Source organism: Salinarchaeum sp. Harcht-Bsk1 (genome assembly GCF_000403645.1).
Classification (GTDB): Archaea; Halobacteriota; Halobacteria; order Halobacteriales; family Salinarchaeaceae; genus Salinarchaeum.
Genome location: NC_021313.1, coordinates 225,516 through 280,368, shown reverse-complemented (window position 1 = coordinate 280,368; position 54,853 = coordinate 225,516). Strand labels below are relative to the sequence as shown.

The 54,853-nt window shown below is 67.0% G+C and carries 57 protein-coding genes and 1 tRNA gene (2 of these 58 only partly in view); 28 read left to right on the top strand and 30 right to left on the bottom strand.

The window, feature by feature from the left end; genetic code table 11:
- Together L593_RS01375 and L593_RS01370 are read left to right on the top strand one after the other, a co-directional pair.
- Positions 1-275 carry the 3' portion of a hypothetical protein gene (locus L593_RS01375; RefSeq protein WP_020445123.1) on the top strand. Its footprint begins 739 nt before the window's first position, so 275 of the gene's 1,014 nt are visible here — the last part of the coding sequence; the start codon falls outside the window, past its left edge; the stop codon is at positions 273-275.
- On the top strand, positions 272-1,354 hold the full coding sequence (locus tag L593_RS01370) for a methionine synthase (protein ID WP_020445122.1): 1,083 nt from the start codon (positions 272-274) through the stop codon (positions 1,352-1,354). Before L593_RS01375 ends, L593_RS01370 begins: the two co-directional genes overlap by 4 nt.
- A gap of 33 nt (positions 1,355-1,387) precedes the next feature.
- On the opposite strand, the gene L593_RS01365 is transcribed toward L593_RS01370, so the two are convergent.
- The 6 genes from L593_RS01365 to rpl7ae all read right to left on the bottom strand — a co-directional run bounded on the left by L593_RS01365 (position 1,388) and on the right by rpl7ae (position 5,756).
- A complete protein-coding gene (locus L593_RS01365) occupies positions 1,388-1,738 on the bottom strand; it encodes a hypothetical protein (protein ID WP_020445121.1) in 351 nt (116 codons plus the stop codon).
- Positions 1,735-4,212 (bottom strand): penicillin acylase family protein, encoded by a 2,478-nt coding sequence (locus tag L593_RS01360; RefSeq protein ID WP_020445120.1) that lies wholly within the window; start codon positions 4,210-4,212, stop codon positions 1,735-1,737. Before L593_RS01360 ends, L593_RS01365 begins: the two co-directional genes overlap by 4 nt.
- Positions 4,213-4,342: 130 nt before the next feature.
- Entirely contained in the window at positions 4,343-4,801 is a 459-nt protein-coding gene (ndk, locus tag L593_RS01355) for a nucleoside-diphosphate kinase (RefSeq protein ID WP_020445119.1), read from the bottom strand.
- On the bottom strand, positions 4,798-5,160 hold the full coding sequence (locus L593_RS01350; protein ID WP_049893753.1) for a 50S ribosomal protein L24e: 363 nt from the start codon (positions 5,158-5,160) through the stop codon (positions 4,798-4,800). Before L593_RS01350 ends, ndk begins: the two co-directional genes overlap by 4 nt.
- Positions 5,161-5,162: 2 nt before the next feature.
- Positions 5,163-5,387 carry a 30S ribosomal protein S28e gene (locus L593_RS01345; protein WP_020445117.1) on the bottom strand — a complete coding sequence of 75 codons (225 nt, stop codon included), beginning with the start codon at positions 5,385-5,387 and terminating at the stop codon, positions 5,163-5,165.
- A gap of 6 nt (positions 5,388-5,393) precedes the next feature.
- Positions 5,394-5,756 (bottom strand): 50S ribosomal protein L7Ae, encoded by a 363-nt coding sequence (rpl7ae, locus tag L593_RS01340; RefSeq protein WP_020445116.1) that lies wholly within the window; start codon positions 5,754-5,756, stop codon positions 5,394-5,396.
- 307 nt (positions 5,757-6,063) lie between these two features.
- On the opposite strand from rpl7ae, the gene L593_RS01335 reads away from it, so the two are divergent.
- Positions 6,064-6,957 (top strand): dihydrodipicolinate synthase family protein, encoded by an 894-nt coding sequence (locus L593_RS01335; protein ID WP_020445115.1) that lies wholly within the window; start codon positions 6,064-6,066, stop codon positions 6,955-6,957.
- A 130-nt stretch (positions 6,958-7,087) separates the two neighbouring features.
- Positions 7,088-7,717 (top strand): RNA 2'-phosphotransferase, encoded by a 630-nt coding sequence (locus L593_RS01330; RefSeq protein ID WP_020445114.1) that lies wholly within the window; start codon positions 7,088-7,090, stop codon positions 7,715-7,717.
- 79 nt (positions 7,718-7,796) lie between these two features.
- Here the strand turns inward: L593_RS01330 and tmcA are convergent, their stop codons facing one another.
- The 5 genes from tmcA to L593_RS01305 all read right to left on the bottom strand — a co-directional run bounded on the left by tmcA (position 7,797) and on the right by L593_RS01305 (position 13,972).
- Complete coding sequence (gene tmcA / locus L593_RS01325) at positions 7,797-10,271, bottom strand: tRNA(Met) cytidine acetyltransferase TmcA (RefSeq protein ID WP_020445113.1); 2,475 nt, start codon at positions 10,269-10,271, stop codon at positions 7,797-7,799.
- A gap of 74 nt (positions 10,272-10,345) precedes the next feature.
- Positions 10,346-11,452, bottom strand: coding sequence for a CNNM domain-containing protein (locus L593_RS01320; RefSeq protein WP_020445112.1), 1,107 nt, complete (start codon positions 11,450-11,452; stop codon positions 10,346-10,348).
- A 94-nt stretch (positions 11,453-11,546) separates the two neighbouring features.
- A complete protein-coding gene (locus L593_RS01315) occupies positions 11,547-12,095 on the bottom strand; it encodes a putative phosphothreonine lyase domain-containg protein (protein WP_020445111.1) in 549 nt (182 codons plus the stop codon).
- 489 nt (positions 12,096-12,584) lie between these two features.
- A tRNA-Lys gene (locus tag L593_RS01310) sits at positions 12,585-12,658 on the bottom strand.
- A gap of 39 nt (positions 12,659-12,697) precedes the next feature.
- A complete protein-coding gene (locus L593_RS01305; RefSeq protein ID WP_081638731.1) occupies positions 12,698-13,972 on the bottom strand; it encodes an MFS transporter in 1,275 nt (424 codons plus the stop codon).
- 208 nt (positions 13,973-14,180) lie between these two features.
- On the opposite strand from L593_RS01305, the gene L593_RS01300 reads away from it, so the two are divergent.
- Complete coding sequence (locus L593_RS01300; protein WP_020445109.1) at positions 14,181-15,626, top strand: DHH family phosphoesterase; 1,446 nt, start codon at positions 14,181-14,183, stop codon at positions 15,624-15,626.
- Between the two features lie 278 nt (positions 15,627-15,904).
- Here L593_RS01300 and L593_RS01295 read toward each other — a convergent pair whose 3' ends face one another.
- Positions 15,905-16,222 carry a PRC-barrel domain-containing protein gene (locus L593_RS01295; protein WP_020445108.1) on the bottom strand — a complete coding sequence of 106 codons (318 nt, stop codon included), beginning with the start codon at positions 16,220-16,222 and terminating at the stop codon, positions 15,905-15,907.
- A gap of 110 nt (positions 16,223-16,332) precedes the next feature.
- On the opposite strand from L593_RS01295, the gene L593_RS01290 reads away from it, so the two are divergent.
- The 3 genes from L593_RS01290 (at position 16,333) to L593_RS01280 (ending at position 21,633) form a co-directional block, all read left to right on the top strand.
- Positions 16,333-19,482 carry an FAD-binding and (Fe-S)-binding domain-containing protein gene (locus L593_RS01290; RefSeq protein ID WP_020445107.1) on the top strand — a complete coding sequence of 1,050 codons (3,150 nt, stop codon included), beginning with the start codon at positions 16,333-16,335 and terminating at the stop codon, positions 19,480-19,482.
- Between the two features lie 50 nt (positions 19,483-19,532).
- Positions 19,533-20,513 (top strand): NAD-dependent epimerase/dehydratase family protein, encoded by a 981-nt coding sequence (locus L593_RS01285; protein ID WP_020445106.1) that lies wholly within the window; start codon positions 19,533-19,535, stop codon positions 20,511-20,513.
- Positions 20,514-20,574: 61 nt separating this feature from the next.
- A complete protein-coding gene (locus L593_RS01280) occupies positions 20,575-21,633 on the top strand; it encodes an NAD(P)-dependent glycerol-1-phosphate dehydrogenase (RefSeq protein WP_020445105.1) in 1,059 nt (352 codons plus the stop codon).
- Between the two features lie 36 nt (positions 21,634-21,669).
- On the opposite strand, the gene L593_RS01275 is transcribed toward L593_RS01280, so the two are convergent.
- Positions 21,670-21,993, bottom strand: a complete 324-nt coding sequence (locus L593_RS01275) for a hypothetical protein (protein ID WP_020445104.1) — start codon at positions 21,991-21,993, stop codon at positions 21,670-21,672.
- Between the two features lie 216 nt (positions 21,994-22,209).
- On the bottom strand, positions 22,210-22,440 hold the full coding sequence (locus L593_RS01270) for an Lrp/AsnC family transcriptional regulator (protein WP_020445103.1): 231 nt from the start codon (positions 22,438-22,440) through the stop codon (positions 22,210-22,212).
- Positions 22,441-22,649: 209 nt separating this feature from the next.
- Between L593_RS01270 and L593_RS01265 the strand changes: the two genes are divergently transcribed.
- Positions 22,650-23,336: a TrkA family potassium uptake protein gene (locus tag L593_RS01265; RefSeq protein ID WP_020445102.1), complete on the top strand. Its 687-nt coding sequence runs from the start codon at positions 22,650-22,652 to the stop codon at positions 23,334-23,336.
- Complete coding sequence (locus L593_RS01260) at positions 23,336-23,566, top strand: Lrp/AsnC family transcriptional regulator (RefSeq protein WP_020445101.1); 231 nt, start codon at positions 23,336-23,338, stop codon at positions 23,564-23,566. Before L593_RS01265 ends, L593_RS01260 begins: the two co-directional genes overlap by 1 nt.
- Before the next feature lie 198 nt (positions 23,567-23,764).
- Here the strand turns inward: L593_RS01260 and L593_RS01255 are convergent, their stop codons facing one another.
- Positions 23,765-24,298, bottom strand: a complete 534-nt coding sequence (locus tag L593_RS01255; protein WP_020445100.1) for a DUF5813 family protein — start codon at positions 24,296-24,298, stop codon at positions 23,765-23,767.
- A gap of 85 nt (positions 24,299-24,383) precedes the next feature.
- On the bottom strand, positions 24,384-24,764 hold the full coding sequence (locus tag L593_RS01250; RefSeq protein ID WP_020445099.1) for a hypothetical protein: 381 nt from the start codon (positions 24,762-24,764) through the stop codon (positions 24,384-24,386).
- A 147-nt stretch (positions 24,765-24,911) separates the two neighbouring features.
- Here L593_RS01250 and L593_RS01245 point away from each other — a divergent pair, with 147 nt between their 5' ends.
- The 4 genes from L593_RS01245 (at position 24,912) to L593_RS01230 (ending at position 28,174) form a co-directional block, all read left to right on the top strand.
- Positions 24,912-25,745, top strand: coding sequence for a TFIIB-type zinc ribbon-containing protein (locus L593_RS01245; RefSeq protein WP_020445098.1), 834 nt, complete (start codon positions 24,912-24,914; stop codon positions 25,743-25,745).
- Positions 25,746-25,943: 198 nt separating this feature from the next.
- Positions 25,944-26,906: a transcription initiation factor IIB family protein gene (locus L593_RS01240; protein ID WP_020445097.1), complete on the top strand. Its 963-nt coding sequence runs from the start codon at positions 25,944-25,946 to the stop codon at positions 26,904-26,906.
- 126 nt (positions 26,907-27,032) lie between these two features.
- Positions 27,033-27,722, top strand: a complete 690-nt coding sequence (locus tag L593_RS01235) for a type I 3-dehydroquinate dehydratase (protein ID WP_020445096.1) — start codon at positions 27,033-27,035, stop codon at positions 27,720-27,722.
- A gap of 26 nt (positions 27,723-27,748) precedes the next feature.
- Entirely contained in the window at positions 27,749-28,174 is a 426-nt protein-coding gene (locus L593_RS01230; RefSeq protein WP_020445095.1) for a zinc ribbon domain-containing protein, read from the top strand.
- A 24-nt stretch (positions 28,175-28,198) separates the two neighbouring features.
- On the opposite strand, the gene L593_RS01225 is transcribed toward L593_RS01230, so the two are convergent.
- From L593_RS01225 to L593_RS01215, 4 genes are all read right to left on the bottom strand, one after another.
- The gene (locus L593_RS01225) at positions 28,199-29,215 is read right to left on the bottom strand and encodes a glycosyltransferase family 4 protein (protein ID WP_020445094.1); all 1,017 of its coding nucleotides are present in this window, start codon (positions 29,213-29,215) and stop codon (positions 28,199-28,201) included.
- Between the two features lie 84 nt (positions 29,216-29,299).
- Positions 29,300-30,490 carry a 3-dehydroquinate synthase II gene (locus L593_RS01220; protein ID WP_020445093.1) on the bottom strand — a complete coding sequence of 397 codons (1,191 nt, stop codon included), beginning with the start codon at positions 30,488-30,490 and terminating at the stop codon, positions 29,300-29,302.
- Positions 30,491-30,590: 100 nt separating this feature from the next.
- Positions 30,591-30,755, bottom strand: coding sequence for a DUF6757 family protein (locus L593_RS15815; protein ID WP_020445092.1), 165 nt, complete (start codon positions 30,753-30,755; stop codon positions 30,591-30,593).
- A gap of 107 nt (positions 30,756-30,862) precedes the next feature.
- Positions 30,863-31,663 (bottom strand): PHP domain-containing protein, encoded by an 801-nt coding sequence (locus L593_RS01215; protein WP_020445091.1) that lies wholly within the window; start codon positions 31,661-31,663, stop codon positions 30,863-30,865.
- Positions 31,664-31,810: 147 nt separating this feature from the next.
- Here L593_RS01215 and L593_RS01210 point away from each other — a divergent pair, with 147 nt between their 5' ends.
- The 3 genes from L593_RS01210 to L593_RS01200 all read left to right on the top strand — a co-directional run bounded on the left by L593_RS01210 (position 31,811) and on the right by L593_RS01200 (position 33,349).
- The gene (locus L593_RS01210) at positions 31,811-32,098 is read left to right on the top strand and encodes a hypothetical protein (RefSeq protein WP_020445090.1); all 288 of its coding nucleotides are present in this window, start codon (positions 31,811-31,813) and stop codon (positions 32,096-32,098) included.
- 355 nt (positions 32,099-32,453) lie between these two features.
- Entirely contained in the window at positions 32,454-32,819 is a 366-nt protein-coding gene (locus tag L593_RS01205; protein WP_020445089.1) for a universal stress protein, read from the top strand.
- Positions 32,816-33,349 (top strand): GNAT family N-acetyltransferase, encoded by a 534-nt coding sequence (locus tag L593_RS01200; RefSeq protein WP_020445088.1) that lies wholly within the window; start codon positions 32,816-32,818, stop codon positions 33,347-33,349. Before L593_RS01205 ends, L593_RS01200 begins: the two co-directional genes overlap by 4 nt.
- 61 nt (positions 33,350-33,410) lie before the next feature.
- On the opposite strand, the gene L593_RS01195 is transcribed toward L593_RS01200, so the two are convergent.
- The gene (locus tag L593_RS01195) at positions 33,411-33,872 is read right to left on the bottom strand and encodes a universal stress protein (protein ID WP_020445087.1); all 462 of its coding nucleotides are present in this window, start codon (positions 33,870-33,872) and stop codon (positions 33,411-33,413) included.
- Between the two features lie 159 nt (positions 33,873-34,031).
- On the opposite strand from L593_RS01195, the gene L593_RS01190 reads away from it, so the two are divergent.
- Entirely contained in the window at positions 34,032-34,475 is a 444-nt protein-coding gene (locus L593_RS01190) for a universal stress protein (RefSeq protein WP_020445086.1), read from the top strand.
- 143 nt (positions 34,476-34,618) lie between these two features.
- Positions 34,619-35,050 (top strand): universal stress protein, encoded by a 432-nt coding sequence (locus L593_RS01185; RefSeq protein WP_020445085.1) that lies wholly within the window; start codon positions 34,619-34,621, stop codon positions 35,048-35,050.
- Positions 35,051-35,096: 46 nt separating this feature from the next.
- Here L593_RS01185 and L593_RS01180 read toward each other — a convergent pair whose 3' ends face one another.
- From L593_RS01180 to L593_RS01170, 3 genes are all read right to left on the bottom strand, one after another.
- Complete coding sequence (locus L593_RS01180) at positions 35,097-36,086, bottom strand: aldo/keto reductase (protein ID WP_020445084.1); 990 nt, start codon at positions 36,084-36,086, stop codon at positions 35,097-35,099.
- 87 nt (positions 36,087-36,173) lie between these two features.
- A complete protein-coding gene (locus L593_RS01175; RefSeq protein ID WP_020445083.1) occupies positions 36,174-37,229 on the bottom strand; it encodes a dipeptide epimerase in 1,056 nt (351 codons plus the stop codon).
- Positions 37,226-38,290, bottom strand: coding sequence for a DUF1611 domain-containing protein (locus L593_RS01170; protein ID WP_020445082.1), 1,065 nt, complete (start codon positions 38,288-38,290; stop codon positions 37,226-37,228). The genes L593_RS01175 and L593_RS01170 overlap by 4 nt, the downstream gene beginning before the upstream one ends.
- A 150-nt stretch (positions 38,291-38,440) precedes the next feature.
- On the opposite strand from L593_RS01170, the gene L593_RS01165 reads away from it, so the two are divergent.
- Positions 38,441-38,689: an AbrB/MazE/SpoVT family DNA-binding domain-containing protein gene (locus L593_RS01165; RefSeq protein ID WP_020445081.1), complete on the top strand. Its 249-nt coding sequence runs from the start codon at positions 38,441-38,443 to the stop codon at positions 38,687-38,689.
- Entirely contained in the window at positions 38,679-39,047 is a 369-nt protein-coding gene (locus tag L593_RS01160) for a PIN domain-containing protein (RefSeq protein WP_020445080.1), read from the top strand. Before L593_RS01165 ends, L593_RS01160 begins: the two co-directional genes overlap by 11 nt.
- Before the next feature lie 53 nt (positions 39,048-39,100).
- Here the strand turns inward: L593_RS01160 and L593_RS01155 are convergent, their stop codons facing one another.
- The gene (locus tag L593_RS01155) at positions 39,101-40,003 is read right to left on the bottom strand and encodes a Vms1/Ankzf1 family peptidyl-tRNA hydrolase (RefSeq protein ID WP_020445079.1); all 903 of its coding nucleotides are present in this window, start codon (positions 40,001-40,003) and stop codon (positions 39,101-39,103) included.
- 141 nt (positions 40,004-40,144) lie between these two features.
- Between L593_RS01155 and L593_RS01150 the strand changes: the two genes are divergently transcribed.
- Entirely contained in the window at positions 40,145-41,674 is a 1,530-nt protein-coding gene (locus L593_RS01150) for an aldehyde dehydrogenase family protein (RefSeq protein ID WP_020445078.1), read from the top strand.
- A 111-nt stretch (positions 41,675-41,785) separates the two neighbouring features.
- On the opposite strand, the gene L593_RS01145 is transcribed toward L593_RS01150, so the two are convergent.
- Entirely contained in the window at positions 41,786-43,018 is a 1,233-nt protein-coding gene (locus tag L593_RS01145; protein WP_049893748.1) for an MFS transporter, read from the bottom strand.
- Between the two features lie 167 nt (positions 43,019-43,185).
- On the opposite strand from L593_RS01145, the gene L593_RS01140 reads away from it, so the two are divergent.
- Complete coding sequence (locus L593_RS01140) at positions 43,186-44,925, top strand: thiamine pyrophosphate-binding protein (RefSeq protein ID WP_020445076.1); 1,740 nt, start codon at positions 43,186-43,188, stop codon at positions 44,923-44,925.
- A gap of 51 nt (positions 44,926-44,976) precedes the next feature.
- Here the strand turns inward: L593_RS01140 and L593_RS01135 are convergent, their stop codons facing one another.
- Both L593_RS01135 and L593_RS01130 read right to left on the bottom strand, forming a co-directional pair.
- Positions 44,977-46,407 carry an FAD-binding oxidoreductase gene (locus L593_RS01135; protein ID WP_020445075.1) on the bottom strand — a complete coding sequence of 477 codons (1,431 nt, stop codon included), beginning with the start codon at positions 46,405-46,407 and terminating at the stop codon, positions 44,977-44,979.
- 73 nt (positions 46,408-46,480) lie between these two features.
- Positions 46,481-47,449 carry a sugar phosphate isomerase/epimerase gene (locus L593_RS01130; RefSeq protein WP_020445074.1) on the bottom strand — a complete coding sequence of 323 codons (969 nt, stop codon included), beginning with the start codon at positions 47,447-47,449 and terminating at the stop codon, positions 46,481-46,483.
- 87 nt (positions 47,450-47,536) lie between these two features.
- Here L593_RS01130 and L593_RS01125 point away from each other — a divergent pair, with 87 nt between their 5' ends.
- Positions 47,537-48,151: a hypothetical protein gene (locus L593_RS01125; RefSeq protein WP_049893746.1), complete on the top strand. Its 615-nt coding sequence runs from the start codon at positions 47,537-47,539 to the stop codon at positions 48,149-48,151.
- 51 nt (positions 48,152-48,202) lie between these two features.
- Here the strand turns inward: L593_RS01125 and L593_RS01120 are convergent, their stop codons facing one another.
- Positions 48,203-49,267, bottom strand: coding sequence for a Gfo/Idh/MocA family protein (locus tag L593_RS01120; protein WP_020445072.1), 1,065 nt, complete (start codon positions 49,265-49,267; stop codon positions 48,203-48,205).
- Between the two features lie 146 nt (positions 49,268-49,413).
- Here L593_RS01120 and L593_RS01115 point away from each other — a divergent pair, with 146 nt between their 5' ends.
- Complete coding sequence (locus L593_RS01115) at positions 49,414-51,129, top strand: glutamate--tRNA ligase (RefSeq protein WP_020445071.1); 1,716 nt, start codon at positions 49,414-49,416, stop codon at positions 51,127-51,129.
- A gap of 36 nt (positions 51,130-51,165) precedes the next feature.
- Here the strand turns inward: L593_RS01115 and rtcA are convergent, their stop codons facing one another.
- Entirely contained in the window at positions 51,166-52,218 is a 1,053-nt protein-coding gene (gene rtcA, locus L593_RS01110; protein WP_020445070.1) for an RNA 3'-terminal phosphate cyclase, read from the bottom strand.
- A 109-nt stretch (positions 52,219-52,327) separates the two neighbouring features.
- Between rtcA and L593_RS01105 the strand changes: the two genes are divergently transcribed.
- From L593_RS01105 to L593_RS01095, 3 genes are all read left to right on the top strand, one after another.
- Complete coding sequence (locus tag L593_RS01105) at positions 52,328-53,233, top strand: helix-turn-helix domain-containing protein (RefSeq protein ID WP_020445069.1); 906 nt, start codon at positions 52,328-52,330, stop codon at positions 53,231-53,233.
- 167 nt (positions 53,234-53,400) lie between these two features.
- Positions 53,401-54,567 (top strand): propanoyl-CoA C-acyltransferase, encoded by a 1,167-nt coding sequence (locus L593_RS01100; protein ID WP_020445068.1) that lies wholly within the window; start codon positions 53,401-53,403, stop codon positions 54,565-54,567.
- Positions 54,564-54,853, top strand: partial view of an OB-fold domain-containing protein gene (locus tag L593_RS01095; protein ID WP_020445067.1) — the 5' portion only. 118 nt of this gene lie beyond the right edge of the window; the window shows 290 of its 408 coding nt (coding positions 1-290); its start codon is at positions 54,564-54,566; its stop codon lies beyond the right edge, outside the window. The genes L593_RS01100 and L593_RS01095 overlap by 4 nt, the downstream gene beginning before the upstream one ends.

The following is a 54,853-nucleotide window of genomic DNA, read 5'->3' as shown; positions in this document are numbered from 1 at the left end:
TCTCCGACCACGACGCGAACGTCTACAACGCGCAGGAGTACGGCGCCACGGACGACGTCCTGCTCGGGCTGGTCGACGGCCGGAACACGCTCGTCGAGTCCGCCGATACGATCCGCGAGCGCGTCGAGTGGTTCCAGGAGCAGACGCCCGCCGCGGATTACGGTCGGATCTACGCGACGGCGAACACCGACCTGTTCTTCCTGCCGACGAACCGCTTCGGCGAGAAGCTGGAGGCGCTCGGTGCGGCTGCCGCGACCACGGAGGTGGAAGCATGACGAAGGAGCAGTTCCGTCCCGAGGACCACCCGAACGACCACTTCCTCATGACAACGGTCGTCGGCTCCTACCCGAAGCCGAAGTGGCTCAACCGCGTCCGCGAGCGGTGTCACCACCAGGAGGACGTCGACCAGGTCGAACTCGAGCCCGTCGACGAGGAGACGCTGGCCGAGGCCGAGGACGACGCGGCTCGCCTGATCACGAAGGAACACGAACGCGCCGGGCTCGACGTGGTCGTCGACGGTGAGATGCGCCGGACGGAGATGGTCGAGTACTTCGCCGAACGAATCGAGGGCTACGAGTTCAACGGGCCGGTGAAGGTCTGGGGCCACAACTACTTCGACAAGCCCTCCGTCGTCTCGGAGGTCGAGTACGGCGAGCAGTGGCTCGTCGACGAGTACGAGTTCACGTCGGAGGTCGCCGACCGCCCCGTCAAGGTCCCGATCACGGGCCCCTACACGCTGGCCCGCTGGGTGTTCAACGAGCACTACGAGACGACCGCCGACCTCGCCAACGACCTCGCGGAACTCGTCAACGAGGAGGTCGAGAAGCTCGTCGACGCCGGCGCACGCTACATCCAGATCGACGAGCCCGCGCTCGCCCAGCACGAGGACGATCACGCCATCGTCGGCGAGGCCCTCGAGCGCGTCGTCGAGGACCTCCCCGAGGACGTCCGCATCGGGCTCCACGTTTGCTACGGCGACTATTCCCGGATCTACCCCGAGATCCTCGAGTTCCCGGTCGACGAGTTCGACCTCGAACTCGCAAACGGCGACTTCGAACAGGTCGACGTGTTCAAAGAGCCCGAATTTACCGCCGACCTCGCGATGGGTGTCCTCGACGCCCACGTTGCCGAGGTCGAGTCCGTCGAAGAGATCAAGGAGAACATCAAGAAGGGCCTCGAGATCGTTCCGCCCGAACAGCTCGTCGTCTCGCCGGACTGTGGCGTGAAGCTCCTGCCCCGCAACGCAGCCTACCAGAAGCTGGAGAACATGGTCCAGGCCGCTCGCGAGGTCGAGGCTGAACTCGACGCCGGCGAAATCGACGTCCTGCAGGCTCCCGCCAGCGCCGACGACTAACTGCCGACCGCCGTTTTCCCAGCAGCTGCGGTTTCAGACGATTCCCCTGACCAGCCCGCCGAGCAGGCCGAACCCCACCCCGATTCCGATCGCGAGGTAGAAGGGAAGCCCGAGTCCGATTGCGGGGCCCAGCGTTCCTGCGACGAACAACTGGATCGCCAGCAGCCCGACGACGAGGACGCCGAAGCCCAGTCCACGGAGCAGGCCGCGGTAGGGATCGATCGCCGGGAGTGCGACGAGCATCGCGCCGAGGACGATCCCGAGCGGATCGAGGAAGGCGGCCAGGATCCCGATGCCGAGCGCGATCGCCGTCGCGGTCCAGCGGGCGCGACGCTCGGCGCGGATCCGATCGAGTTCGGTCGTGAATTCGGCGACGACGCTCACGTTCCATCACCTCCGTCGCCGGAGAAGGTCGCGAACGTCGAGCCGCGGTGCTCGCGTGCCATCGTCTTGTACTCGCCGTCGAGCCACATCGAGAGCTGATCGTGGTAGTGCTCGGAGAAGTAGTCGCCGTCGTTGCCGCCGGGGAGGATCGCCTCCGAGTCGCCGTTCGGCGGCGCGAGCATCCGCCAGCTGCTGCCGACGTCGTCGTCGACGCGGACGTTCTTGAGCGTCACGTCGGAGCCCTCGGCGGGCTTGCTCGGATAGGCGAGGAAGCCAACGCCGAGGGGATGCTCGATGCCGAGTCGGTTCGCGTCGCCGTACGTGCCGTGGCCCGCGTCGTCGATTTCGGCCGCTGCACGCTCGGCGGCTTCGATCAGTGCGTCCTCGCGTGCCGGCACCGCGTCGCGATCGAACCACGGATCGTCGGCGGGGAGCGTGAGGAGGATCCAGTCGTTCGGGGTCGGCAGCGAATCGAGGTCGTCGAGGGCCGACCTGGCCTCGAAGGGCTCCTCGAAGACGATTTCGCGGAACGCGTCGAGCAGGTGGTCGAAGGCGAGCGCGCCGCGAGAGTCCGTCGTCGTCCGCTCGTCCCATCCATCGAGGTCGTCGGCGAGCGACGCTGCGCCGCCGGAGAGCCGGTCCCGCACCTCGAGGAGGTCTGGGACGAGCAATCGTGCCCGTCGGTCGAGCACGTCCTGCTGGACGTCGCGCATCGTATCGAGGTCGACTGGGCCCTCGGCCACCGCTGCGTCGAGCCGTTCGTAGGCCCGCGCGCCGCGGAACGGCGGCGCGTACCCGTCCGCGACGTAGAACCCGGGTTCGTCGATCACGCGCTGATTCGCCGTCGCGAGGTAGTCGGGGTTCACGACGCCAGGCTTGTCCTCGAACGGAACGAAGCCCTCCCAGGACGGTTGCCCATACGGCTCGAACCCGGTCCACTCGCCTTCCCGCGCAGAGCCGTCGAAGATTCGGTCGCCGCGGACGATCTCGCCGTCGCTGCGGCGGATCGGCATCCGCCCCGTCGTCCAGTAGAAGGTGTTGCCGGCCGTATCGGCGTACACGAAGTTCTGCGTCGGCGCGTCGAAACGCCGGAGTGCCGCAACCGCGTCCTCCAGCCCTTCACTGTGTGCGAGGTCTCTGACCGCGGCGAACGTCTCTGTGCCCGCGAGCCCAGTCCATTGCACGGCGACCTCCTGGCCAGCCTCCTCGACGACCGGGCCGTGGACGGTCTTCCGGCGTGTGATCGTCTCGTTGCTCGCACCGTCGACCTCGATTTCGACCTCCTCCGTCTCGAACTCGCGCCACTCGTCGCCGTAGCGGTAACGGTTGCCGTCGGTCTCGTAGCTGTAGTGGTCGCAGACGTCCGCGCCGACGTTGGTGAATCCCCAGGCACCGGAGTCGTTCTCGCCGATGACGACGAAGGGCGCGCCCGGGAAGGCGACTCCGCGCGTCTCGAAGGCCGCACACTCGAGGTGCTGCTCGTACCACACCGGCGGCGCGAGCAGGAGGAGGTGGGGATCGTTGCAGACGATCGGTTCGCCGTCGGCGGTGTGCTCGCCGGAGACGACCCAGGAGTTCGAGCCGACGCCGGTCGGCCAGGTGAACTGTGAGCAGTAGTCGGCGAGTTCGGGGCCGACGCGATGGCCGCCGGTACCGCTGGGTCCGGTCGGTTTTCGGTCAGCCCGATCGCTCACCGATTTGAGTTCGTCACCGATCAGCGCAGACGCCTCTGCAGCCGCACCGCTACCCGGAAGCTCCTGGGAACCTGATTCGAGCGTCTGCTCCCGGAGGATCGGCGAGTCGTGGTCCATCCGGTCGGGGTAGAGCCGCTCGACGACGTCCTCGCCGAACTCGTCGGCGACGACGGCCTGCTGGAGCGGCCGGAAGTTCCCGGTCAGGCCCCAGGAAATCTGCTTCTCGACGAGCATGACGTCGGTCGCCGTCCAGGGATCGGGCTCGTACTCCAGTAACTCGAACTCGAGCTGGAGCCCCTCCGTTCGGCGGGCCTCGTTGACGCCCTCGACGTAGGCCTCGACGATCGGTTCCGTCTCGGTGCCACGCAGTTGCTCGACCGTCGCCTCCGCTGCGGCGGTGAAGTCCATGCGGCGGTGGAACTCGTCGGACTCGACCGTCGCGTCGCCGGCGACTGCCGAGAGCGTCCCGCGCATCTGCCGGCGGAACAGGTCCATCTGGAAGAGCCGGTCGGTGCCGTGGACGTAGCCCGTGGCGTATGCCAGGGCTTCCTCGCTCTCGGCGTCGACGTGGGGGACGCCGTACTCGTCCTTGCGGATCGTCGCGTCGCCGTACGGGCTCGCGAAGTCGCCGCCTGGATCGCGTCGCGCGGCGTCCCACGCGCCGCCGGAGAGGGGCGCGAACAGTCGAAGGTACCGGCGGATCTGCGGGACGCCGCTGATCGCGATCCCGCTCCCGAGCGCTGCCCCGAGGATCGCCCTGCGCGTGTGCTCCGAGACCACAGCGCAAGATTTGCCTCCGGTGGCTTATAGCTGCGGCCCGAGTGACTGGTTCGCCGCTATGGTGACGGGGTCGTCCCTGTTCGAAAGCGCACAGCACCGCGAAAAACCGCCGCGAACGCCGAAACGCTGACTACTCGTACAGCCAGGTCTCGTCGATGCGCTCGTAGTCGACCAGTTCGTCGTCGTCGAAGAACAGGTCGATCTCGCGCTCGTTCGCGCCCTCGTCCTCGTGGTCGGAGCCGTGGATCACGTTCCGGCCGAGGTCGAGACCGAAGTCGCCCCGGATCGTGCCGGGGGCGGCGTCGGCGGGATCGGTCGCGCCCATCATCCGGCGGACCTGCCGCGTCGCGTCCTGCCCCTCCCAGACCATCGCGAAGACTGGTCCGGAGGTGATGAAGGACACGAGGTCGTCGAAGAACGGCTTGTCCTCGTGCTCGCCGTAGTGGTCCCCGGCGAGCTCCTGGTCGATCTGCATGAACTTGCCGGCGACGAGCTTGAGCCCGCGCTCCTCGAGTCGCGATACGATCTCGCCGATCAGCCCGCGCTGGACGCCGTCGGGCTTGACCATCACGAAGGTGCGCTCGCTCATTCTTCGTCGTCCTCTTCGACGTCTTCGTCGTCTGCCTCGGTCTCGTCAGCGTCGGCCTCGTCGGACGTTTCCGCCTCGTCGGCGTCTGCGGAGTCGTCCTCGGAATCCTCCTCGGTCACGTCGGGCTCCTCGACGGATTCCTCCACGGACTCCTCGGCGCCCTCCTCGGCGCGAGCGAGTCGCTCGGCCTCCTCGTCCTGGATCCACTCCAGGTCGCGGGGTTCGCGGCCGAGTTCGGCGTTCTTCTCGCACTTCGAGGAGCAGTAGTGGATCGTGGTGCCGTCGGTGCGCACGAACATGGTGCCCGTGCCCGGCGGGATTTCGCTACTGCAGTAGTCGCACTCTCGGGTCTGGGGCATCGTTACTGGCCTCCGATGGAGTCGGCCTCGCGGGCCGTCTCGCGCAGCTGGAGCACGTCGCCCTCGCGGACGGGCCCCAGGACGTTGCGCGTGATGATTCGTCCCTGGTTGTCGCCCTCGCGGATCCGGCACTTGACCTGCATGGCTTCGCCGTGCATGCCGGTCTTGCCGACGACCTCGATGACTTCAGCCGGCGTGGAGCCGGCCTCGGACTCTTCGGCGCTCATGGGCGATTACCGGAGTTCCTCGACCTTGGCGGCGATGTCCTCGACGTCGTCCTCGGCGTCGCCGGCGTCGACGACGGCTGCCGCGGCGGAGCCGACCTCGAGACCGGCGGCGTGGCCGACCTGATCCTGCTCGTCCACGAAGACGAACGGGACGCCCTTCTCGTCGGCGAGCTCGGGGAGGTGCATGACGATCTCCTCGGGCGTGACGTCCTCCGCGATGACGACGAGCGAAGCGTTGCCTCGCTCGATGGACTTCGTCGCCTCGTTCGTTCCCTTCTTCACCTGACCTGTGTCCCGGGCAACCTCCAGCGCCTCGAGGGCGTCGTCCTGAAGGTCAGCCGGCACGTCGAAATCTACGTATACTGGCATTGGATCACCTCCTGCACTCGGGCTCGGGCTCCCCTGCCATCCCGGCCGCCTCTTCGGCGTACCGGCCCCGCCGTGAGCGGGCATAGTCCTGTGTGGCTAGGAGCTTCATCAACCCGGTGCAGGCTGTACTCCGAACTATCGATGGGGCCCATTAAAAGCGTGTTCAAACGACCGCCGGCGTGGCAGCCCTCCACATGGGGCGAGCGTGGCGAAACCGCCGGTTTCCACGGTCGCTGCGCTCGGCCGTGACCGCTATCTCGCTTCCGCGAGGACAAGTGCTTTCGCCCCGCGTGGCACAGACCGACGTATGTCCGATCTCCAGACTGCGCTGACCGGCGAGACGCCGCCGCTCGTGACGCCATTCGACGCCGACGGGAACGTTGACCACGACGCACTGGCTGCCGTCGTCGACCACGTCGAATCCAACGGCGTGACCGGGCTCTTCCCCTGTGGGACGACCGGCGAGTTCGCGAGCCTGACCGACGAGGAACAACTCGCCGTGACCGAAACCGTCGTCGAGGTGAGCAGTCCGGACATTCCCGTCGTCGCCGGCGTCTCGGCTACGGCGATCGACGACGCCGTCGCGAAGGCCGAGGCCGCCGCCACGGCCGGCGCTGACGCCGCCGTCCTCACGCCGCCATTCTTCCACACGTCCGACGACCAGACCGGCATCGAGGAGTTCTTCGCGACCGTCGCCGACCGCTCGCCGCTCCCGATTATCCTCTACAACATCCCGGTCTACGTCGGGACCTCGCTCGATACTGAGACCGTCGCGAGCCTCGCCGAGCGCCCCGACGTGATCGGCGTCAAGGACTCCAGCGGCGACCTCGACTACACGCTCGACCTCCTGCGGGAGACGCCAGACGACTTCCTCGTCCTCCAGGGCTGGGACACGCTGCTCGTTCCCGGTCTCCGGATGGGCATCGATGGCGGCGTCAACGCCCTCGCAAACGTCGTCCCAGAGGTCTTCGCCGTGCTCGTCGACGAGCCAGAGAGCGAGCGCGCCAGAGCCGCCAGCGACGCCATCGCCGACCTCTTCGACGTCTGTCTCGACGTGGGTTTCGCGACGGCATCGAAGGCCGCGCTCGTCCAGCGCGGCGTGATCGACAGCGACGCGGTTCGGCCACCCCTGAGCGCGGTCCCCGAGTCGGCGTACGACCGGATCGACGAGGCCGTCGACGACGCACGCGACGCGATCTAACTGCCTCTTCCCGCTCCTTTTCCCGCTCCTTTCCGGGCTCCTTTTCCCGCTCCTTTCCGGGCTCCTTTTCCCGCTCCTTTCCGGGCTCCTTTTCCCGCTCCTTTTTGCTCGCTCTCACGAACCCTCGTCCGTGCCCGAGGTTCGTCGCTGCTCGTCGCACGGGTTTCACGAGGGAGATCGCTGTCCGGTCTGTGGTAACGTCGGTGAGCCAGTCATCGACGCCGAGCGCCGACGTCGCCTCTCGAAGTACCTGAGCGGCGCGCTCCGACACTTTCCCGACGACGCGGGGATCGATCTCGACGAGCGCGGCTGGACCGCCCGGCCTGGCCTCGTCGACGCGGCCCGACGCCAGTACGACTGGGCCGACGACGCCGCGGTTGCTGCAGTGGTCGCCACCGATCCGAAGGGACGCTTCGAAGTGGACGACGACCGGGTCCGAGCCGCGTACGGTCACTCCGTCCCGGTCGAACTGGAACCCAGCGACGCGCCAATTCCGGACGTGCTCTACCACGGGACTGCACCCGACTCTGTGGAGGCGATCCTGTCGGAGGGAATCCGGCCGATGTCTCGGCAACTCGTTCACCTCTCGGGCTCGGTCGCCGAAGCGGTCGAGGTCGGCGCTCGCCACGCGGCGGATCCGGAAGTGCTGCGGGTGGACGCGGCCGGCATGGTCGCCAAGGGCCATCGAATCACGAAGCGAGGGAACGGCGTCTTCACCGCCGATCGGGTTCCACCGGAGTACGTCGAGCGGCGGGACTGATCGAATCGCTCGGCAGTTGTCGCTCGCCGTTTCTCGTTCGACTGCATTCGCTTGACAGTGTTCGCTCAGCAGCCCTCGATCAGGCGCCGTCGTCAGGCTCGTCGAGATGCTGCTCCGCTGTACCTGGTTCGTCAGCATTCGCGCCGCTCCCCGGAAGCGTCTCGCCCTCCAGCGCCGGCGTCTCGTCGGCTTCGACGTACCGAGCCCGCTCTTCCAGCGCGACGTCGGTCCCGTACAGGGAGACGAGCGGCTCGAAGGCGTCGCCGTAGTCCCGCATCGCCATGCCGGTGGAGTGATACCCCACGTCGGACGCGACGGCGTCCCAGTCCCAGGACTGGAGCGCTTTCCGGACGAGCAGCCGCTCGCCTGTGTCGTCCAGCGCCTCCGGATCGAGCGGGTCGATCAGGTGTCTCGCTGCGAGTGAGCGGAAGGGTCCGGGTGCCACGTCGGCGAGCCCTGGGCCGTACGCCGCACTCGCGACGACCCGCCACTCCCAGTCGGTCAGGTTGAGCGGTGGGGCCGCCGTCGCGTCTGTCGCGCTAAGCGCGGCCCGAACCACGTCCGGCTCCGCGTCGTCTAGGGCGTCTCCAAGTACGTCGCCGATTCGCCCGCCGAACCGTCGAGCCGTTCGATCGTGCAGCTCCTGCCCAGCTTCGGAGATCGGATCGACCATCAGCGCGGAGTACTCGCCGCTGCGATCGTTCCGGGTGGTCGCGAGGTGGACCGTCCGGTAGCCACAGCTCGCCCAGAACCGCAGGAGATCGGGCGTCGCGCCGTAGCCGACGCCGAGCCAGTCGAGCCCGTCGCGGTCGGACGCTTCTGCGGGCCGGGGCGCCCCGTTCCACTCCGGTAATCCGTCGGTCGCCTCGGTCCGCAAGCGAGCGAGAAGCCGCGAGCCGAGGCCCCGCCGTCTGGCGGCCGGGTGGGTCGCGATGCGGAGGACGCGAGCCCCGACTGGGATCGCAGCGCGCTCGTCCCGGAGTTGGCTCGTGAAGACGTCGGGGAGCATGTGGCCGCGGATGCGCTCGCCGTCGTACATCGCGGCGCGGCGGTCCGGTCCGAGTCCGCCTTCGCGTGCGAGGAGCGCGACGGCTGCGACGTGGCCGTCCTGGACGAGCGCACGGACGGCGACGTTCGGCGCGTCGAGTAACCTGGCGAGGTCGTCCGGCTCGGTCCGGTAGTGAGCGAGCACGAGGAGGCCGAACGCCTCTCGCAGGAGGTGCTCGTCGGCGAGGAGGTCCTCGGGTGGGAGCCGGCGGTACTCCACGCTCCCCGGCGTCGCGTCTTCGACGACCTGATCGACGGCGGGTCGGGCGTCGAGCAGGAGTGCGTCGAACGCCCAGGCCTCGATCGGATCGCCGGCCGCGTAGCGGATCGGCTCGTCGAGTCTGACCTCGTCCACGTCGTGCCGGCTCTCCGCGAGACGGTCGCGGAACCGGACCGAGAAGCCTCTGCCGGCGCCCTCGTACCCGTGGATCGTCGTCGCGAACGCGACGCGGTCCGCGGCGAGGAACGCTTCGAGGCGCGCGACCGGCAGTGCCGCCGCCTCGTCGACGATCACCAGGTCTGCGTCGCCTGCTACTTCCACCGCATCGCTGGGAGTGCGAAACCGGACGTGTCCCGAGGCCGATTCACGCTCGTCGTCGGTGTCGTCCGGATCTCGGCCGACTCGCAGTTCCTTCGGTGGCTCGCCGTCGGAGTCGACAGCGACGTCGAGGTCTGCCAGCACCTCCGCTGCACGCTCGAAGATCGCCGCCGCGGCGTCGTACTGTGGCGCGGTCACCAGTACGTCCGCTCCGTCCACAGCGAGGGCACCCGCAGCGAGCCCTGCTGTGCTGGACTTTCCGCGACCCCGGTCGGCCTCGAGGACGATGGCACGGGGGTCGGTTGCTCGCGTGTCGGTGGGATTCAGCACCTCGAAGGCACCGACTGCTGCTGCCTGATCTCCCGTCAGGCAGCGGTCGTAGACGCTCGGTGGGAACGTGGACTCCTTGGGCGGCCCCCGCCGGCTCCGACCGTCTTCCAGCCGTGGCGCCGGATCTGTCAGCCCGTCGTCCTCGACCCACTCGCCGTCGACGTCAACGATCGCGATGCCGCGGTGGACTTGCAGCCGTTCGAGGAATCGGCGTTTGAACCGTCCCCCCACGTCCCGGCGCTCGAACGGTGGGACGGCGAGCCGTTCGTCGAAGCCGTCGCGGCGCTCGGCCCACTGAGAGAGCGGTGGCGCGAGCACCACGAACAGTCCGCCGCCGTCGACGGCGCCGACCACCTGTCCGACGGCGTTCGGGCGGAGTTCCTCGTGAGCGTCGAGCACGACAGCGTCTTTCGTCGTCCCGAGGAGTTTGTCGGCGCGGTTGGTCGAGACGGTGTCCGCGGGGAGCTGATTCGGCGGCCCGACGACGGTCACGTCGCCGAACTCGATCTCCGCGGCGCCGAGGACGAGTCGGGCCGCTTCGAGCCCGGCCTCCCGCTCCCCGGCGAGTACGATGCCGCGGCGCTCTTCCGACCGCTCTGCCTCGGATCGAAGCGATCGCGCGAGTGCCGCGAGGTCCATACCCGTTCCTCTCGGGGGAGCCACAAGGGGTTTTCTCCCGGCGGGATCGGACTCGCCGGGACTGGCGCCGTCACTCAGGACTGCTGGACGTCCATCGGATCTTCGAGATCGCCCGTGATCTGCTCGAACGCGTCGGTCGCAGTGACCAGTCCGAGAACGCGATCGTCACCGTCCGCGTCGGTCGGTTCGGTGACGAACGCCAGCTCCTGGTTCTCACGCTGGAACTGATCGATCAGTGCCGCGACGGTCGCTTCGGGCGAGACCGTCATCGGTGGCGTCGCGAGTTCCTCGAGGTCCAGGGTCCCTTCCTGTAGCTCCTCCAGGTGGCGGAGCACCAGCGGCGTGTACAGAACCCCACGGAAGTCGTCGAGCGACTCGCCGACGACAGGGAAGCGGACGTGCGGCGATTCGGCTATGCGTTCCAGGTTCGTCTCGAGGGGGTCCGCCGTGCTCACCGCGAGGATCTCCGACTCGTCGATCATGATATCCTCGACTTCGATCGTGCCGATGTCCAGCGCGCCGAGGACCTCCTCCCGACGTTCCGGTGGCAGGTCCTCGACCTGGGACAGCGCGTCGCCCATACGGCGCCGGAGCTCCCCGCGGGTCATCGCTCCCTCCTCCCCTTCCTCCAGCTCTTCTTCGGTCCAGGAGCGTCCGATCTCGACGCCGAACAGGCCGAGGAGGCCCTTCGCGACGCGGTCGGAGAGCAGGATGACCGGCGACATGACCTTCGTCCACGCGAAGAGGACTGGTGCGCCATACTGCGCGACGAACTTCGTCCGCTCGATGCCGAGGTAGGTCGGCGCCTGCTCGCCGACGATCACGTGCAGGAGGTTGATGATCGCGAGCGAGGTACCGACTGCGAGCGCACTGTGGCCCGCACCGCTCGGACTGGTCAGCCCGATTTCGTGGAGCACCGGGTCGAGCACCGCCGCCACCGCGGGCTCTGCGACGAATCCCAGACCGACCGAACAGATCGTGATGCCGACCTGACAGCCCGATAGGTAGATCTCGAGCTTTTCGGTCATCTCCCAGGCCAGCTCGAGCCCCCGCCCCTCGAACTCCGACTCGTCGAACTGACGCACCCGGGTCAAGGCGAACTCCGTCGTGACGAAGAAGCCATTGCCGAGCAGCAGGCCGACGCCAGCGACCAGTCTGATAGCGGTGGCGAGATCGACCATTACCCGGGACTGTTCGGGGAGGCCCGGAAAACGTGGCGGTTTCTGCGCACGTCGCCGGGAGCGGTATTTCGACGTGCACTCCCGGCTGGAAGCGCTAGTCCCGGAATCTGGCGGCTCGTTCGAGGCCCCACTCGTCGGCGTTCTCGTCGACCATCCCCTTGCTGGTGTAGATGTCGGGTTTGTAGGAGAGTGCTCGCGCCACTCCGTGTTCCTCGCGCAACCGTGCTCGGACGCGCTCGACGTCGTGCGTCTCGAAGTAGTTCGGCGTGTAGACGGTGATCACGTACTCGTCGTAAGGCAGTTCCTCGTAGCCCCGGGCCGTGGCGACTTTCGCGTCCCAGATCACTTCCTTCTCGATGTCGTCGAGGACGTCGGCCCACAGCGCTGGCACGTCTTCCTCGGGGGCCATCACCTGCCACTTGCCGCTCACGTATCCCTCGGCGAGCGCCTCCCGATCGAGTTCGGCGACGGCTTCGTCGTCTGTTTCCGGCAGGTCGGCTTCGGTGACGTCCGCGGGTCGTTGCACCCCGTGTTTCGGGAAGTACGTGTCCCGTGCGATCCGCGGGTAGCCCGTCACGCGCTGGGCCCTGAGCCAGTACCTGCCGTCCTCCGTGATTTCGGTCGGATCCGTTTCGAGGTCCATGCCGCATCCGAGCAGATGATCCGGGATGAATCTCCGCGATAAAAGCACGGCGGAAGTGAATTTGAAGGATTACACAAGTAGTTCAGGTTGCACACATTTGTAGCGTCAGCGGAGGCGCCCCAGTGCAGGGAATCGTCCGCGCGAGCGAGGCGAGCGCGGTTCACTCGCTGCGAGCGGAGCGAGCAGCGACGTGGTTTTTCCCAAGTTTTGCGAGGAGTGGTTCCCGCAACGAGCGACCGCAGGGAGCGAGTGAGGAAACCAAACGAGTAAAAAGTGGGAGCGGGCCGGGAGGGACTGAGCGATTCCGCGGGAATCGCGAAGGTCGAAAGACGAGCACCGCGAGTCTTTCGGGATTTGAACCACGGTCGATCGCTTCCTCGCTCGCTTGCGCTCGCGAGACTGCGCTCTCCCTGCTTCAAATCCCACCCGCCCGGTACCCCCACCGCTTCGCTCGCTCACTCCGTTCGCGTCGCTCAGCGGTTCAGTCCACGGGCCGGGAGGGATTTGAACCCCCGACCGACGGATTAAGAGTCCGTCGCTCTCCCTAACTGAGCTACCGGCCCTCGCTCACCGCTTTCCCGCTGGCAAGTAAAGGCGTTTCGTTACCACTCCTGCAGCGCACCGGCTCCGTGATCCCAGACCAGAATAGCGAGGAACGCTCCGGCGCCAGTCAACGCGAACGCGCCGCCGACGAAGAACACCCAGTCCATACCGACGGCGGTCATGAGCCAGCCGCCGAGCAGCGGTGCGCCGACGCTGCCGGGTCGCCAGATCAGTTCGCGGATCCCGAAACTCGACGCGACGCCCTCGCCGGCGCCCTCGTCTGCGAACAGTGCCATGCTCGCAGGTTCGCGGAAGGCGTCGGCGATGCCGAGCAACCCGGAGAAGAACACGAGGGGGAAGTACGCCGCGGGGAGTGAACCGAGGAGCGGCAGTGTAACCTCGGTGCCGATCGCCGTGCCGATCCAGGTCGCGGAGGGAATGGCGATCGCGATCAGTCCGTAGGCCCCACCGCCCGCGAAGACGAACGCCGAACGGCCGGCGCGGTCGGAGAGGCGGCCGGTGACGGGCTGGCAGAGCATGTTGGTGAACTTCTCGGCGATGACGGTGAGGCTGATCGCGAGCCCGCTGACGGCGAGACCGCCCTCGGCGACGGAGACCCCAGCGTAGATCGGAACCCACGTTCGGACGAGCGTCACGGCGACGGCGTACTGCGCCCGAAAGCCGGCGATCGTCGCGATCTTGCGGTTGACGGCGAGATCGGTGAATGGGAACCCCTCGATCCGCGTCTCGTCGGGTTCGAGGAAGGTGTAGACGCCGAGCCACGCGCCGGCCATCATCGCGACGATGATGTAGAATACTGGTGCGAAGCCGAACGCGTCGTAGATCACGCCCGCGGAGCCGGAGCCGAGGATCGAGGCGGCGAAGCTCGCTGCGTTGGCCTTGCCGATCGCGTTCGCCCGCGATCCAACGTCGGCGATCTGGCCGACCAGCGAGAGGCTCATCAGGCCTGCGCCGGTCACCGCGATGCCCTGCAAGCCTCGGATCGCGATGAACGAGGCGCTCGAATCGACCATCGGGAAGAGCGCGTAGATCGCGGTGCCGAGCGCGAGCACGATCAGCAGGACCGTCCGCTTGTCGTACCGGTCGCCTGCCCACGCGAGCGGCACGACTGCGACGGTCTGGGCGAGCGTGAACCCCGTCGTGAACATCCCGATGATGAGTCCGGCGCTGATCGTGACGCCGAGGATCGTCGTCGCCTGCGGGTCGAGTTCCGTGATGTAGGGGCCCAGAAGCGTGATCAGCGAGATAAAGCCGAATCCCTGCGCGAAGCGCGTCAGGTAGAGTGCCCAGAACTGCAGTCTGTCGTCGTCCACGTCCACCCGGGATTGTCGTCGGGGAAAATGTATTTCGATTCGAAAGTCGCGGCAGGACGTTCCGGTGCCCCGCTTCGAGGAGTGTTCGTTCCTGGAGTCGGCTTCGCTCCGTCGGCCGGAAGCCTTACGAACTCGCTCCCTGCGGCGTGTTTCACGCCGAGAGAAAGGTCGGGAGCGTTAAGGGGCCGGATACGGTACGACGGCGCACATGAGTACCGGGGTCACCGTCACGTCGATGTCTACCTACGCCATCCTCGGGTGTGGCAGCGTCGGCCACCTCGTCGCCGAGGAACTCGCCGAGCAGGGCAAGGATCTGCTCATCATCGACCGCGACGAGGGCCGCGTCGAGGCGCTCCGGGACCAGGACCTGAACGCCCGCACGGCGGACATTCGGGACGAGGAGACGGCAGCGGAGGTCGCGTCGATGGACGTCGTCCTCGTCATGGCCTCCGACGTCGAGGCGAACAAGGAGGCCGTCCGTAACATCCGCGCCGAGAGCGGGGACGCCTTCGTCGTCGTCCGCGCGAGCGACCCCGTCGCCGTCGACGAACTCGAGGACCTCGGCGCCGACGTCGTGATCAACCCCTCCAACGTCATCGCCGACTTCGCGCTTCGCTCGCTGGAGTCCGGCGAACTCGAGCACAAGGCTGCCAAACTCGAAGAGGTCCTCACGGGTTCCGAGTCACGTGTCGCGATCGTCACCCACGACAATCCCGATCCCGACTCCATCGCGAGCGCCGCCGCGCTCCAGGCCATCGCCGAGCACGTCGGCGTCGAGGCCGACATCATCTACGTCGGCGAGGTGGGCCACCAGGAGAATCGCGCGTTCGTCAACCTCCTCGGGATCGACCTCCTGGACTGGGACGACGTCGAGCGTAACGAGTACGACACCTTCGCGTTCGTCGATCACGAACAGGCGACGGACGATTCCTTCGACTTCGATGTCGACATCCTGATCGATCACTTCGAGGCCGACTCCGAGCACGAGGCGGCGTTCGTGGACGTGCGACCGAACATGTCCTCGACGTCGACGATCATGACGAAGTACATTCAGGAGTTCGACATGAGCGTCGACGAGGAGGTCGCGACGGCGCTCCTCTACGGCATCCGCGCCGAGACGCTCGACTTCAAACGCGACACCAGCCCTGCGGACCTCACCGCAGCGGCCTACCTCTACCCCTTCGCGAACCACGACACGCTGGAACAGGTCGAGTCGCCGTCGATGTCGCCCGAGACGCTCGACGTGCTCGCGGAGGCGATCACCAACCGCGAGGTCAAGGGCTCTCACCTCGTCTCGAACGCTGGCTTCATCACCGACCGCGAGGCCCTCGCCCAGGCCGCCCAGCACCTCCTCAATCTCGAGGGCATCACCACCACCGCCGTGTTCGGCATCGCCGACGACAACATCTACCTCGCCGCCCGCTCGAAGGACATCCGGCTGAACATCGGCCGCGTCCTCCAGGACGCCTTCAGCGAGATGGGCGAGGCAGCCGGTCACTCCACGCAGGCCAGCGCCGACATCCCGCTCGGCATCTTCACCGGCATCGAGGTCAACGAGGACAACCGCGAAACGCTCCTCCAGCTCACAGAAGAGGCGGTCAAGACCAAACTCTTCGAGGCGATGGGCGTCGAGAGCGGCGAGAACGGGAGCTAACCACCGTTTCTATCGCCGGCGCAACCGCCGAGTACCGTGAGATATCGCCTTCCACCGGGATTCCGTGATCCTCGACCGGCACTAGCGGGTGGGACTGGAAGGGGCCGACCGCTCGATCCGTCCCCGACGAAGCAAGCACCGCAGGTGAGCGAGCGTCAGCGAGCGAACCGAGGAGCACAGCAAGTCGCGGACGGTCGAGCGGGCGGGGGCTTCCAATGCGGCTGAAGCTGTGGCTACGAGCGGAGCAGAGCTACGAAATACGGTTTCAAGCCGAAAATTCAGGCCATCACTTCGTCGTCGTTGTCGACCCCCAGCCGCTCGACGACGTCGCTGACGATGATCACGTCGCCCACGGAGCGCACCCACCGGTAGGGAACGATCGCTCCGCGCTGGCCGCCCTCGAGCTGGCCCGCGAGCAGGTCGGCGTTGATCTCCCCGAGTGCGAGGCCGGTGACGGCCTTGGCGTCGACGTCGAGGCGTACGTCCTCGACCTCTCCGACGTAGACGCCGTTGTTCGAGTAGACTTCGCGCCCGACGAGCGTGGTGAGCTCCTCGAGGCCGCCGTCCGACCGGAGCCCGCCGTGCATCGTGTCCATACGCCGGGCGTCGGGGTGCTGGCTCTTAACTCTTGGCGGAATGGCTGGTCGCAACACGGCGTATCTTCCCGGACAGCCGGGTTTTTGTTTCCACGCAGGTCAGTGTCAGTATGGCTCAGCGGGAGGATCCGACGGGAGTCGATGGGGCGGATGCAACGACGGCCGATCCGTCCACTGACCCCCGCGCAAACTACGACTATCGGGGCGGCGAGGAACACCGCCCGGCGCTCGTCGCCGCACTCCGCGAGCGGATCGACGGGGAGGTACGTTTCGACGAGTACAGCCGCCAACTCTACGCGACCGACGCCAGCGCGTACGAGGTTACGCCGGTCGGCGTCGTTTTCCCGAAATCGACCGATGACGTGGCCGCGGTGATGGCCTACTGCGCCGAGGAAGAGATTCCGGTGCTCCCCCGCGGGGGCGGTACCAGTCTCGCCGGACAGACTGTCAACGAGGCGGTCGTCCTCGACTTCACGAAGCACATGGACGACGTGCTCGCGGTCGATCCGAGCGAAGCCGGCCTCGCTGGCACGGCCCGCGCTCAGCCTGGGGTCACCCTCGGTGAACTGAACGCGGCCTGTGAGAATCACGATCTGAAGTTCGCGCCCGATCCCGCGTGGGGCGACAAGAGCGCGCTCGGCGGCGCGATCGGGAACAACTCGACCGGCGCGCACTCGTTGCAGTACGGCAAGACCGACGCGTACGTCGAGTCCGTGGAGGCGGTCCTCGCCGACGGAACCATGACGACGCTGGGGGAGGTCGACCTCGAGACGATTCGCGAGGAGGCGGACCCGGCGCCAGACTCGGGCGATCTGCTCCCGCGGATCTACGAGGCCGTCCGCCGGGCCGTCGACGAATACGCCGACGAAATCGACGAAGCGTATCCCGACATGAAGCGTAACGTCTCGGGGTACAACCTCGATCGACTCGTCGCAGAGGCCCGAGGCGGGATCGGTCCGACTGGCGAGGACTTCGGCGAGAGCGGGACCGTCAATCTCGCCCGCCTCCTCGCCGGGAGCGAAGGCACGCTCGGGATCGTCACCGAAGCAACGGTCTCGCTCGAACCGATCCCCGAGACGAAGGCCGTCGCCCTGCTCGCGTACGAGGACCTCGTCACGGCGATGGAGGACGTGGAGCCGATCCTCGAACACGATCCGGCGGCCGTCGAGGTGCTCGACGACGTGCTCCTCAATCTCGCGCGGGACACGGAGGAGTTCGGCGCGCTCGTGAACACCGTCGTTCCCGAGGGTGCGGGTGCGATGCTCCTCGTCGAGTTCTACGCCGAGGACGACGCCCGCGGGCGCGAACAGACGGCTGACCTCCTCGCAGATCGCGTGCCAGCAGACGTCCGAGAGACGGAATTTTCGCCACCCGGCAACGTCAGCACAGACGCAGCACTGCGCGCCTTCGCCGGCTTCGAGGCTCACGACCAGGCCGAGCGCGACCGCTTCTGGAAGCTCCGGAAGTCCGGCCTCCCGATCCTCCTCTCGCGGACCACCGACGCGAAGCACATCTCCTTCATCGAGGACTGCGCCGTCCCGCCCGAGCACCTCGCGGAGTACGTCGAACGCTTCGAGGCGATCCTCGAAGACCACGACACCTTCGCGTCGTTCTACGCCCACGCCGGCCCCGGCGTCCTGCACGTCCGGCCGCTCGTGAACACGAAGACGCTCGACGGCGTCGAGCAGATGGTCGGCATCGCCGACGCCGTCACCGACGTCGTCACCGAACTCGGCGGCTCAGTTTCGGGGGAGCACGGCGACGGCCGAGCCAGAAGCCAGTGGAACAAGAAGCTCTACGGAGTGGAGATCTGGGACCTCTCACGCGACCTCAAGGCCGCGTTCGATCCCGACTGGCTCCTCAATCCCGGCCAGATCTGTGGCGACGAAACCGGCGCGATCGACATGAGCGAGCACCTCCGCTTCGACCCCGAGTACGCGTTCGAATCCGGCTTCGAGTCCACGCTCGAGTGGGAGAACGCCAACGGCATGCAGGGGATGGTCGAACTCTGTCACGGCTGCGGCGGGTGTCGCGGGAAGCAGGACCAGACCGGCGGCGTGATGTGCCCGACCTTCCGCGCCGCCGAAGAGGAGTCGCTGTCGACGCGCGGCCGCGCCAACGCGCTCCGGCAGGCGATGAGCGGCGACCTCCCCGCCGAGGCGACGGACGAGGAGTTCGTCGAGGAGATCCTCGACCTCTGCATCGGTTGCAAGGGGTGTGCACGGGACTGCCCGAGCGAAGTCGACATGGCGACGCTCAAGGCCGAACTCACCCACCAGCACCACCAGGAGCACGGCACGACCGTTCGGGATCGCCTCTTCGGGGATATCCGTCGGTGGGCCAGACTCGGCAGCGCGACCGCGCCGGTCTCCAACTGGCTCGCGTCGCTCCCTGGCGCTGGGTGGCTCGCGGAGCAGACGGTCGGTATCGCGAGCGAACGGGAGCTACCGACCTTCGCTCGCACCTCCTTCACCGCCTGGATGGCAGATCGCGACGCGGGCGTCGATCCAGCCGACGCCGAGCGACGCGCCCTCGTCTTCCCCGACACATACACCGAGTACATGGAACCGGAAATCGGGAAGGCGACCGTCCGGGTTCTCGAAGCTGCTGGCGTCCACGTCGACGTTCCCGAGGGCGTCACCGACAGCGGCAGGCCAGCGTTCTCGAAGGGGCTCCTCGACCGTGCCCGGGAACGGGCCGAGCAGAACGTCGCAGCGCTCGAACCCGCCATCGAGGAGGGCTGGGACGTCGTCACAGTCGAGCCCTCCGAGGCCGCGATGTTCCAGTCGGACTACGCGACGCTACTGGGGAGCGAGCGGGTGCTGACCGTCGCCGAGAACACCTACGGCGTCGCGGAGTACCTCGATAGCTTCGATCTTCCCGTCCCGAGCGTCGATGCGGGCGCATCTGACCGCTCGCTCGTCTACCACGGTCACTGCCACCAGACGGCGATCGGCCGGGAACGCCACGCTCCCCGGGTCCTCGAACGGGCGGGCTACGAGGTCGAGGTGCTGGACTCGGGCTGCTGTGGCATGGCCGGGTCCTTCGGCTACGAGGCCGAGCACTTCTCGATGAGCGAAGCGATCGGTGGGATCCTCTTCGAGCAGGTCGATGGAGCGAAGGCCAGCACCGAGGGGCCATCGACAGTCGTGGCGCCCGGCACGTCCTGTCGATCCCAGTTCTGGGACCTTCGCGGTACCGACGCGGCGCACCCGGTCGAGGTAATCGACAGCGCGCTACCGGATCAGCCGGAACGCTGAGCTGAATCCGTATCCGTTCGATTTTGAGGCTTGCCCGAGAAGCACGCCTCATGGACAGTGCACTCGTCGTCGGCGGCACCCGCTTCATCGGCCGCCACCTCGTCGATGAACTGCTCGAGCACGACTACGAGGTCACGATCTTCAACCGTGGGAACCACGATAACCCGTTCGCGAACCACGACGACGTCGGGCACGTTAAGGGCGACCGCAAGAGCGACGCTGCGCTCGAGCACGCCAGGGACGAGGTCGATCCGGACCTCGTCGTGGACTGCGTCGCGTACTATCCCGGCGAAGTGCGGATCGCGACGGAGATTTTCGCCGACGTCGACGCGTACGTCTTCGTCTCGAGCGGATCGGCCTACGGCCCGGACGAGATACCCAAGCGGGAGGGCCAGACCGACCTCGAACCGTGTACCGAGGAGCAAGCCGTCGACGACAGCCACGAGACCTACGGCGCGAGAAAGGCCGAAGGCGATCGAGCAGTCTTCGAGGCCGCAGCGGACGGCGTTCGCGCGATGAGCGTCCGGCCGACGATCGTCTACGGCTCCCACGACTACACCGGCCGACTGAACTACTGGACAGAACGCGTCCGCGAGCAGGATCGCGTTCTGGTGCCAGGCGACGGCACCAATATTCACCACCTCGTCGCCGTCGAAAACGTCGCGCGTGCGATCCGGACCGTCGCGGAGCAGGGAGAGGCTGGCGAAGCCTACAACGTGGGCGACCACCGGGTCCTCACACTCGGCGAGGTCGTCGAGACGATCGCCGCCGGCCTCGACGCCGACGTCGAACTCGTCACCGCCAGCGAGCGCGAACTCGTGGCCGACGACCTGGAACCGACCGATTTCCCGCTGTACAATCCGAACCCGCACGTGCTCTCGACGACGAAACTCTACGACCTCGGGTGGGACCCCGTCGATCCCGCGGATGCGATCGCCGAGACGGTGACGACGGAGTACGAGATCGAGCGAGATCCCGGACCCGATCCTGCCGAGACCGACACCGTACTCGATCGACTGGACGCCAACTGATCGAGTGGGCACCCGCTGACCGACCCGCACTTACTAAACGGAGCCATCGAATAGGTCCCCTATGTTCGACAAATCGACGTGGATCCGCCTCCCGCGGAACGTCGTCGTCGGCCACGGCGTCGTCGACGACACCGTGGAGGCGGTCGCGGACCTCCACCTTCACGGGCAACCGCTGATCGTGACGAGCCCGACCCCGCGGGAGCTAGCCGCAGAGCGGATCGCCGCCGACTTCGCCGCGGACGGTGAGGACCCGGTGATCGTCGAGGTCCAGGAAGCGAACTTCGATGCGATCGAGCACGTGATCGATCGCGCCCGCGAGGTCGAGCCAGGCTTCCTGATCGGCGTCGGCGGCGGCAAGCCGATCGATATCGCGAAGATGGCCGCCGAGGAGATCGATCGCGGGTTCGTCTCGGTGCCGACCGCGGCGAGTCACGACGGGATCGTCTCCGGCCGTGCGTCGGTGCCGGACCAGGGAACCCGCCACTCGATCGCCGCCGAGCCGCCGCTGGCGGTCGTCGCCGACACGGAGATCCTCGCGGACGCGCCCTGGGAACTGACGACGGCGGGCTGTGCCGACATCATCTCGAACTACACCGCCGTCCTCGACTGGCGACTCGCACGGAGACTCAAGAACGTCTCCTACTCCGAGTACGGCGCTGCCCTCTCCGAGATGACCGCGGAGATCCTCGTCGACAACGCCGATTCCGTTCGGCCGGGGCTCGAAGAATCCGCCTGGGTCGTCGTCAAGGCGCTCGTCTCCTCCGGCGTCGCGATGTCGATCGCCGGCTCCTCGCGACCGGCCAGCGGTGCGGAGCACCTCTTCTCCCACCAGCTCGATCGGATCGCCCCCGGCGCAGCCCTCCACGGGCACCAGGCCGGCGTCGGATCGATCGTTACCGCGTACCTCCACGCCGGCGAGCGGGGCATGTGGAGCGACATCCGGAACGCGCTGGATTCGATCGACGCACCGACGACTGCGGCCGACCTCGGCGTGTCGGACGAACAGGTCGTCGAGGCGTTGACGACGGCATACGAGATTCGCGATCGGTACACGATTCTCGGCGACGGGCTGGAGGAATCGGCAGCGCGTCAGGCGGCGTCCTACACCGGCGTGATCTGAAACGCAGTTGGTCGGTTCCGCCGAGTCGTCGGTGCGCTACTGCTCGGTCGTTTCGGCCGGCAGCTCGATCTCTTCGGGAGCGGGCATCCAGAAGTAGTCGATCGTAATTCCCAGCGAGAGCGGCAGCGCGATGACGAGGAGTAACACCACGTCGCGCCCGCCGACGTTTCCACCGAGTCCGAGCACGCCGCTCAGCACCGTCGCGGAGACGATCAGTGCGATCGGTACGAGGACGAGCGTGTAGGCTGCGGCGCCCCAGTTGGTGTCTAGCTGGAGGCGGAAGAACCGGGTCAAGACGACGGCGACGACGGTGTGGATCGCGACGATGACGGCGACGCCGATTCCCGTCAGCAACGACATTGCCTCGTGGTACGGACTGATCCCACTTGCGGGTGTCGGAACGGTCGTCTGGCGCGAGAAGGTATCCGCTTCCAGGGCGGTAGCGGTGGAAGCGACGCTGCCGGACTGTGGCTCTACCTAGCGAAATATCGTCGCGCCTCACTCTATGGAAACGTCGTCGCGCCTCACTCCATCGAAACGTCGTCGCGCCTCACTCCATCGAAACGTCGTCGCGCCTCACTTCATCGAAATGTAGGTTCGGGTGTCCGCGACGCCCTCGAGGGACCGCATCTCGTTCGCGACCGTATCGAGCACGTCGTAGACCTTCTCGACGTCGACCTCGGCGATGATATCGTACTCGCCGGCGACGATGTGCGCCTCGGTGACGGGACTGACTGTACGGAGGGTGTCGACGAGTCCTTCCGACGTACCCGCTGCCGTCTTCACCATGACGAACGCGTGGACCATCGACTGTGCGGTACGTTCCCATGCAGCAAAATACTTGTCCCGCCCTGTGGCGGACCGCTGTGCTGCCACGCCGGTGGGACGTGCTGTTGGTGGAACCGTAGATCGAGCGCGGCCGAATTCCGCTGGCCTCCAGTGACGACCCCTTCCGTTGCCGGCGGTTCCCGCCGCTGGTGCAAACCTTCTTTTGGTGGCGGGGTGTAGTTTCCGACATGCGGTTCGTTATCATTGGCGCTGGTCGTGTGGGGCTCCGCACGGCACGCGTTCTGAAGGAGGAAGGCCACGACGTCGTGCTCGTAGAGCGCGACTCGGCGAAGGTCGAACGGGCTCGCGGTCAGGGGTACGACGTCGTCGAGGGCGACGGCTCCCGCGAGGAGATGCTCGAGGAGGCCGGGATCGAGGAGGCCGACGCACTCGGTGCGCTCACTGGCGACCTCAACGTCAACTTCGCCGCCTGTATGATCGGGAAACATCGCGGCGCGCGTACTGTCCTCCGCATTGACGAGGACTACCGCGAAGAGATCTACCGGAAGTACGCCGCCGAGGTCGACGAGATCGTCTACCCCGAGCGCCTCGGCGCGATCGGCGCCAAGAACGCTCTGCTTGGTGGCGACATCCGGGCGATCGCAGACATCGCCCAGCACCTCCAGGTCGTGGAACTCACCATCACGATGCAGGCGCCGATCCGCGGCTACTCGATCAGCGAACTCCAGTTGCCCGCGGACGCCACCGTGCTCGCGTTCGGGAAGTCCGACGGCCCACTCGGCATCCCCTCGTCCGACGAGTCCCTCGAAGACGGTGACCGGATCGTCGTCCTCGCCGACTTCGACGTCCTCGACGACGTTCGTCAACTCGTCGTCGGCGAAGCCGGACGCGCGGCTGCCGGAGGTGTGAACTGATGGTGACTGCCTACGTCATGATCAAGGCCAACACCGGCGACGCGGACCGGCTCCGCTCGGAAATCGACGACATCGAGGGCGTCGTCGACACCCACATCGTCGCCGGCGACGTCGACCTCATCGCGAAGGTCGAGGTCGAATCGCCGGGCAAGGTCAAGGACGTCTCCGCAACGTCGATCCAGGCAATCGACGGCGTGGAGGACACGCGGACGTACATCGCGATGGACTAAGCGGACGGTTTTGCGTGCGTTTCCTCGCATGGGAGCTTCGCCGCGGGCTCGTCGCTGGCACTGCTCGTGCGAACAGCTACTCTCGGGTCTACGCTCCCCTCTCCGTAGCGAAATCCACGCCCGCCACGAGCTTCACCGCCAGCGCGCTGCTCATCTAGCTCTCACTGCAGTGAACGAGAGCGAGAACCCAGACCACCGCTAGAGCGGCGTCCCGCCTCGCTTCGCACCGCTGTCCTCGCTGCCGGCCTGCTGGGTCGCCCGGTCGATCAGCCCCGCTACCGGGTCGTCGTACTGGTAGCCCGGAACGACGCCCTGGACGTAGGTTCCTTCGGCGAAATCGACGATCGCTTTCGCGTCGGCGACGCCCGTGTCGGCGTTCCAGGCGAGAAAGGAGAATCGCGCCTCGACGGTCGAATCCCGCAAGGCGATCTCTGGGTCCGATGCGGCGTCGACCTCTGCCACGTCGTAGGCGTCTTCGAGCCGTAACGCCAGGGTCTCGAACCAGCCATCCTGCACGACGTCGCCCACGCGCTCGTCGGCAACGGCAGCGTCGAGACTGGGCATCGTCACTTCGACGTGGAATCGCGCGTCTCGGCCCTCGTGGTCGATCGATTCGGCACGGACTGTTGCCTCGAACGGGGTCGTCGTGACCGCGTAACCGTCCGCCGATCGTTCGAATGCGGGATTGGCGTCGAAGGCGCGACCGGCGGCGTCGTTCGACTCGTCGTTCATCGTCGTGTCAGAGGCACGGGATCGTGTTGGGGATTGCGATCTTGTCGGGTACACACCGATCGACTGCCCGGCGGACTACAGAGATCTAGAGGTCTTCGCGGAAGACCTCGCGGAGCGCGTCGGCGACCGTCTCGAAGTCGTGTAGCGGACGGGGATCCGTGGTGACGAACACGCCCTCGCGGTCGCCCGTCACGCGGATCAGGTAGCCGTTCTCGAAGGCCCGGACCGTGTACTTGTACTTGCCAAGTTCTGTCCCCTCGTATGCCGCTTGCGTGAGCCGAAAGCCGCGCCACTCGTGCCCGATGAAGCCCGTCAGATCCGCGTCCTTCTCGAGGTCGTCTCGGAGGTAGAGTTGCTCGAAGTCGTCCTTGGTGAAGTAGGTGACAGAACGACAGCTCTCCCCGAGTGCCGTTCGGCTGACGCTTCGGATCCGTTCGGCGACTTCGTCGGCCAGAAGTGCTCCCATGGTCGGCGAAACGTGGTCCTCCCTGATAAGTGGGCTGCCGGACGATACCTCGTCACCGGTGGCCGTCGGGTGTGCACCCAGCCCCCGTGTTGCAGGGGCTGCAAGCCATCACTTCCGTTTAAGTACAATCAGGAGATAGCCGAAACCATGCCACGATGTCCGGAGTGTGGGTCGGACGTCGCGCGGACTGACGCGTTCTGTACGCAGTGTGGCGCGTCACTCGACGACGTCGACGTTGGGGCGGTCGAGGAGGAAGCGAGCGTACCGAACGACGAGGACGATGGCCGGCTGGCCTTCGACGGTGATCCCTTCGACGCGGACGTCTTCGAGTTCAGCTTCAAATATCCGCTCGCGAACGGGCTCGGGACGATCGCACTCGCGACGGTGCTACTGCTGTTGTCGATTCTGATCATTCCCTACTTCGTGTTCATCGGCTACTCGGTCCGCGTCGGTCGGGCTGCCGCCATCGGCCGTGCGGCACCGCCCGAACTGGGCGACTGGTGGGGCCTCCTCGCCGATGGCTTCAGACTTTTCGTCGCCGTCGCCGTCCTGATGGTTCCGGCCGGAGCAGTGTACGCGGCCTTGCTGCTGGCCGATCAGGTCGTGCTGGCGAACCTCGTCTACTTCCCGATGCTCGTCGCCGTCGCGGCGATCACTCCCGTCTTCTACGGACGGGGAAGCGTCAGAGAGGTCTACTCGGACCTTCGCTTCCTGCGTTTCCTCACGACGTCGAACTTCTGGATCGGCGTCGCCTACTATCTCGGCATCAGCTTCGTACTGTACGTCGCGGCCTTCGTCCTCTCGATCGTCTTCGTCATCACTCTCATCGGGATCCCGGTGGCGTTCGCGATCTGGCTCGTCTTCCCGGCGTACTTCACGCTGCTGCAGGCGGCGCTCTGGGGTCGGATCTACCACGACGCGGCCGAGGAGGGCGTCGTCGACCCGGTGGGACGCGTCGACCAGCTAGACACCACCTGGTGAGGGCGCGTATCGGCCGCTTTCGCCCCCGGTGACGCGATCGTTCATGGTTTGCCGTCGAGAATTCTGCGGCGGTTTCCGGGCGTTTACGGCCTGCAGACGCTTCGATACCGGCACGCTTATACGGTGCTTGCGGAAACCCTGTAAGAGACGACAACCGGACACCTGCGATTCCTGATCCGGTACCACGCATCCATCGCAATGAGAGAACGCACACGAGCCAGCGAGCGAGCCGAGGAGGAGACGACGGAGAAGTCAGCAGAGGATCTCTCCTGTCCGGAGTGCGGGGGTTTGCTCGTCAACGACGAGGAGCACGGGGAGACGGTCTGTGACGACTGCGGTCTCGTCGTCGAGACCGACGAGATCGACCGCGGTCCGGAGTGGCGCGCCTTCGACTCCAAGGAGAAGAACCAGAAGTCCCGCGTCGGTGCCCCGACGACGAACACGATGCACGACAAGGGGCTCTCGACCAACATCGACTGGCGTGACAAGGACGCCTACGGGAACTCCCTGGGCGCTCGCCAGCGCGAGAAGATGCAGCGCCTTCGCAAGTGGAACGAGCGCTTCCGCACCCGCGACTCCAAGGAGCGGAACCTCAAGCAGGCGCTCGGCGAGATCGACCGAATGGCCTCCGCACTTGGCCTCCCGGACAACGTCCGCGAGACCGCGAGCGTGATCTATCGGCGCGCACTCGAGGAGGACCTGCTCCCCGGCCGATCCATCGAAGGCGTCTCGACGTCCTGCGTCTACGCGGCTGCCCGACAGGCCGGCGTCCCTCGCAGCCTCGACGAGATCTCCGAGGTCTCCCGCGTCGAGAAGAACGAAGTCGCACGCACCTACCGCTACGTGGTTCGCGAACTGGGCCTTGAGGTTCGCCCGGCCGACCCCGAGAGCTACGTGCCCCGCTTCGCCTCCGGCCTGGAACTCTCCGACGAGGCCGAGCACCGCGCCCGCTCCCTGCTCCAGAACGCGAAGGAGAAGGGCGTCCACAGCGGCAAGTCCCCGGTCGGCCTCGCTGCGGCGGCGGTGTACGCCGCTGCACTCCTGACCAACGAGAAGACGACGCAGGCCGCGGTCAGCGAGGTCGCGGACATCTCCGAGGTCACGATCCGCAACCGCTACCACGAACTGCTCGAAGCCGAGGAGAGTCTCGGCGTCGCCTGAGCGGACTCGATTCCAACCCGCGATCAACGACCCGTCTGTTCTGGGGTCGCTCCACCGACGCGCCAGCGTAGCCGCTGTACCTGCCGGTGGAAAGGTTCAATTCGCTCGCCCGTCAGCGACTGCACAATGGACTTCAGCGAGTTCGTCTTGACGGCCTCGACGGCCGACCTCTCGGACGCCACGCATCCGGCCGCACGCGAGCACGCGGACGCCGTCGAGTTCCGGATGGACCTCGCCGCCGACCCGCTCTCCCTGCTCGACGCCTACGACGGAGCGCTCCCGATTCTCGCGACGAACCGCGTGGAGTGGGAGGGCGGGCAGGCCCCAGACGACGAGTCACGGCTCGACGACCTCGTCAGGGCGGCCGAGTACGACGCCGTCGAAGCGATCGACGTCGAACTGGAAGCGATGCGGCGAGGGGGCGCGACGAGCGTCCCCGACCGCGTCGGCGACGACGTGACGATCGTCGCGTCGGTGCACGACTTCGATCGCACGCCGTCGATGGACGATCTCCGATCGCTGGCCCGCCAGACGACCGAGTACGGTGACGTCGGCAAGGTGGTCCCGACGGCGGAGTCCGTCGACGACGTGCCACCGCTCCTGACAGTAACGCGCGAGTTCTGCGCGCAAGGACGACCGATCGCGACGATGGCCATGGGTGAGCCCGGCCGTCACTCGCGGGCGGTGGCCCCGCTATACGGCTCCCGTATCGGCTACGCGCCCGTGGATCCGAACGACGCAACCGCCCCCGGGCAGTACGACGTCGCGACGCTCGCGGAACTCGTGGCACGTCTCGAAGCGAAACCCGAAGCATAAACAGTCGGGACGAGCAAGCGCGGGGTATGGGACGACCGCGCCCCTGGCTCGCCGCGTTGCTGGCCTTCCTCTACCCTGGACTGGGCCACCTCTACCTGCGGGAGTGGGCGCGATCGCTGCTCTGGTTCGTCCTCGGCGTCGGAACCGTGGCCCTTGCGTTGCCGGAGAACGCCGTCTCGGAAGCGAGCGTCACCGACCCGAACTCGATTGTGACTGCCTCGGAGACGATGACCGCCGAAGCCTCGACCGTCGGGCTGCTCGTGGTCGTCACGGTGTTCGCGTTTTCTATCGCCGACGCGTATACGATCGCTCGGGGTGCAAGGGCACGTCGGGTTCGCGAGGCTGCAGGCGAGACCACTCCGGATTGTCCGGTCTGTGGCCACGAACTCGACGAGGATCTCGACTTCTGTCACTGGTGCACGACCCGCCTCGACGAGTGGGAGCCCCAGTGAGGGGCCCGTCGACGAACTTGCAGATCAGGACCGCTCGGTGAGCAGTCGTTCGTACAGAGCAACCAGGTCGTCGCCGACGGTTTCGAGGGAGAACTGCTCGCTCGTTCGCGCCGCGGCGGAGCCGATCTCCTCGCGGAGCCGCTCGTCCGAACACAGCCGTCGGAGCGGCTCAACGAACGCCTCGTCGGCCTTGATGCAGTCCTCGCCGTCCTCGAGCCACTCGTAGGTCGGAATCGAGCGGATGACGGGCGGCTTGCCACAGTGCATCGCCTCCAGCAGCGCCATCCCCTCGTTCTCGTTCTTCGAGGGCCAGAAGAACACGTCGCCGGCAGCCATCGCACCACGGGGATCCTCGATGTAACCGGTGAAGGTACAGTTCGACGGCGAGTTCGCGACCAGCTTCCGGGTTTCCCGAGGCTGGAGGTACTTGTCGAGCGTGCCGCCGGCAGGATTGACGTAGCCGAACCAGACGAAGTCGAGGTCCGGCATCGCCTCGGCGGTCTCGACGAACGTGCGGAGCCCCTTGCGCTTGATGACGTGGCCGAACATGAACACGACCGGCGGTTCGAGGTCGTACCGGTCGAGATACTCCTCGCGAAGGTCCGGATCGTCCCACCCCTCGTAGCGCCCGGCGTCGAAGCCGTTGGAGATGACCGTCGATGGCGTATCCGTGTAGTCGGTCTCGATCACCGACTGATTGTGTGCGGACGGGCAGATCAGGTGGTCCGCCTGGGAGTAGCCGTACGCAAGGTATGGGCGGAGGGGTCTGGCGAGGAGGTTCGAGAAGACGAAGCTCTCCCGGAAGTCCGCGGCAGTGTTGTGGGTGTGCGCGACGACGGGGACGTCGGCCCGGTGGGCGCGCTTGGCGTAGTAGATCGATCGCGGCCCCATATTGTTCAGGTGGAGGAGGTCCGCGGAGAGGTCCGGCGAGGTCGTGTACTCGATCCCGCGCCGATCCATGATCGTTCGCTGGTTGTTGACCGACTCCGCGAACCCGCCGGTGATCGCGTCCTCCCACTCGAAGTAGTGGCTGATCTTCATGCGTGGACGATCTTCCTGGCTCGAACGGCGGTCTGTCGTGCAGTCTGGTCGATCGAAGCGCCGCGTGCGGGCGGTGCGGAGACGCTACTTCTCGATGATGGACTCCTCGACGGCCTCGCCGAAGTGTCGGGCGGTGTCCTCGTAGTAGATGAGGACCTCGTCGCCTTCCTCGACGTCTGTGATCGCCGTCCTGCCGTCGCTCGTCGGGACCTTGATCGTTTCGGCGTTCTGGAGGAGCGTCTCCACCCGGTCGACGCCGTCGTCGGTCTCGACCTCCGCCTCGAGGCGGAACATCGGCCGTTGCTCGATCTTCGCACGACCGACGACCGCCTCGCGCGTGTTGCCGTCCGTATCGACGACCTGGACCTCGTCGCCGCTCTCGAGTTCCGAGAGGTACTTCGTCCCACCGTCGGGGGTCCGCACGTAGGCGTGGACGGCCCCGGCGTTGACGCGGAACGGTCGGGAGGCGACGTACGGCGATTCGGCGGTCTCCGCATGGACGAAGAAGAGGCCCCGGCTCATCGAGCCGACCAGCATGCCCTCGTCGTGGTCCATGAGCTGCCCCGTGTCGACGCAGACGCGATCCGCGGAGCCGGCACGCTCGATGCCGGTCACCTCCGCCCAGCGCAGTTCGAGCGTCTCGCGATCCGCCTCGTCGTGGACGGCGACGGTCTCGCGGATTTCGTCGGGGTCGGAGCTGTCGAGCAAGACGGCGTCGGCGCCGATCTCCAGTGTCTCGTAGGCCGTCCGGGCCTCTTCGGCCTCCGTGACGCCAGCGATCAGCGTCGTCTCGTCGCCGATACGAGCGATGAGGTTCTCGAGCGGGATGATCTGCCAGTTCTCGCCGATGACGATGGTGTACTCGGCCTCCTGTGCGGCGGACTCCGCGAAGCCCTCGTAGTCGGAGTCGAAGATGCGGACGTACGAGCCGGTGGCGCGGTCGTCGTCCCGGCGGAGCGTCGAGAGGTCTGCAGAACCGGAGAGGTCGTTCGGGAGGTCGACGGTGCCGTCGCCCTCGCCGTCCTTGCCGACGACGTAGGCGTCGGCCTCGGGCCCGGCGTCGCCGTCGCCCTCGGCGTCGTCGATCATCGCGGCGTCGCCGCCGGTCGAGAAGGCCGCGACCTTGACGTCGCCGAGTTCCTTCACGCGGCCGACGTCGTGTTCGTCGACGAGCACCCAGTCGACGCCCGATTCCAGACCGGCCGTGATGCGGCGCTTTCGCTCCTCCCAGTCGCCGACCTCGTCGTCGGCCTTCAACCAGACAGATCGCGTCATGTCGGCGACTGCGCGTGCGGGTGGCTTCAACGTGGCGGAACCGTCAGGCGTGGCCACCGGGCGACGGCGGCGAAAACGGAGACGACGAAGCGAAGACTCGCTACTCCTGTCGGTCCACGTCCACCCGCTCGCGGATGGACTCCAGCGTGTCGGACTCCGCGAGTTCCTCGATTCGCGTCTGGAAGTGCTCCTCGCAGAGCCCGACTTTCACCCCCTCCGACTCCGCCGCGTACGCGGCGGGTTTCTCACAGTAGTGACACTGCATGGGAACTCGTTGGCACTCAGGTGGTTTGAAGGCTGCGTTGTCAGTCATTTACTCGTCCCTGGAAAGTACTGTGCTGGTTCGCCCCTGCTCCTCGGCCCTTCGGGTGCTCAGCCGTCGAGTGCGGCTTCGACGCGTTCCCAGGCATCGGCGTTGAGTCCAGCGGCACCCAGGCTGGTCCCGTGGGCGTCAGAGCCGCCAGTCGGGAGCAGGTCGTACTGCTTGATCGCTCGCTCCACGGGTTCGAGGGCGGGTGTGTCTCCCGGATCGGCCGGCCGATCGTACGGATACCATCGTTCGACGGCGTCGAGTTCGGCGGTCAACGCGAGCGCTGCTTCCGGATCGTCGTACCGAAGCGGGTGCGCGAGTCCGACGATCCGACAGGCGTCCGCCAGCAACCGACGGCCAGTCTCGAAAGACGGGACGTCGCGGGCGACGAAGCAGGGGCGATCGTCGCCGATGAGTTCGTCGAAGACGCCCTGGAGGTCATACTCGACCGCAGGATGCTCGGCGACCGCCCGGGCGATGTGCGGCCGCCCGAGACCGGGCCGGGCCTCGACCTCCAGGTCGATGCCCAGGTGGTCCTCGACGCGCTGGACGATGCGAGCGCCTCGATTCGCGCGATTTTGCTGGATTCGCTCGCACTCCTCCCGGAGGGCATCGGTGGGGTCGAGTCCGTAGCCGAGGAGGTCCACGCGCTGGTCCGTGGCCTCGACCCGGAGTTCGATTCCGTGGACGACCGTGATGCCGTCAATCACCGTCAGGGGCGCGTCGAGGTCCGGGTGGGGCCGGTCGTGGTCCGTGATCGCGACGGCTCGGAGGTCTGCACGCGTCGCAGCAGCGGGGATGTCCGCGACGTCGAGCGTGCCGTCGGAGTTCGTCGTGTGCACGTGGAGGTCCGCGACGACCATGGTGGCGGTCCGCCGCGGCGTGGCAAGGTCGTTCCGGCTCCCATCGACACAGACCGCCATTCATGATTAAAGACCATTAAGGAGTATGCACACTCCAAGGGACCTTCCAGCGAAGATTTATCATTATCGTTCATTTTGTATTGGTTGATGATCCCGACAGCGACCGACGCGGGCATCGACGACGAGCAATACCCACTGACCACGCAGGAGTTCCTCGAGCGCTTCGGCGACGTGGAGCTCGAGCTGGCAAACGGCACGGAGCGCATCGGGGACGCCCTCGACCGGATGGACGATGAGACCTACGAGTCGGCGCTCGACGCCCGGTTCGCGGTCTACGCCGCGGTGTCCCACCGCGCCGTCGGTCGGCGGTTCTACAGCGACCGCGACCCGACGCCGCCGGGTTCGCCACACGGTCCCGATCAGGTGTCTTTCTGAGGAGGCCAACAGCCGTCGACCAACAGCCGTCGACCAACCGCCTCGCCCCACTTCCCTGCTGCCGTCACTTCGACCACCGTCCCCACGGCCCCTCCCACTTCTTCCCCGTGCAACGAGCCAAGCACCCCGAGGGTAGCAGCGTTTCTCCGCTGCTTCACACGCTTTCCCTCCCTGCCCCAGCACGCTTTCTCCCTCTCTCGCCTCTCTGCTCTCGGTACACGTCCGATCGTCTCCAGAATTGGCTGTATTCCGACTACCCGGACCGATACTGGATTGCGTCTGACCGAATCGCCGCGATTCGCCGTGCGATCGACGAGGGAACCCTTTTTGCAGGGGCCCGACCAATCACCTGCCGATGCACGTGCTGCTCGGCGTCGAGGGAAGCGAGGAATCCGATCGCGCACTCGAGAGCGTCCTCGAGCGGGCGGAGGAGGCCGGTGACGAGCTGACGGTCGCGGTCTTCGCACTCCGCGACCAGTCGCTCGACGACGTCGAGGAATCGGTGCGCGGTCGACTCGCCGAGAGCGACGTTCCCTGGGAGGTCGAGCGGATCGAGGCGGACCATCCTGCCAGCGCGCTGGTCGAGCTCGCGGAGGCCGGTCCCTACGAACAGCTCGCCATCGGTGGTGGGCAGGAGAGTCCGATGGGCAAGATCGAGCTGGGAACGACGACGGAGTTCGTCCTCTTGAACGCCCAGGTCACGGTGAGACTGGTACGATGACGGGGCGCATCTACCCCGACGAGGTCGCAGGGCCCTTCCCGACGCCGCCCAGGGAGTTCGAGGACGCCGAGGGCCGACTCATCGAACTCCAGGCAGCCGGGGGTATGGATCCCGAACCCGTCGTCGAGATGTACACGGCCTTCGATCCCGCCGACCGGGCGCAAGGCATCCCGCCCTCCCAGGAGGACCGGATCCGTTCCTGGCTCGACACGCTGCTCACCGAGGGCCTGAACGTCCTCGCCTGGGACGGCCCCGACGTCGTCGGCCACGCCGTTCTCATGCCCGACACCGATGGCTGGGAACTCGCTATCTTCGTCTACCAGCCCTACCAGGGCGCGGGGATCGGGACGCAACTCATCGAGACGCTCCTGGGCTACGGCGCCGCGGAAGGCGTCGAGCGCGTCTGGCTCACCGTCGAACGCTGGAACCGCCCGGCGATCGCGCTGTACAAGTCGGTCGGCTTCGAGCCCTGCGAGGCCGAGAGCTTCGAGATGGAGATGTCGCTCGTGATCACCGACGGGGAGGAGTAGGTCCGTCCGAGCCCAGGTCGTTCAGATCGACAGTGAGCGTTACAGACGAAGGGGCCGCGTTTCAGACCGACAGGACCGGCTGACTCGCGTACAACAGCACGTACTCCGCAGCCTTCGCCAGCGTGTCCCGTTCGTCCTCGTGCTGGTCCTCCCGCGGAATGACGAGGAAGTCCGCGCCGATCTCGTCGGCGGTGTCGAGGACCACGCTTCCGGGATGCTGACTCTTCTTGGTCTTCGAGAAGCCGTAGGCGACGGTCGCGTCGAGAGCGACCCCCGACGCGGCTGCCGTCTCGGTGAGCCCCTCGAGGTAGGACTGGCTCTCCTCGGCCACGGTCTCGTGATCGACGGCCTCGCGCTCGATCGCTCGGCTGATGGTCTCGGCGAGGACGTAGACGGCGGTGACGTCCGCGTCGTACCGATCCGCGATCGCGATGGCGTACTCGGCGGCTTTGGTGGCCTGGTCGGTCCCGTCGACGGGCACGAGTACCGTCTCGACCGACAGCGGAGCGTCTGCGGGCGCCATACACGACCTTCGATCCGCGGCGGGGAAAAAACTACCCGACCGCGATCGCCGGTCAGACTCGATCGACCTGCGTGGGCGGCAATAATCGCCGGAGTCCGGCCGGTTGCGGGCACTCGTGAGACAGAACGACTTTGAGCCCCCACCTCGAACCCCGTCACCATGGAACGCGCACTCGTCGTGATCGAGGCATCCGAAGCAACGAAGAATCTCGTCGCCGAAGCCGCAGAACTCGCACACGGCGTCGATGCCGAACTCCGACTGCTCTACGTCACGTCCGACGAAGAGTTCGAGGAGCGTCAGGGTGAACTCTCCTCGATTCCCGGCATCGAACTCGACTACGGCGTGGCCCGCGGCGTCGAGGAGGCCGAAGGGTTCGCGGAGGCCATCGGCGAGGAGGTCCTCGGTGCCGACGCCGAGTTCACCGCCGTCGGTCGCATCGGCGACGACGAGGAGGAGATCCTCGCGGAGGCTCGCTCCAGCGACGCCGACCACATCTTCGTCCACGGCCGGCAGCGCTCGCCCGCCGGCAAGGCCGTCTTCGGTGACATCGCCCAGGCGATCATTCTCGGCTTCGATGGTCCGGTCACCGTCACCACGAGCTAATCGGGCGACTGCGGTCGATTTTCCTGGAGCTGTCCACTCGAGCGTCGCCAGCTGGCCGCTCGACCGTCGGCAGTGACGACTCGGTCGGTCGTCTGTGGCGAGCGACCGGTGGCTTTTCCACCACTGCCCGGGTACGCTCTCGTATGATCGATACCGTCGCCATCGCGACCGACGGCTCTGAGAGCGTCTCCCGGTCCGTCGACGTGGCCATCGACCTGGCCGACCGCTTCGACGCCGAGGTGCACGCGCTGTCCGTCGTCGACGAGACAGAGGTTGCGTCTTCGCCCGAACAACTCCGGGACGAGCTTCGTGCGGCGCTCGAAGCCGACGCGAGCAAGGCCGTGGAGGGGGTCTCCGAGCGGACGGATCGTGAGGTAACGACCGCCGTCATCGAAGGGCGCCCCGCCGACGCAATCGCCGAGTACGCCCGCGAAGAAGGGATCGACGTCGTCGCTACGGGTACCCGTGGCCGGCACGGCGAGCACCGGTTTCTCATCGGGAGCGTCGCCGAGCGCGTCGTCCGGACCTGTCCGGTGCCCGTACTGACCGTTCGCCAGCTCAGCGCAGACGAGTAACGACCGCCCCGAACCGTTGCTTCGAGGGTTCGACTGTCGCTGCGGATTACCAGCGGTGGTGAACGTGCTCGTAGACGTACTCCTCGTAGACGTCGCGGATCGCACCGTGGACCTCGTGTGAGAGCCGTGGCTGCTCGGAGACCGCCGCGTTCGACTCGACGTGGGCGGGCGAGGTGGTCCCCGGAATCACGGTCGTCACCTGGTCGTGATCCAGGATCCACCGGAGCGTCGCCTGCGCCGTCGAGCGGTCGTCCGGGAGGTGGGGCTCCATCGCCTCGAGGGCGTCGTGGCCCGTCTCGTAGGGCACGCCGGCGAACGTCTCGCCGACGTCGAAGGCCTCGCCCTCGCGGTTGAAGTTCCGGTGGTCGTCCTCGGCGAACTCCTGGTCGCGATCGAGCGCGCCGGTCAGCAGCCCGGAGGCGTAGGGCACGCGAACGATGATCCCGACGTCGTACCGGTTGGCGGCCCTGAAGAACCGCTCCTTCGGGCGTTGCCGGAAGGGGTTGAAGATGATCTGGACGCTCTCGACGACGTCGTACTCGATCGCCTTCTCCGCCTCCTCGACCTTCTCGACGCTGACGCCAGCCTGCTCGATGATGCCCTCCTCCTCGAACCGTTCGAGCATCTCGAACGTGTCGGGCTGGTAGTAGGCCTCCGTCGGCGGACAGTGCAACTGCAGGAGGTCGATCGTCTCGACGCCGAGGTTCTCGAGGCTACGCTCGACCTGGGGCCGGAGCGTCTCGTAGTTGTAGCGTTCGGGCTCGTGGGGGTCGAGCCGTCGGCCGGTCTTCGTCGCAACGAACACGTCGTCGTAGGCGTCGCGCTCCTCGAGCACGGTGCCGATGTGGGACTCGCTACGGCCGTCGCCGTAGACGTCCGCCGTGTCGACGAAGTCGATGCCCGCGTCGATGGCCGCGCGCACGACCTCGCGGCCGGTTTCGTCCGAGACGTCGCCCCAGCTTCCGCCGATGTTCCAGGTGCCGAGACCGACCTCCGAGACGTACTGGTCCGTCGAGCCGAGTCGTCGCTGATGCATACGTGATCGTCGGATCGCCCCGCTCCTGAAGGTTGGCCTCTCGGCAGTCGTCCGCTGTCGACCGGCGCGCTGACGAGCAACGACCGTTCAGGATCGGTCACCGGCGCCGGTGCCGAACCCTTCCTGCTCGCGGAGCAGTGGGCGGGCGTCGGCGAGGGTCACGCCGTCGAAGGGGTCCTCGGCGAGCAACAGCGAACCGTCGAGATCGACGCGCTCGACCAGCGGCGCGAGGTGCCACCCGGCGGCGATCGAGGCGTTCGACTCCACCATGCAGCCGAGCATGACCTCCAGGCCGTGGGCGTGAGCAGCCTCGATTTGCTCGCGGGCGGCCCAGGGGCCGCCACACTTCATCAGTTTGCAGACGATCGCGTCGCAGGTCGCCGCGACGGCCGGTACGTCGCTCGCTACGACGCAGGATTCGTCCGCAACCACCGGGATCGACGTCGCGTCGGTGACTGCTCGGAGGCCGTCGAGGTCGTCGGCTGCGACGGGCTGTTCCAGCAGGCCCACCTCGGCCGTTTCCAGGAGGTCGAGTCGATCGAGTGCGGTCTCGCGATCCCACGCGCAGTTCCCGTCGACTCGTAGCGTGGCCTCGGGAACTGCCTCGCGAACGCCGAGGAGCCGCGATCGATCGTCGTCGGTGCCGAGTTTCAATTTGAGCGTCCCGAAGCCGCGTTCGACGGCCTCCGCTGCTCGCGCTGCCATCGTCTCGGGGTCCGCGATCCCGATCGAGAAGGAAGTCGACGGTGCAGCGTCGGGATCGAGCCCCCACAGCCGATAGAGGGGCACGCCGAGCCGTTTCGCCGCGAGATCGTGGACGGCGATACTGACTGCAGCGCGGGCCGCCGCGTCGGCGGGTGCGGTCGCCCGGAGGTCGAGCTCGATCCGCTGGATCGCGAGCGGATCGCCCACCGACTCGACGACATCGAGGAGATCCGGCAGCGCCGACGCGACCGAGTCGGGGTCCTCACCGTAGTAGGCCGACGGACTCGCCGCGCCGATACCGACGCGCTCGCCGTCGTCGAGACGTACGACGACGACCTCCGTCGTGGTCATCGATCCCCTGGAAATCTCGAAGGGCACCGCCAGTGGGAGTTCGATACGCTCGAACGACGGTTCGACGCTCTGGGGTGTTCCCGTCACGGTTCAGGCCCCCCCGATCGGCCACTTTGCGCTGCCTCCTCATCCTCCGGAACCAGTCCGTCGACGACTTCGCTTGCCTCGAAGCGAACTGGATCCGTCGCCGGTGCGTCGATCGCCGCGCCGAATTCCTCGACCGCCCGCTGGGCTTCGTCCTCCCCCTCGATCCTCGAGGTGTTCAGGGCACCTGCGACCACCGCTGCCGGTGCCACTGGCTCGACGAACTGCTCGTATCGGCTGGCGACCTCGCTGGCCGGCGGAATGGCAAACGCTTCGTAGCCGTGGATCGCCTCGCGACCGGCCTCGTGACAGAGCACGAGCGCATCGGGCATCGCGCCGTGGAGGAGGCTCGCCGTGACGCCGGAGTAGGCCGGATGGAGGATGCTCCCCTGCCCCTCGACGACGAGTACGTCGTGCTCGGCGGCAGCGTTCTCGACGAGTCGCTCGGCTGCGCCGGCCGCGTAGTCGCTGATCGCGCGGTCGACGGCGATCCCCCACCCTTCGATCAGGATGCCGGTCTGGCCGGTCGGTACGGCAGCGGCGTCGAGGCCCTCGGCGCGGAGCGCGTCGACGAGTTCGAGCGTCGTGGTGAGTTTCCCCGTCGAGCAGTCGGTGCCGACGGTAGCGATCACGTGTGCGTCGACGTCGCCGGCGGTGCCGCGTGAGACGTCGAGGTCGTCGGGGGGCTCTCTGACGTCTCGCAGTTCGCAGTCGTGCTCCGCGGCGAGCGTCACGAACTCCTCGTCCTCGGCGAGCGGGTAGTGCAATCCTGCGAGTACGTCGCACCCTCGCTCGAGCGCCGTCCGAACGTCCGACCGCCACGAGGGGTCGAAGTCGCCGCCGATCGGCGCGATGCCGATCACGAGCGCGTCACACGCCGGTGCGTCGGCCATCGATTCGACGATCGGCGCGTCCTGTACGTCGGGCACGTGGTCCGCGACGCGATCGCCCGCCCGGTCACGATCGAGCACTGCGACGACGTCCTGTTCCCCGTACCTGCAGATCCCGACAGCCGTCTTGGCGCGGTCCGGGAACTTCTCGTGGGCGAGGATCGCGACGCGCATGGCTCGACTCTCCGCGAGCACCGGCCAAAAACGTGGTACCGTCCGTGCATGGGAGAACAAAGTAAAAATGGGAAATCCTCTACTCAGTGGGAATATATCAATATTTAAGGAATAGACTGAAGTATTCCTACTCGAAAGCAGTTTGTGGGCATGGGAGTCGAGCGGAGCACTGACAAGCGAGGGCGGATCACGATTCCGACCGAGCTCCGCGAGCGGTTCGGCGATCGGTACCGCGTCGTCGAGCTCGAGGATGGAATCAAGCTCGTCCCCATCCCACAGAATCCGATCGAGACCCTACGGGAGTCGGGCAGTGAGGAACTTCGCGAGACCTCCGCGGATGCGCTGCGCGCTGTGGCGCGTAGCCGGGGAGACGCGGAGGTCGACGAGCATGTACGCTGACCTATCGGTCTGGCTCGCGCTCCTGACGGAGGACGAGTCACGGATCGATCGGGCGGCGTCACTGCTCGCAGAACACGAAGACGATCTGCAGGTGTCGCTGGTGACGTTCGTGGAGCTATTCTTGATCGAGGAGTCGTACCACTTCGACCGCGAACGCGCGATCACGGCGATGCTCGACCTCGCCGACTTCGACGACGATCCCGCGATCCTCTACCGGGCGTCCCGGTATCGCGACGGGGGGATCGACACCTTCGACGCGTTCCACGCCGCCATCGCCGACGAACGCGGGGTTCCCGGCGAGGTCGACGGCGAAGAGCGGACCTGGCTCCGACTGGACGGCGAGGAGGCTGCGGACTGACCCGTCGGCGGGACGTCGATTCGAATGACTGCTGAGCACACCCGACCGACGACTCAGACGAGATAGAGCGTCGTCCGCCAGAAGTCCGCGAACGCTTCCTCGAGCGCAGCTTCCGGCTTCCCCGTGGCGTCGACGGGCGCACTCGCCCTGGCGTCGACCTCGTCGGCGAGCGCGTCGAGGGCGCTCCGATCGCCGGTGAGATAGAGCGTTTCGGCGTCCCGATCTGCGAGCGCGGCCTGCACGTCCTCGAGGTGCTCCTCGATCTGGGCGTCGCGACGGCGCTCGAAGCGGCCCTGCGAGAAGCCACCTTTGGAGTGGTCACCTTTGACGTCGCTCTCGAAGCCCTCGAATGCCAGCCGCTCGTCGCCGCGATACTCGCCGAGCGCGAAGAGGTCCGAGCGGACGAGTGCGACCGCGAACGTACCGGTCGGGAGGAAGCTGGACCGGTCGAGGTCGAACGACTCGGCCCACGTGACGCCGGGTTCGGGGAGAACCGGTGGCCGAAGGGCAGCGCTGAGCAGCCCGTCCTCGTCCGTGACGGCGACGCAAGGCGCGGCTCGCTCGACGAGCGCCGACCGCTCGCCGAATGCCTCCCTGGCATCCTCGGGAACGTGGTCATCGACCACGGCCGTCATCGCTGCGTCGGGTGGCGCCTCGACGCTGTCGAGTCGGTCGAGGATCCGGGCAGTGGCGCGTCGATCCAGATTCCTGCGGCCACGGAAGGAGAGGTCGGCCTCGTCACCTTCCAGCCGCTCGACGGTGCCTTCCAGCTGCGCAATCCTGTCCTCGAGTTCGTTGACGCGCTCCTGGGCCTCCTGTCGAGCCGTGACAGCTTCGGCGCGGCGGCGCTCCTCGGCTTCGAGTTGCGCTTCGGCCCGCTCCCGTTCCTCCCGGGCCTCCTCGAGCTCGGCTTCCAGCTCCTCGATCCGTCCGCCGCCGAGCAGCCGGTCGATCATGCCACCATTGCTCTCCCCGACTCACTTCCGTGTTCCGGGCACGAGGCAGTGGCTGCAGCCGCACGATTCCCGATGGGCATCCGTCCAGTCTATCACGATCGACAGATGGGTTTTTCACGGCGTGACGAAAATATTGCCACCATGTCCCCTCCACAGGATACCTTTGGACACTACGTCGGCGGCGAGTGGATCGACGGCAGCGGCGCGGAGACGTTCACGAGCGAGGACCCTGCGACGGGCGACACGCTCGCGGAGTTCCACCGAGGGACGCCCGAGGACGTCGAGGCAGCAGTCGGCGCGGCCGAAGACGCGTTCGAGGAGTGGCGCTCCCTCTCCTACATCGATCGGGCGGAGTACCTCTGGGAGATCTATCACGAACTCCGTGATCGTCACGAGGAACTCGGCGAGATCGTGACCCAGGAGTGCGGCAAGGAGATCTCCGAGGGCAAGGCCGACGTCACCGAGGCCTGGCACATGGTCGAGTGGGCGGCGGGGAACGCTCGCCATCCCCACGGCGACGTCGTCCCGAGCGAGATCGCTGCGAAGGACTCCTACATGCGCCGGCAACCCAGGGGCGTCGTGGGCTGCATCACGCCCTGGAACTTCCCGGTCGCGATTCCGTTCTGGCATATGGCCGTCTCGTTGGTCGAAGGCAACACCGTGGTCTGGAAGCCCGCCGAGCAGACCCCCTGGTGTGGCCAGATCATCGCGGAGATGTTCGAGGACACTGGCATCCCGGACGGCGTCTTCAACATGGTGCAGGGCTTCGGCGACGCCGGCGCTGCGATCGTCGACGACGAGCGCGTCCCCACGGTGCTGTTCACCGGTTCGGCGGAGGTCGGTCACTCGATCGCCGACGAGATCGGTGGCCAGCCTGGCCGCGACGTCGCGCTGGAGATGGGCGGCAAGAACGCCATCGTCGTCACCGAGGAGGCGGACCTCGACATCGCCGTCCACTCCGCGGTCATGTCGTCGTTCAAGACGACGGGCCAGCGCTGCGTCTCCTCCGAGCGCCTGATCGTCCACACCGACGTCTACGACGAGTTCAAACGGCGCTTCGTCGACCTCGCCGAATCCGTCGCCGTCGGCGATCCCCTCGACGAGGACACGTTCATGGGCCCCGCGATCGACGAGCGGCAGGTCGAGAAGTTCCACGAGTACAACGACCTCGCCCGCAAGGAGGGCGCCAACGTGCTCGTCGATCGCGCGGACCTCGACGCCGACGAGATTCCCGGCGGCAACACCGAGGGCCACTGGATCGGCCCGTTCGTGTACGAGATCGAGTACGACCCCACGCTGCGCTGTCTCAAGGAGGAGGTCTTCGGCCCACACGTCGCGCTCGTCGAGTACGAGGGTACCATCGAGGACGCCGTCGAGATCCACAACGACGTGCCCTACGGCCTCGCCGGCGCCGTCATCTCCGAGGACTACCGACAGTTGAACTACTACCGCGACCGTGGCGAGGTCGGCCTCGCCTACGCCAACCTCCCCTGCATCGGCGCGGAGGTCCACCTGCCCTTCGGCGGCGTGAAGAAGTCCGGAAAGGGAGCGCCGAGCGCCCGCGAGGTCATCGAGTCCGTCACTGATCGGACCGCCTGGACGCTGAACAACGACGAGGACATCGCGATGGCCCAGGGCCTGTCGGCGGACATCACGACCGAAGACGACTGACCCAGCGCTCGGTTCGTCCCCTGTCTCTCATTTCCCACTCTTCCAAATTCCCGCTCTCCCAATTTCCCGTCCCTTCCCTATTCCCGTTCCCGGTTATTTCGTGCGTCGTTCTCAGACGGGGTCCGTCCTGACTGGTGATTCCCACAGTCGAATCACGGCGGAGCCGACCACGAGCGCAGCGCCGCCGACGGCGAGTGCGAACAGCGGCGAGACCGCGTCGGAGATAACGCCGCTCCCCAGCTGGAACGGAATCACGGCGAGCCCGCTGACCATCGCCAGCGCACTCAGTACGGTCGCACGGCCGAGCGTGTCGATGCGGTCGTTGACGTACTGGCCGGCGAAGGTGCGGGTCACGTCGGCGAGTCCGCGGGCGAAGAGGAACGTCGGGAGCGCGAGCACCGGGACGGCGTACATCGCGAGCAGCGCGGTCCCGACGAGGAACGGTAACACGGCGAACCAGGTGCGAACACCGACGACCCGCTTGATCGTCCCCGTGAAGTAGCTCAGCCCCGCTCCGACGATATTGTAGGCGGCGTAGAACCACCCGATAAGCGCCTCGACGTCCCCGGACGCGACGCCGAGGTCGACCACGACGGTCTCGAAGATCGGCTGCAGAAAGACGAAGACGAGGTAGGTGACGGCTGCGTAGAGCACGTAGTAGTAGAGCAGAAACGCACGGAGATCCCGCTTGGCGACGACTTCCCGGACGATTTCGATCGTACGCCGAAACCCGAGCTGGTCGGCGTCGGATTCCTCGTAGGTCGACGATTCCTCCACCGTCACCAGCACGAGCGCGCCGACCCCAGTCACCGCGGCGGCGACGAACCACGGGTATGAAAGATCGACGCTCGCGAGGTAGCCACCGGCGACGGCTGCCCCGGCACCGACGGCGAGTGCGGCTGCCTCCCCGCGACCGCGAACGTGGGCGAACTCGTCTTCGGAGAGTTCGTCGGTCAGGGTATCGTAGAGCCAGGCGTCCTCGCTCCCCGACCGGAAGTTGTAGCCGCTCGACCAGCACACGTAGAGAATTGCGAACGCCCAGAACGATTCGGCGAGGCCGATCCCCACGAGCGTCACCGCGATCAGGACCGTCCCGAACAGCAGACTGTTCCGCCGACCCACGCGGTCACCGACGTACCCCGTGGGGATCTCACCCAGCACCGTCGTCAGGTTGTAGATCGCCTCCAGAACGACGATCTGGGTGAAGGAGAGCCCCTGCGCCAGGAAGAACAGGTACATCACCGGCCGGTAGAACTCGACCGCTTTGGTGGCCTTGTAGGCGTAGTACTTGAGCACCTGCTCTGACGGTCGCTGCCAGCCGTCCGCTCTCGACGGGAGACGCATCCACCGGAACCGACGAACAGGTCACAGTTACGAGTAGTTATGACCCCGCCATGGGGACCGTAATACGACGCACTCGTCGCGGACCCGACCCCTCGCGCAGAACCGTCGTGCGCGACGCCCTCGCCGTCGCGCCAGCATTAATGTGGCACGGGGTGGTGTACTCTCCAATGAGCGGCACCCGAACCGGCGGCGAACTGTTCGTCGACGCCCTCGAACGGTACGGCGTCACCCACGTCTTCGGCAATCCCGGAACGACCGAACTGCCAGTCGTCGACGCGATCGAACGCAGCGACCTCGAGTACGTCCTCGCAGCCCACGAGGACATCGCAACGGGAATGGCGGCGGGCTACGCGAGCACCCGGCGGTATCACGCGGACGCAGCAGGTAGTCGCGGCGGCCAGGCCGGTGATCGCGCCGAGCCAGCGGAGAACCGCGAGGTGCTCCCACTGGGCGTTGCGAACCTCCACCTCGCGCCCGGGCTCGCCCACGGTCTCGGGAATATTTACGGTGCGTCGGTCGCAGGAGCACCGCTGCTCGTCACCGCGGGAAACCACGCCCGGCACTTCGAACACGAGGAGCCGTTGCTCACCGGCGACCAGGAGGCGCTCGTCGACCAGTGGACGAAGTGGTCGGCGACAGTACAGGATGTCGCGGCGCTGCCGACGATGCTCCGCCGTGCGGTACGGACCGCGCTCTCCCCGCCGACGGGGCCGGTCTTCCTCTCGCTCCCCGTCGACGTCGCGATGGCGGAGACGGACGCGGCCGTCGACCGACTCGGACCGATTCCAACCGCGGGCCGCGGCGACGTGGCGCAAGTCGAGCGCACCGCGGACCTGCTGGCAGACGCCGAGGACGTGGTGCTCGTCGTCGGCGACGGCGTCGCTCGGGCCGGCACCGACGCGGTCGACGCAGCGGTCGACCTCGCCGAGGCTGCAGGTGCGCGCGTCCACGCAGAAATCCTCGCCTGCGAGATCGATTTCCCGACGGACCACGAGCAGTTCGTCTCCTACGTGCCCCCGGACGAGGACCTCGCGCGGTCGCTGCTGAGCGCCGACGTGCTCTGCCTCGTCGGCTGTTCGACCAACACCACGCTCACGCACAGGGAGGGACCGCTCGTGCCCGAGGACACGACCTGCATCCACGTCGGCGACGACGCGTGGGAACTGGGCAAGAACCAGCCCGCCGACGCAGCGGTGATCGGGGATCCCGGCGAGGTCGCGGCCCAGCTCGCCGACCGCCTCTCAGAGCGACTCGACGACGCGACGCGCGAGCAGCGCCTCGCGGACGTCGCCGCCCAGAAGGAGTTCGTCGGAGCCAAGATGGACCAGATGGGCGAGGACGAGCCCCCGGACGATCCGCGGGCGTCGAAGGCGACGCTCGTCGACGCGCTCGAGGACGTAGCCGGCGACGCCTTCGTCGTCGACGAGGGCGTGACGTCGAAGTACGCGATGCTCACTCGCTGGGAGTTCGAGCCCGAGCAGTACGTCTCGAACAAGGGCGGCGGCCTGGGGTATGGTCTCCCGGCCGCCGTGGGCGCTGCGATCGCCGAGCGCCAGCGCGATGAGCCCCGCGACGTCCTCGGCTTCGTCGCCGACGGATCCTACCTCTACTACCCACACTCGATCTACTCTGCCGTCCGCCAGGACCTCGACCTGACGGTCGTCGTCCCTGACAACCGCAACTACCGGATCCTGGCCGACAACGCCGCACACCTCCTCGGCGGCGAGGGCGACGACTACGAGTGGGACAGTATCCGGTTCGACCCACCGGTCGACATCCAGAAGAACGCCGAGAGTCACGGCGCGACCGGCCACCTCGTCGAGACGCCCGAGGAACTCGACGAGACGCTGGCGGCTGCCTTCGGTAGCGAGGGTGTCGACGTCGTGGACGTGCTGGTCCACGATTGATACGCGACGCAGAGGCCGCTGCTCGCCCCGTCAGGTCGCACCCGAGATCGGTTACTCGTCGAGTTCGTCTTCCAGCACCCGCTCGCCATCCGCCGTCTCCGGGAAGATCTTCCCTGGGTTCATCGTATCCGTGGGGTCGAGCGCACGCTTGATCGCCCGCATCGCCTCGACGGTGGCCTCCCCATGTTCGCCCACGAGGTACTCGCGTTTGCCGAGGGCGACGCCGTGCTCGCCGGTCGCGGTCCCGCCCACCTCGATCGCCCGCTGGACGATTTCGGCGTACAGGGCTTCGCCACGTTCGACTTCGTCGGGATCGTCCGGATCGGCGAGCACCGAGTAGTGCACGTTGCCGTCGCCGGCGTGACCGAAGCAGGGAACGAGGAGATTCTCTTCGGCGGCGCGCTCCTTGGCGAATTCGATGAGCGGGCCGTACTCGCTGATCGGCACCGTCACGTCGCCGGGGTGGAGCGGTTCGAGATCGGGATCGAAGGACCGAACGGCGAACGCGAGGTCCTTCCTGGCGCGCCAGAGGTCGTCCATCCGCGCTTCGTCTGCGATCTCGAAGCGCTCGACTCCGTGGGCCTCGAAGATGGATTCACAGAACGCGATCTCCTCTTCGATGCCGTGGTCGGCGTGAAACTCGACGAACACCATCGGCTCGTCGGGCAGGTCGGCGCCAGTGTAGGCGTTCGACATCCTGGCGCTCTCCGCGTCGATCAGTTCGATCTTCGCCACGTCGACGCCGGACTGAACGGCGTCGGTCACGGCCGCTGTCGCGTCGTCGAGCGTCGAGAAGAGTGCGCGGCCACCACGGATCTGCTGGGGACGTCCGGCGAGTTCGAGCGTCGCGCGGGTCACGACCGCGAGTGTACCCTCGCTCCCGATCAGCAAGTCACGGAGATTGTACCCAGAGGAAGTCTTGACGGCCTTGCTCCCCGCCGTGATCACCGAGCCGTCGGCGAGGACGGCCTCCAGTTCGAGCACCCAGTCGGCGATCTCGCCGTACTTCACGGTCTGCATCCCGCTGGCGGCGTTCGCGATCATCCCGCCGATCGTGGAGATGTCGCCGGAGGAGGGCAGCGGCGGGAAGAACAGGCCGTGCTCCCCGGCAGCGTCCTCGATGGCGGGTCCCATCACGCCCGGTTCCACGTCGATCTGGTGATCCTCGGGGCGGACCTCGAGGACTACGTCCATCCGCGTCAGATCCATGCTGATCCCGGCGTGGGCCGGGACCGGATTCCCTTCGAGGCTCGTCCCGGCGGCGTAGGGCGTCACCGGGATCCCGTGCTCGGTGGCGCCCGAGAGGATCGCCGACACCTCCTCAGTCGTTTCGGGCCACACCACGGCGTCGGGCGTCGTGCCCTCGTCGGTTCCCCAGTCGGTCGCGTGGGAATCGCGAACGTCCTCGCTTCGCGACACGCGATCCTCGGGGAGCACGTCCGCGAGAAACGCGAGCGATTCGTCCGTGTGATCCTCGTTCATGGACCGACGCAGGGACTCCGGGAACAAGTGCGTTCGGCGAAGATAGTATCACCGCTGCTCGAATGGTCGCGGTTCAGGCCCAGTACGCGTCGCCAGGCTCGGTCTCGAACACCGCGCGCTGGAGCACGTCGACGGCCCGCTCCAGCCCCTCGCGGCCGGACGTTAGAGAGTCCTCGTGCTCGATCGAGAGTGCGCCCTCGTAACCCATCATCCGGAGCGTGGAGACGACGTCCTTCCAGTGCTCCTCGCCGTGGCCGTACCCGATCGAGCGGAACATCCAGGATCGGTTCGGCTCGTCGGTGTAGGCGTTCGTGTCGAGGACGCCCTTCTCGCGGGCGTTCGCGTCGTAGACCTTCGTGTCCTTGGCATGGAAGTGGTGGATGGCATCTTCTTCGCCGAGCAGCCGGATCGCCTCGGTGACGTCGATTCCCTGCCAGTAGAGGTGGGAGGGATCGAAGTTCGCGCCGATCCAGGGGTTGGCGGCGTCGCGTAGCTTCAACATTCCCCGCGGCTCGTAGACGAGCATGTTGGGGTGCATCTCGATGGCGACCTTCACGTCGTGTTCCTGGGCGTGCTCGCCGATCTCCTCCCAGTACGGAATCGCGACCTCCTCCCACTGGTACTCGTGGGCCTCGGCGTGCTCGTCGGGCCAGGGCGCGGTGATCCAGTTCGGCGTCGAGTCGCCGGGCGCACCGGCTGGGAGTCCCGAGAAGCAGGTGACGGCCTCGACGTCGAGCATCCCGGCGAGTTCGATCGCCTCGCGCAGTTCGCGGTCGGCCTCGTTGGCTCGCGCCTCCTCGGGATGGAGTGGGTTGTTGTGCGTGGCCAGCGCGCTGATCGTGAGGTCGTACTCCGCCGCGTCGTCGAGGAGTTGCTGTCGCTCGTCGGCGTCCTCGAGGAGGCTCTCCCGGTGGAGGTGGTCCTGTCCCGGCCAGCCGCCAGCGCCCAGTTCGACCGCGTCGACGCCGACGTCTGCGAGATACTCGAAGGCTTCCCTGCGGTCCTGGTCACCGAGTGGGACGGTGAGTACGCCGATTTCCATGTGGGGAAATTCATCGAGTGCTCGGTTAAAGCCCACGGGGCCGGCAGCCCCGAACCCCTTTTTCCTCGCCGGGCCGAATCGGGTGCCATGCAACGCGGGGCCCGGCGGGCGAGGATCACGCGTCGAGACGCACTGGTGGCCGGTGGCAGTGCCCTCGTCGCGTCGCTCGCGGGCTGTTCGGGCGGTGGCGGAGACGACGATCCGTCGAGTCGTGGGCCGGTCTCCATCGACGAACTCGCCTTCGCCGCCGGACGGCCCGACGGCTACGCAGCGTACGAACCCCAGCCCGACTCGGTGTACGGGCCCAACGACGTCGTTTGGGTTTACCTGGCGGTGTCCGACGTCTCGGGTGAGCCCGTCGTCGAATCCGATGCAGCGAATCAGAGCGAGCAGACCGGGGACGAATCCTCGTCGGCGGGAGGTGACGACGGTGGATCGGCAGGCGAGGAGGAGACGATCGTCGACGTGGATCTCCGCCAGCGACTCCGGGTCGAGGCGCCCGACGGCTCGCTCGTCGCCGAATCGACCGACGAGTTCCAGCCGACGCTCTCCGTGCGACAGCTCGATTCCTTCTTCGTCGCTACCGATGTCCTCCACGCGGGAACGCCGACGCCCGGGGAGCACGAGACGACGGTCACCCTCACGGATCGCGTGTCGGAGACGGAAGCGACCGAATCCGCGACCTTCTCGATCGAATCGTGAGCGACGCCGCGTGATGGTCGCCCGCTACCCGTAAAAGGAAATGATTGTCGACTACTCGTCCAGGCGGACGGCGGCGTCTGCCTCGCTCGACCGGTAGATGCCGTCGATGACCTGCTGGACGGTCAGGGCCTGTTCTACCGTGTTTCGCTCGGGCTGCTCGCCCGTACGAAGTCCCTCGAGGAAGGCACGCTGGCATGCGGCGTGCGCGTCGCGGCTCTTGGTCTCGATTGCGGCGTCGGAGACGTGGTCGATGCCCGCGGTCCCGTCCTCGTAGATCGTCGTCTCGCCGGAACTGAGATCGAGGGTCGCACCGCCGTCGTCGCCACGGACGGTCACGGACTGGGCGGGTTCGCGGTTCGAGGCCCAGGCGACCTCGAGCGAGAACGTCGTGCCGTCGTCGCCACGGAAGAAGGCGCTCGCGGAGTCGTCGACGTCGAAGACGCCGTCCGGATCCGGCGTGCCCCAGATGTCCATGTCGGCGGTGTCGTCGCGGTCGCCGAACTCACTGCGTGCAGTACCGGAGACCTCGACCACGTCGGGGTGGCCAGCGAGGTGGAGCCCCAGGTCGATCGCGTGGACGCCGATGTCGATCAGTGACCCGCCGCCGGCCGTTGACTTGTCTGTGAACCACGTGCCGATCGCCGGGATCCCGCGACGGCGGACGTACTCGATCTCGACGTGACTGACGTCGCCAAAGCGGCCCTCCTGCCGATAGGCGTCGAGGACCTCGGCGCCGCCGTTGAACCGGTTGTGAAGACCCACCATCGCGATCGCGTCAGAGTCCGCCGCGGCGTTGGCGATCCGTTCGGCGCTCTCGAGCGTGTGCGCGAGGGGCTTCTCCTGGTACAGTGCGACGTCGTTCTCGAGGATCGTGACGGCAGCGTCCTCGTGGAAGCGATTGGGCGTGACGACGAACGCGGCGTCGACGACCTCGCACATCGCGTCGACGTCCTCGAACGTCTCGGCGCCGAAGTCGTCGGCGAAGGCTTCGCGCGCCTCCGGGACGACGTCGACGCCCGCTGCGATCTCGACGTCCTGATCGAGGAGGTTGTCCACGTGGTGCCGGGCCATGTTGCCGAGCCCGACGAAACCGATTCGGGGGGTATCCTGGTCCATGTCCGCGGGTGAGCGAGCACTCGAATAACCGTTGCGACCTCGGAAGGTCCGTGGGGTGAGTTGCGACGCTGCGGCCCGCGTCGCCACGGGTGCCACCCGGCCGGACACCGGCGTCGTTTTGAACCCGCCGAAAGAAGCAACCGCCAATGGACGAGGATCTTCGCGATCGGGTGCGTGCGGCCGCCGAGACCCACGCACTGATCAACGCGGTCAAGCACGAGAGCGACCCCGAGGTCGGCCCGATCATGGGGCCACTGATGGGCGACCATCCGGAGTTCCGCGAGCACGGGGACGAGGTCCCGGGCGTCGTCGGCCAGGTCGTCGCGGAAATCGGTGATCTCGACCACGAGGCTCGTCGGGAGCGTCTCGCCGAACTCGATCCCGAGGCGCTCGCCGATATCGAGGCCGAGGACGAGGGCGAGGAGCACGCGCTTCCCGACCTGCCGAACGCCGACGAGTACGACCAGATCCGGATGCGCGCGGCGCCGAACCCCAACGGGCCCTGGCACATCGGCCACGCCCGAATGCCCGCCGTCATCGGCGAGTACGCCGAGCGCTACGACGGGTGGTTCTGCGTGCGCTTCGACGACACGGACCCCGAGACGAAACGGCCCGATCTCTCGGCATACGACGCGATCCTCGAGGACGTCGAGTACCTCGGCTTCGAACCCGACGCAGTCTATCGCGCCTCCGACCGGATGGAGACCTACTACGGGCACGCCCGGGAGTTGATCGAGGCCGGCGGAGCCTACACCTGCTCCTGTTCCGGCGAGGAGTTCTCGGAACTGAAGAACTCGGGCGAGGCCTGCCCCCACCGCGATCAGGACCCCGACGAGACGCTCGCGGACTTCGAAGCGATGGTCGATGGCGAGTACTCCGCGGGGGAGAAGGTCCTGCGCGTGCGGACCGACATCGAGCACAAGAACCCCGCGCTCCGGGACTTCGTCGCCTTCCGGATGGTCGATACCCCGCACCCTCGCGAGGAAGCAGCCGAGTACCGCTGCTGGCCGATGCTCGACTTCCAGTCGGGGATCGACGACCACGAACTCGGCGTCACCCACATCATCCGCGGCATCGACCTCCAGGACTCCGCGAAGAAACAGCGCTTCGTCTACGAGTACTTCGGCTGGGACTACCCCGAAGTGATCCACTGGGGCCACGTGCAGGTCGACGCCTACGACGTGCCGATGAGCACCTCCTCGATCAAGCAGCTGATCGTCGAGGGCGAACTCGACGGCTGGGACGACCCGCGCGCGCCGACGCTCAAGAGTCTCCGACGACGCGGGATTCGGGGGCAAGCGATCGTGGAGGCGATGGCCGGACTCGGCACCTCGACGTCGAACGTCGACCTCGCGATGAGCACCATCTACGCCAACAACCGCGAACTGATCGACGACGAGTCCGACCGCTACTTCCTCGTCCGCGACGGCCTCGAAGTCCCGCTCACTGGCGGTCCCGACGAGGCGAATCCGCCACTCCATCCCGACTTCGAGGAGCGCGGTGCCCGCTCCATCCCCGTCGGCGATACCGTGATGATCGAGGCCGACGACCTGCCCGGCCACGGCCAGCGCGTCTGGCTGAAGGGCCTGGGCTGCGTCGAGAATATTCGCGACGCGTTCCAGTTCACGGGCGATTCCATCGACGTCGTGAAATCCGGCGAGGTGGACGTGATCCACTGGGTTCCCGGCAGCCAATCGATCCCCTGCCGGCTGCGGACACCTGACGGCGACGTGCAGGGCCGCGCAGAGCCCCAGGTCGCGGACCTCGATCCCGACGAGGTCGTCCAGTTCGAGCGCGTCGGCTTCGCGCGGATCGACCGCCACGACGACGCGGAGACGGTCGCGTACTTCTCCCACGAGTAGCCCGCGTTCGTTCGGCGACTCCCCGTGGGCGAGGACTCAGTGCCCTCCGTTACCCAGCCGATCCGCTACCGCTCCCGAATCCGCCTCGAGCAGCGGCCCGCCCGGGCCGTCCGAGTGGGCTGCTGGGGCCAGTCCGAACGACGCGAGGAGCGCCAGACTCGTCTCCACGTGGTCGGTGCGTTCGGGGATCCGGAGTTTGCCACCGGCCACCACGAGCGGGAGCAGGAGTTGATCCCCGAGGTGGGCGTCCACCGCACCCGGCCCGTCGATCGCGTCGAGTAACGATTCGGCAGCGCCCTCGCCCACTACCTCGGCTGGGCGACCCTGCTTGCCCAGGGCGTCCCCACAGCAGACGCCGCAATCGAACGCCGAGACGGCGACGATCGCCGTTCCGGTCGACGGTGCACTGACGGACTCGACGATCGTACTGTCGACCTCGTAGCCCGCCTCGGCGAGTCGACTCGACGCCGCGGTCACCTGGCGCCGAGCGACGTCGCCGTCCGCGAGATCGTCGGTTGCGACCGAGCGGATCGTCGTGCGTTCGATCGGTCCGCGCTCGGCAAGCCTGAACGGCGCCGGCGTCGACGGAAAGAGGTGTAACGTCACGTCGCCGTCGCCCTCGGGGTAGAACCCCCGTCGGTGACACTCGAGCGCCACGCCCCAGCCGTGGCTGCGGAGCAACGGCAGCTTTGCGAGCAGGTGCGCGTCCAGCGGCGGCGACCACTTGACGTCGGTTCCGCCGCCGACCCTCACCGCGAGATGCTCGTCGAGTGCGGCGGCGAGCGGCAGGAGGGCGTCGACGACGAGAGACGCGCTGCCCGCCGTCCCGACGTCGATCGAGAGCTGTCCGCCGCTGACCGGATCCGGGTCGAACGTGACGACGTCGGCGCCGACCTCGGCGCCGTCGACGACCGCGTCCGTGACCGAGGCGAGCGCCTCGATCGCGGCGAGGTGCTGGGGCCGGACGCCTGGCGTCGAGCGCGCGCCGCGGACCTGTTCGATCCGCACCGCCTCCTGGGTCAGCGCAGAGAGCGCGAGCGTGGACCGGAGCAGTTGCCCACCGGCGTCGGCGCCGTCGATTCGAATCACGGTCCGTGTAGGGCAGTAGCCGGTAAAAATAGACGGCGTATGCTATCAACCGATTTACAAAAATGGGTTTCTGCGAACGTTTTTCCCGATATCTGTGCTACTGTATCGTATGAGCCAGCACGATAGCGTCGACGCCGACGACGGGATGTTGCAGTGCGTCGACTGCGTCGATCCCGCCGAGGCGTTCTCCGTGATCGGCAACGACACGCGGCTCTCCATCCTCGAAGCGCTCTGGCAGACCGACGCCGACGCGGTCAGCTTCTCCGACCTCCGTCGGGACGTTGGGATGCGAGACAGCGCCCAGTTCAACTACCACCTCGGCCAGCTCACGGACCACTTCGTTCGCAAGGTCGAAGACGGGTACGAGCTCCAGCACGCCGGTGAGAAGGTCGTTACGGCAGTCATCGCCGGATCGATCACCGAGAAGCCCGACGTCGAGCCGTTCCCCGTCGAGGGCGAGTGTTTCGCCTGTGGATCGGCGCTCCAGGGCGTCTACGAGGACGAGCGCCTCGCCATCGAGTGCGTCGACTGTGGACACAAACACGGCGACTACGACTTTCCGCCGGGGGGGCTGACCGACCGCACGCCCGCAGAGATCGCTGACGCCTTCGACCAGCGCGTCCGTCACCTCCACTGTCTCTCCGCCGACGGCGTCTGCCCCGAGTGCAGCGGTCGGATGACCCACACGATCGAACAGGGTGGCGATTGCTGTCTCGGCATCCCCGTCCGCGTCGAGCACGAGTGCGAGCAGTGCGGACACGAACTCTGCTCCGCGCCGGGGCTCCGCCTGCTCGATCACTCCGCGGTCGTCAGCTTCCACCGCGAGCGCGGGGTGCATCTGGACGAGCAGCCGTACTGGACGCTCCCGTGGTGCGTCGGGAGCGAACCGACCGAACTCGTCAGCGAGGATCCGGTCCGCATCGAACTCGTCGCTGCGATCGACGGCGACGAACTCCACGTCACGATGGACGGCGACCTCGACGTAATCGAGACCGAGGTTCGCGAGGACGTCTAGGCACGACCGCCCGCTCTGGAGGTCCCCGAGCGCGCCACGGCGTGGCGAAATGTGTCCAGGTTCTCGCTGGACCTGGATTGGTATGCACCTGCTCACCCGCGTAGTCGCCGCCTTCGTTCGCACGGATTTCGGGTGTCTATAAGACGGGGCCGACCGCATCCGTTCCCATGGACGAACGAGTCGCCGTCGTCGGCGCGTCGATGACGAAGTTCGGCGAGCGCGACGCCTGGATCCAGGAACTCCTCGCGCAGGCCGGCAAGGAGTGCCTCGAGGACGCGGGCGTCGATCCGGGCGACGTCGAGCACGTCTACACTTCGAACATGTCGAGCGGCGAGTTCGAGGGACAGACGGGCATCATGAACGCGCTCGCGCACGACCTCGGACTCATGCCGGCGTACAGCCAGCGAATCGACCAGACCTCTTCCTCCGGCGGTGCCGGCATCTACGCCGCCTGGCAGTCCGTCGCCTCCGGCGCGAGCGACATGACGCTGCTCGTCGGCGGCGAGAAGATGACCCACAGGACGACCGGCGAGGCCACGGACGTGATCGCCTCGATCACGCACCCCGCCGAGTACAAGCACGGCGTCACCCTGCCCTCCTTCGCCGGCATGACCGCCCGGCACTACCTCGAGAAGTACGACGCGCCCCGCGAGAGCCTCGCGAAGGTCGCGGTCAAGAATCACAAGAACGGCGTCGACAACCCCCACGCGCAGTTCCAGAAGGAGGTCGACCTCGAGACGGTCCTCGAATCCCCGATCGTCGCGGATCCGCTCCGGCTCTACGACTTCTGCCCGATCACGGACGGCTCCGCGGCGCTCATGCTCTGTCCCGAATCGGTCGCCGCGGAGTACACAGACGAGTACGCTGTCATTTCGGGCGTCGCCGGCGCGACTGACACCCACGTCGTCCACGAACGCGACGATCCGACGACGATGGGCGGCGTCGTCGACAGCAGCGATGCGGCCTACGAGATGGCCGGGCTCGACCCCGACGACGTCGACGTCGCCGAACTCCACGACATGTTCACCATCCTCGAGTTCCTCCAGATGGAGGGCCTCGGATTCACCGAACCGGGCGAGGCCTGGAAACACGTCGAGGAGGGCCGCACCGAGAAGGACGGCGCGCTCCCGATCAATACCTCCGGCGGCCTCAAGTCCAAGGGCCATCCCCTCGGCGCGAGCGGCGTCGCGCAGGGCGTCGAGATCTACGAACAGCTCGTCGGCGAAGCCGGCCCGCGGCAGGTCGAGGCCGACGTCGGGCTCGCGTGCAACGTCGGCGGCTTCGGGAACTGCGTGATTACGACCATCATGGAATCGGGAGGTGAGGCGGCATGAACGACGATCTCAGTACAGACGGCACAACCGAGCCGGCACAGCCACCGCTCGCGGCGACGCGGTACGAGAGCGGTGCGATCACCTACCCCGGACACTCGATCGGTCCGGAGGGCACCGAGCCCGCTGAGGAGATCGACCTCGCCGACTACACCGCCGAGGTCGTCACCTGGACGACGAGCACGGCCACGCCGCCCGGCGTTCGCCAGCCGAACCACCTCGCGATCGTCGAGTTCGACGTCGACGGCGAGTCCGTCCGCGCCCTCGGCCAGTTGACCACCGACGAGGT

What these genes read in the sequence shown, in the direction of transcription:
- L593_RS01185 (WP_020445085.1), top strand. Translation starts at nt 34,619, where the DNA reads ATGATCGATACCGTCGCCATCGCGACCGACGGCTCTGAGAGCGTCTCC.
- L593_RS01220 (WP_020445093.1), bottom strand. Translation starts at nt 30,490, where the DNA reads ATGACGCGATCTGTCTGGTTGAAGGCCGACGACGAGGTCGGCGACTGG.
- L593_RS01295 (WP_020445108.1), bottom strand. Translation starts at nt 16,222, where the DNA reads ATGGACACGATGCACGGCGGGCTCCGGTCGGACGGCGGCCTCGAGGAG.
- L593_RS01265 (WP_020445102.1), top strand. Translation starts at nt 22,650, where the DNA reads ATGCGGTTCGTTATCATTGGCGCTGGTCGTGTGGGGCTCCGCACGGCA.
- L593_RS01320 (WP_020445112.1), bottom strand. Translation starts at nt 11,452, where the DNA reads ATGGTCGATCTCGCCACCGCTATCAGACTGGTCGCTGGCGTCGGCCTG.
- L593_RS01160 (WP_020445080.1), top strand. Translation starts at nt 38,679, where the DNA reads ATGTACGCTGACCTATCGGTCTGGCTCGCGCTCCTGACGGAGGACGAG.
- L593_RS01370 (WP_020445122.1), top strand. Translation starts at nt 272, where the DNA reads ATGACGAAGGAGCAGTTCCGTCCCGAGGACCACCCGAACGACCACTTC.
- L593_RS01140 (WP_020445076.1), top strand. Translation starts at nt 43,186, where the DNA reads ATGAGCGGCACCCGAACCGGCGGCGAACTGTTCGTCGACGCCCTCGAA.
- L593_RS01205 (WP_020445089.1), top strand. Translation starts at nt 32,454, where the DNA reads ATGCACGTGCTGCTCGGCGTCGAGGGAAGCGAGGAATCCGATCGCGCA.
- L593_RS01335 (WP_020445115.1), top strand. Translation starts at nt 6,064, where the DNA reads ATGTCCGATCTCCAGACTGCGCTGACCGGCGAGACGCCGCCGCTCGTG.
- L593_RS01230 (WP_020445095.1), top strand. Translation starts at nt 27,749, where the DNA reads ATGGGACGACCGCGCCCCTGGCTCGCCGCGTTGCTGGCCTTCCTCTAC.
- L593_RS01120 (WP_020445072.1), bottom strand. Translation starts at nt 49,267, where the DNA reads ATGGACCAGGATACCCCCCGAATCGGTTTCGTCGGGCTCGGCAACATG.
- L593_RS01235 (WP_020445096.1), top strand. Translation starts at nt 27,033, where the DNA reads ATGGACTTCAGCGAGTTCGTCTTGACGGCCTCGACGGCCGACCTCTCG.
- L593_RS01250 (WP_020445099.1), bottom strand. Translation starts at nt 24,764, where the DNA reads ATGGGAGCACTTCTGGCCGACGAAGTCGCCGAACGGATCCGAAGCGTC.
- L593_RS01165 (WP_020445081.1), top strand. Translation starts at nt 38,441, where the DNA reads ATGGGAGTCGAGCGGAGCACTGACAAGCGAGGGCGGATCACGATTCCG.
- L593_RS01125 (WP_049893746.1), top strand. Translation starts at nt 47,537, where the DNA reads ATGCAACGCGGGGCCCGGCGGGCGAGGATCACGCGTCGAGACGCACTG.
- L593_RS01135 (WP_020445075.1), bottom strand. Translation starts at nt 46,407, where the DNA reads ATGAACGAGGATCACACGGACGAATCGCTCGCGTTTCTCGCGGACGTG.
- L593_RS01215 (WP_020445091.1), bottom strand. Translation starts at nt 31,663, where the DNA reads ATGGTCGTCGCGGACCTCCACGTGCACACGACGAACTCCGACGGCACG.
- L593_RS01240 (WP_020445097.1), top strand. Translation starts at nt 25,944, where the DNA reads ATGAGAGAACGCACACGAGCCAGCGAGCGAGCCGAGGAGGAGACGACG.
- L593_RS01315 (WP_020445111.1), bottom strand. Translation starts at nt 12,095, where the DNA reads ATGGACCTCGAAACGGATCCGACCGAAATCACGGAGGACGGCAGGTAC.
- rpl7ae (WP_020445116.1), bottom strand. Translation starts at nt 5,756, where the DNA reads ATGCCAGTATACGTAGATTTCGACGTGCCGGCTGACCTTCAGGACGAC.
- L593_RS01115 (WP_020445071.1), top strand. Translation starts at nt 49,414, where the DNA reads ATGGACGAGGATCTTCGCGATCGGGTGCGTGCGGCCGCCGAGACCCAC.
- L593_RS01130 (WP_020445074.1), bottom strand. Translation starts at nt 47,449, where the DNA reads ATGGAAATCGGCGTACTCACCGTCCCACTCGGTGACCAGGACCGCAGG.
- L593_RS01150 (WP_020445078.1), top strand. Translation starts at nt 40,145, where the DNA reads ATGTCCCCTCCACAGGATACCTTTGGACACTACGTCGGCGGCGAGTGG.
- L593_RS01300 (WP_020445109.1), top strand. Translation starts at nt 14,181, where the DNA reads ATGAGTACCGGGGTCACCGTCACGTCGATGTCTACCTACGCCATCCTC.
- L593_RS01270 (WP_020445103.1), bottom strand. Translation starts at nt 22,440, where the DNA reads ATGGTCCACGCGTTCGTCATGGTGAAGACGGCAGCGGGTACGTCGGAA.
- L593_RS01210 (WP_020445090.1), top strand. Translation starts at nt 31,811, where the DNA reads ATGATCCCGACAGCGACCGACGCGGGCATCGACGACGAGCAATACCCA.
- L593_RS01145 (WP_049893748.1), bottom strand. Translation starts at nt 43,018, where the DNA reads ATGCGTCTCCCGTCGAGAGCGGACGGCTGGCAGCGACCGTCAGAGCAG.
- L593_RS01190 (WP_020445086.1), top strand. Translation starts at nt 34,032, where the DNA reads ATGGAACGCGCACTCGTCGTGATCGAGGCATCCGAAGCAACGAAGAAT.
- L593_RS01170 (WP_020445082.1), bottom strand. Translation starts at nt 38,290, where the DNA reads ATGCGCGTCGCGATCCTCGCCCACGAGAAGTTCCCGGACCGCGCCAAG.
- L593_RS01280 (WP_020445105.1), top strand. Translation starts at nt 20,575, where the DNA reads ATGTTCGACAAATCGACGTGGATCCGCCTCCCGCGGAACGTCGTCGTC.
- L593_RS01200 (WP_020445088.1), top strand. Translation starts at nt 32,816, where the DNA reads ATGACGGGGCGCATCTACCCCGACGAGGTCGCAGGGCCCTTCCCGACG.
- L593_RS01180 (WP_020445084.1), bottom strand. Translation starts at nt 36,086, where the DNA reads ATGCATCAGCGACGACTCGGCTCGACGGACCAGTACGTCTCGGAGGTC.
- ndk (WP_020445119.1), bottom strand. Translation starts at nt 4,801, where the DNA reads ATGAGCGAGCGCACCTTCGTGATGGTCAAGCCCGACGGCGTCCAGCGC.
- L593_RS01255 (WP_020445100.1), bottom strand. Translation starts at nt 24,298, where the DNA reads ATGAACGACGAGTCGAACGACGCCGCCGGTCGCGCCTTCGACGCCAAT.
- L593_RS01100 (WP_020445068.1), top strand. Translation starts at nt 53,401, where the DNA reads ATGGACGAACGAGTCGCCGTCGTCGGCGCGTCGATGACGAAGTTCGGC.
- L593_RS01105 (WP_020445069.1), top strand. Translation starts at nt 52,328, where the DNA reads ATGAGCCAGCACGATAGCGTCGACGCCGACGACGGGATGTTGCAGTGC.
- L593_RS01275 (WP_020445104.1), bottom strand. Translation starts at nt 21,993, where the DNA reads ATGTCGTTGCTGACGGGAATCGGCGTCGCCGTCATCGTCGCGATCCAC.
- tmcA (WP_020445113.1), bottom strand. Translation starts at nt 10,271, where the DNA reads ATGGACCTCGCGGCACTCGCGCGATCGCTTCGATCCGAGGCAGAGCGG.
- L593_RS01245 (WP_020445098.1), top strand. Translation starts at nt 24,912, where the DNA reads ATGCCACGATGTCCGGAGTGTGGGTCGGACGTCGCGCGGACTGACGCG.
- L593_RS01155 (WP_020445079.1), bottom strand. Translation starts at nt 40,003, where the DNA reads ATGATCGACCGGCTGCTCGGCGGCGGACGGATCGAGGAGCTGGAAGCC.
- L593_RS01225 (WP_020445094.1), bottom strand. Translation starts at nt 29,215, where the DNA reads ATGAAGATCAGCCACTACTTCGAGTGGGAGGACGCGATCACCGGCGGG.
- L593_RS01260 (WP_020445101.1), top strand. Translation starts at nt 23,336, where the DNA reads ATGGTGACTGCCTACGTCATGATCAAGGCCAACACCGGCGACGCGGAC.
- L593_RS15815 (WP_020445092.1), bottom strand. Translation starts at nt 30,755, where the DNA reads ATGCAGTGTCACTACTGTGAGAAACCCGCCGCGTACGCGGCGGAGTCG.
- L593_RS01345 (WP_020445117.1), bottom strand. Translation starts at nt 5,387, where the DNA reads ATGAGCGCCGAAGAGTCCGAGGCCGGCTCCACGCCGGCTGAAGTCATC.
- L593_RS01290 (WP_020445107.1), top strand. Translation starts at nt 16,333, where the DNA reads ATGGCTCAGCGGGAGGATCCGACGGGAGTCGATGGGGCGGATGCAACG.
- L593_RS01195 (WP_020445087.1), bottom strand. Translation starts at nt 33,872, where the DNA reads ATGGCGCCCGCAGACGCTCCGCTGTCGGTCGAGACGGTACTCGTGCCC.
- L593_RS01350 (WP_049893753.1), bottom strand. Translation starts at nt 5,160, where the DNA reads ATGCCCCAGACCCGAGAGTGCGACTACTGCAGTAGCGAAATCCCGCCG.
- L593_RS01285 (WP_020445106.1), top strand. Translation starts at nt 19,533, where the DNA reads ATGGACAGTGCACTCGTCGTCGGCGGCACCCGCTTCATCGGCCGCCAC.